The 54,414-nt window shown below is 69.9% G+C and carries 57 protein-coding genes (1 of these 57 only partly in view); 32 read left to right on the plus strand and 25 right to left on the minus strand.

Annotated elements, in window-relative coordinates; translation table 11 throughout:
* Positions 1-199 precede the first annotated feature (199 nt).
* Both Ahu01nite_RS34495 and Ahu01nite_RS34500 read right to left on the minus strand, forming a co-directional pair.
* Positions 200-394, minus strand: coding sequence for a helix-hairpin-helix domain-containing protein (locus Ahu01nite_RS34495; protein ID WP_203840911.1), 195 nt, complete (start codon positions 392-394; stop codon positions 200-202).
* A 22-nt stretch (positions 395-416) separates the two neighbouring features.
* A complete protein-coding gene (locus tag Ahu01nite_RS34500) occupies positions 417-875 on the minus strand; it encodes an aminoacyl-tRNA deacylase (protein ID WP_203840912.1) in 459 nt (152 codons plus the stop codon).
* A gap of 91 nt (positions 876-966) precedes the next feature.
* On the opposite strand from Ahu01nite_RS34500, the gene Ahu01nite_RS34505 reads away from it, so the two are divergent.
* Positions 967-1,344: a DUF427 domain-containing protein gene (locus tag Ahu01nite_RS34505; protein WP_203840913.1), complete on the plus strand. Its 378-nt coding sequence runs from the start codon at positions 967-969 to the stop codon at positions 1,342-1,344.
* A 37-nt stretch (positions 1,345-1,381) separates the two neighbouring features.
* Here the strand turns inward: Ahu01nite_RS34505 and Ahu01nite_RS34510 are convergent, their stop codons facing one another.
* Both Ahu01nite_RS34510 and Ahu01nite_RS34515 read right to left on the minus strand, forming a co-directional pair.
* On the minus strand, positions 1,382-2,803 hold the full coding sequence (locus tag Ahu01nite_RS34510) for a hypothetical protein (RefSeq protein ID WP_203840914.1): 1,422 nt from the start codon (positions 2,801-2,803) through the stop codon (positions 1,382-1,384).
* Between the two features lie 4 nt (positions 2,804-2,807).
* Positions 2,808-4,553 carry a YncE family protein gene (locus Ahu01nite_RS34515; protein WP_203840915.1) on the minus strand — a complete coding sequence of 582 codons (1,746 nt, stop codon included), beginning with the start codon at positions 4,551-4,553 and terminating at the stop codon, positions 2,808-2,810.
* A gap of 180 nt (positions 4,554-4,733) precedes the next feature.
* Here Ahu01nite_RS34515 and Ahu01nite_RS34520 point away from each other — a divergent pair, with 180 nt between their 5' ends.
* Entirely contained in the window at positions 4,734-5,549 is an 816-nt protein-coding gene (locus Ahu01nite_RS34520) for a helix-turn-helix domain-containing protein (protein ID WP_203840916.1), read from the plus strand.
* Between the two features lie 94 nt (positions 5,550-5,643).
* A complete protein-coding gene (locus Ahu01nite_RS34525; protein WP_203840917.1) occupies positions 5,644-6,408 on the plus strand; it encodes a SigB/SigF/SigG family RNA polymerase sigma factor in 765 nt (254 codons plus the stop codon).
* 36 nt (positions 6,409-6,444) lie between these two features.
* Here Ahu01nite_RS34525 and Ahu01nite_RS34530 read toward each other — a convergent pair whose 3' ends face one another.
* On the minus strand, positions 6,445-6,660 hold the full coding sequence (locus tag Ahu01nite_RS34530) for a hypothetical protein (protein WP_203840918.1): 216 nt from the start codon (positions 6,658-6,660) through the stop codon (positions 6,445-6,447).
* Between the two features lie 54 nt (positions 6,661-6,714).
* Positions 6,715-7,386, minus strand: coding sequence for an alpha/beta fold hydrolase (locus Ahu01nite_RS34535; protein ID WP_203840919.1), 672 nt, complete (start codon positions 7,384-7,386; stop codon positions 6,715-6,717).
* Between the two features lie 52 nt (positions 7,387-7,438).
* Here Ahu01nite_RS34535 and Ahu01nite_RS34540 point away from each other — a divergent pair, with 52 nt between their 5' ends.
* The gene (locus Ahu01nite_RS34540) at positions 7,439-8,389 is read left to right on the plus strand and encodes a helix-turn-helix transcriptional regulator (protein ID WP_203840920.1); all 951 of its coding nucleotides are present in this window, start codon (positions 7,439-7,441) and stop codon (positions 8,387-8,389) included.
* Here the strand turns inward: Ahu01nite_RS34540 and Ahu01nite_RS34545 are convergent.
* Positions 8,367-10,016, minus strand: coding sequence for an ArnT family glycosyltransferase (locus tag Ahu01nite_RS34545; protein ID WP_239159359.1), 1,650 nt, complete (start codon positions 10,014-10,016; stop codon positions 8,367-8,369). The genes Ahu01nite_RS34540 and Ahu01nite_RS34545 overlap by 23 nt on opposite strands.
* Before the next feature lie 161 nt (positions 10,017-10,177).
* Between Ahu01nite_RS34545 and Ahu01nite_RS34550 the strand changes: the two genes are divergently transcribed.
* Complete coding sequence (locus tag Ahu01nite_RS34550; RefSeq protein WP_203840921.1) at positions 10,178-10,936, plus strand: class I SAM-dependent methyltransferase; 759 nt, start codon at positions 10,178-10,180, stop codon at positions 10,934-10,936.
* A 34-nt stretch (positions 10,937-10,970) separates the two neighbouring features.
* Here Ahu01nite_RS34550 and Ahu01nite_RS34555 read toward each other — a convergent pair whose 3' ends face one another.
* The gene (locus Ahu01nite_RS34555; protein WP_203840922.1) at positions 10,971-11,825 is read right to left on the minus strand and encodes a cupin-like domain-containing protein; all 855 of its coding nucleotides are present in this window, start codon (positions 11,823-11,825) and stop codon (positions 10,971-10,973) included.
* A gap of 211 nt (positions 11,826-12,036) precedes the next feature.
* Between Ahu01nite_RS34555 and Ahu01nite_RS34560 the strand changes: the two genes are divergently transcribed.
* From Ahu01nite_RS34560 to Ahu01nite_RS34600, 10 genes are all read left to right on the plus strand, one after another.
* Complete coding sequence (locus Ahu01nite_RS34560) at positions 12,037-13,122, plus strand: IS701 family transposase (protein ID WP_203840923.1); 1,086 nt, start codon at positions 12,037-12,039, stop codon at positions 13,120-13,122.
* Between the two features lie 215 nt (positions 13,123-13,337).
* Complete coding sequence (locus tag Ahu01nite_RS51490; protein WP_275411801.1) at positions 13,338-13,466, plus strand: hypothetical protein; 129 nt, start codon at positions 13,338-13,340, stop codon at positions 13,464-13,466.
* 145 nt (positions 13,467-13,611) lie between these two features.
* Complete coding sequence (locus Ahu01nite_RS34565) at positions 13,612-14,943, plus strand: hypothetical protein (protein WP_203840924.1); 1,332 nt, start codon at positions 13,612-13,614, stop codon at positions 14,941-14,943.
* A gap of 11 nt (positions 14,944-14,954) precedes the next feature.
* Positions 14,955-15,728, plus strand: a complete 774-nt coding sequence (locus Ahu01nite_RS34570; protein ID WP_203840925.1) for a hypothetical protein — start codon at positions 14,955-14,957, stop codon at positions 15,726-15,728.
* The gene (locus tag Ahu01nite_RS34575) at positions 15,721-16,155 is read left to right on the plus strand and encodes a hypothetical protein (protein ID WP_203840926.1); all 435 of its coding nucleotides are present in this window, start codon (positions 15,721-15,723) and stop codon (positions 16,153-16,155) included. The genes Ahu01nite_RS34570 and Ahu01nite_RS34575 overlap by 8 nt, the downstream gene beginning before the upstream one ends.
* The gene (locus tag Ahu01nite_RS34580; RefSeq protein ID WP_203840927.1) at positions 16,152-17,276 is read left to right on the plus strand and encodes an acyl-CoA dehydrogenase family protein; all 1,125 of its coding nucleotides are present in this window, start codon (positions 16,152-16,154) and stop codon (positions 17,274-17,276) included. Before Ahu01nite_RS34575 ends, Ahu01nite_RS34580 begins: the two co-directional genes overlap by 4 nt.
* Positions 17,276-17,527 carry an acyl carrier protein gene (locus Ahu01nite_RS34585; RefSeq protein ID WP_203840928.1) on the plus strand — a complete coding sequence of 84 codons (252 nt, stop codon included), beginning with the start codon at positions 17,276-17,278 and terminating at the stop codon, positions 17,525-17,527. Before Ahu01nite_RS34580 ends, Ahu01nite_RS34585 begins: the two co-directional genes overlap by 1 nt.
* Positions 17,517-18,794, plus strand: coding sequence for an MFS transporter (locus tag Ahu01nite_RS34590; RefSeq protein WP_203840929.1), 1,278 nt, complete (start codon positions 17,517-17,519; stop codon positions 18,792-18,794). The genes Ahu01nite_RS34585 and Ahu01nite_RS34590 overlap by 11 nt, the downstream gene beginning before the upstream one ends.
* The gene (locus tag Ahu01nite_RS34595) at positions 18,781-20,307 is read left to right on the plus strand and encodes an amino acid adenylation domain-containing protein (protein WP_203840930.1); all 1,527 of its coding nucleotides are present in this window, start codon (positions 18,781-18,783) and stop codon (positions 20,305-20,307) included. The genes Ahu01nite_RS34590 and Ahu01nite_RS34595 overlap by 14 nt, the downstream gene beginning before the upstream one ends.
* Before the next feature lie 48 nt (positions 20,308-20,355).
* The gene (locus Ahu01nite_RS34600; protein WP_203840931.1) at positions 20,356-21,249 is read left to right on the plus strand and encodes a phytanoyl-CoA dioxygenase family protein; all 894 of its coding nucleotides are present in this window, start codon (positions 20,356-20,358) and stop codon (positions 21,247-21,249) included.
* 490 nt (positions 21,250-21,739) lie between these two features.
* Here the strand turns inward: Ahu01nite_RS34600 and Ahu01nite_RS34605 are convergent, their stop codons facing one another.
* The 4 genes from Ahu01nite_RS34605 to Ahu01nite_RS34620 form a co-directional block, all read right to left on the minus strand.
* Positions 21,740-23,071 carry a GH1 family beta-glucosidase gene (locus tag Ahu01nite_RS34605; protein ID WP_203840932.1) on the minus strand — a complete coding sequence of 444 codons (1,332 nt, stop codon included), beginning with the start codon at positions 23,069-23,071 and terminating at the stop codon, positions 21,740-21,742.
* Positions 23,068-23,961: a carbohydrate ABC transporter permease gene (locus tag Ahu01nite_RS34610; RefSeq protein WP_203840933.1), complete on the minus strand. Its 894-nt coding sequence runs from the start codon at positions 23,959-23,961 to the stop codon at positions 23,068-23,070. Before Ahu01nite_RS34610 ends, Ahu01nite_RS34605 begins: the two co-directional genes overlap by 4 nt.
* A 7-nt stretch (positions 23,962-23,968) precedes the next feature.
* Entirely contained in the window at positions 23,969-24,883 is a 915-nt protein-coding gene (locus Ahu01nite_RS34615) for a carbohydrate ABC transporter permease (RefSeq protein WP_438874851.1), read from the minus strand.
* Between the two features lie 74 nt (positions 24,884-24,957).
* Positions 24,958-26,214 carry an ABC transporter substrate-binding protein gene (locus Ahu01nite_RS34620; RefSeq protein WP_203840934.1) on the minus strand — a complete coding sequence of 419 codons (1,257 nt, stop codon included), beginning with the start codon at positions 26,212-26,214 and terminating at the stop codon, positions 24,958-24,960.
* Positions 26,215-26,451: 237 nt separating this feature from the next.
* Between Ahu01nite_RS34620 and Ahu01nite_RS34625 the strand changes: the two genes are divergently transcribed.
* Positions 26,452-27,459: a LacI family DNA-binding transcriptional regulator gene (locus Ahu01nite_RS34625; RefSeq protein ID WP_203840935.1), complete on the plus strand. Its 1,008-nt coding sequence runs from the start codon at positions 26,452-26,454 to the stop codon at positions 27,457-27,459.
* 9 nt (positions 27,460-27,468) lie between these two features.
* Here Ahu01nite_RS34625 and Ahu01nite_RS34630 read toward each other — a convergent pair whose 3' ends face one another.
* Entirely contained in the window at positions 27,469-28,497 is a 1,029-nt protein-coding gene (locus Ahu01nite_RS34630; protein WP_203840936.1) for a helix-turn-helix domain-containing protein, read from the minus strand.
* Positions 28,498-28,704: 207 nt separating this feature from the next.
* On the opposite strand from Ahu01nite_RS34630, the gene Ahu01nite_RS34635 reads away from it, so the two are divergent.
* Both Ahu01nite_RS34635 and Ahu01nite_RS34640 read left to right on the plus strand, forming a co-directional pair.
* Positions 28,705-31,626 carry a M4 family metallopeptidase gene (locus tag Ahu01nite_RS34635; protein WP_203840937.1) on the plus strand — a complete coding sequence of 974 codons (2,922 nt, stop codon included), beginning with the start codon at positions 28,705-28,707 and terminating at the stop codon, positions 31,624-31,626.
* Between the two features lie 62 nt (positions 31,627-31,688).
* Entirely contained in the window at positions 31,689-31,958 is a 270-nt protein-coding gene (locus Ahu01nite_RS34640; protein ID WP_203840938.1) for a DUF2277 domain-containing protein, read from the plus strand.
* A gap of 91 nt (positions 31,959-32,049) precedes the next feature.
* Here Ahu01nite_RS34640 and Ahu01nite_RS34645 read toward each other — a convergent pair whose 3' ends face one another.
* Entirely contained in the window at positions 32,050-32,598 is a 549-nt protein-coding gene (locus tag Ahu01nite_RS34645) for an RlpA-like double-psi beta-barrel domain-containing protein (protein ID WP_203840939.1), read from the minus strand.
* 339 nt (positions 32,599-32,937) lie between these two features.
* On the opposite strand from Ahu01nite_RS34645, the gene Ahu01nite_RS34650 reads away from it, so the two are divergent.
* On the plus strand, positions 32,938-33,570 hold the full coding sequence (locus tag Ahu01nite_RS34650) for an SRPBCC family protein (protein ID WP_203840940.1): 633 nt from the start codon (positions 32,938-32,940) through the stop codon (positions 33,568-33,570).
* A gap of 62 nt (positions 33,571-33,632) precedes the next feature.
* Here the strand turns inward: Ahu01nite_RS34650 and Ahu01nite_RS34655 are convergent, their stop codons facing one another.
* The 5 genes from Ahu01nite_RS34655 to Ahu01nite_RS34675 all read right to left on the minus strand — a co-directional run bounded on the left by Ahu01nite_RS34655 (position 33,633) and on the right by Ahu01nite_RS34675 (position 37,698).
* Positions 33,633-34,190, minus strand: coding sequence for a sigma-70 family RNA polymerase sigma factor (locus Ahu01nite_RS34655; protein ID WP_203841009.1), 558 nt, complete (start codon positions 34,188-34,190; stop codon positions 33,633-33,635).
* Between the two features lie 26 nt (positions 34,191-34,216).
* Positions 34,217-34,999 carry a YcnI family copper-binding membrane protein gene (locus Ahu01nite_RS34660; protein ID WP_203840941.1) on the minus strand — a complete coding sequence of 261 codons (783 nt, stop codon included), beginning with the start codon at positions 34,997-34,999 and terminating at the stop codon, positions 34,217-34,219.
* Positions 35,000-35,086: 87 nt separating this feature from the next.
* Positions 35,087-36,448, minus strand: a complete 1,362-nt coding sequence (locus Ahu01nite_RS34665) for a sensor histidine kinase (RefSeq protein ID WP_203840942.1) — start codon at positions 36,446-36,448, stop codon at positions 35,087-35,089.
* Positions 36,448-37,107 carry a response regulator transcription factor gene (locus Ahu01nite_RS34670; protein ID WP_203840943.1) on the minus strand — a complete coding sequence of 220 codons (660 nt, stop codon included), beginning with the start codon at positions 37,105-37,107 and terminating at the stop codon, positions 36,448-36,450. The genes Ahu01nite_RS34665 and Ahu01nite_RS34670 overlap by 1 nt, the downstream gene beginning before the upstream one ends.
* Positions 37,108-37,149: 42 nt before the next feature.
* Complete coding sequence (locus Ahu01nite_RS34675) at positions 37,150-37,698, minus strand: TetR/AcrR family transcriptional regulator (RefSeq protein WP_239159360.1); 549 nt, start codon at positions 37,696-37,698, stop codon at positions 37,150-37,152.
* Between the two features lie 105 nt (positions 37,699-37,803).
* Between Ahu01nite_RS34675 and Ahu01nite_RS34680 the strand changes: the two genes are divergently transcribed.
* From Ahu01nite_RS34680 to Ahu01nite_RS34705, 6 genes are all read left to right on the plus strand, one after another.
* On the plus strand, positions 37,804-38,511 hold the full coding sequence (locus tag Ahu01nite_RS34680) for an SDR family oxidoreductase (RefSeq protein ID WP_203840945.1): 708 nt from the start codon (positions 37,804-37,806) through the stop codon (positions 38,509-38,511).
* Positions 38,512-38,598: 87 nt separating this feature from the next.
* Positions 38,599-39,735, plus strand: coding sequence for a LolA family protein (locus tag Ahu01nite_RS34685; RefSeq protein ID WP_203840946.1), 1,137 nt, complete (start codon positions 38,599-38,601; stop codon positions 39,733-39,735).
* Position 39,736: 1 nt separating this feature from the next.
* On the plus strand, positions 39,737-40,669 hold the full coding sequence (locus tag Ahu01nite_RS34690) for an ABC transporter ATP-binding protein (RefSeq protein ID WP_203840947.1): 933 nt from the start codon (positions 39,737-39,739) through the stop codon (positions 40,667-40,669).
* A complete protein-coding gene (locus Ahu01nite_RS34695; protein ID WP_203840948.1) occupies positions 40,656-41,507 on the plus strand; it encodes an ABC transporter permease in 852 nt (283 codons plus the stop codon). Before Ahu01nite_RS34690 ends, Ahu01nite_RS34695 begins: the two co-directional genes overlap by 14 nt.
* Positions 41,508-41,561: 54 nt before the next feature.
* The gene (locus Ahu01nite_RS34700) at positions 41,562-42,371 is read left to right on the plus strand and encodes a universal stress protein (RefSeq protein WP_203840949.1); all 810 of its coding nucleotides are present in this window, start codon (positions 41,562-41,564) and stop codon (positions 42,369-42,371) included.
* A 22-nt stretch (positions 42,372-42,393) separates the two neighbouring features.
* Complete coding sequence (locus Ahu01nite_RS34705; RefSeq protein WP_203840950.1) at positions 42,394-44,208, plus strand: GAF domain-containing sensor histidine kinase; 1,815 nt, start codon at positions 42,394-42,396, stop codon at positions 44,206-44,208.
* 26 nt (positions 44,209-44,234) lie between these two features.
* Here Ahu01nite_RS34705 and Ahu01nite_RS34710 read toward each other — a convergent pair whose 3' ends face one another.
* The 3 genes from Ahu01nite_RS34710 to Ahu01nite_RS34720 form a co-directional block, all read right to left on the minus strand.
* On the minus strand, positions 44,235-45,209 hold the full coding sequence (locus Ahu01nite_RS34710) for a GNAT family N-acetyltransferase (RefSeq protein WP_203840951.1): 975 nt from the start codon (positions 45,207-45,209) through the stop codon (positions 44,235-44,237).
* 92 nt (positions 45,210-45,301) lie between these two features.
* On the minus strand, positions 45,302-46,321 hold the full coding sequence (locus Ahu01nite_RS34715; protein ID WP_203840952.1) for a phosphotransferase: 1,020 nt from the start codon (positions 46,319-46,321) through the stop codon (positions 45,302-45,304).
* Between the two features lie 258 nt (positions 46,322-46,579).
* Positions 46,580-47,110 carry a MarR family winged helix-turn-helix transcriptional regulator gene (locus tag Ahu01nite_RS34720; protein ID WP_203840953.1) on the minus strand — a complete coding sequence of 177 codons (531 nt, stop codon included), beginning with the start codon at positions 47,108-47,110 and terminating at the stop codon, positions 46,580-46,582.
* A gap of 77 nt (positions 47,111-47,187) precedes the next feature.
* Here Ahu01nite_RS34720 and Ahu01nite_RS34725 point away from each other — a divergent pair, with 77 nt between their 5' ends.
* The 5 genes from Ahu01nite_RS34725 to Ahu01nite_RS34745 are packed head-to-tail and all read left to right on the plus strand — an operon-like array spanning position 47,188 to position 50,632.
* Positions 47,188-48,438: an FAD-dependent monooxygenase gene (locus Ahu01nite_RS34725; RefSeq protein WP_203840954.1), complete on the plus strand. Its 1,251-nt coding sequence runs from the start codon at positions 47,188-47,190 to the stop codon at positions 48,436-48,438.
* Positions 48,435-48,686 carry a hypothetical protein gene (locus Ahu01nite_RS34730; protein WP_203840955.1) on the plus strand — a complete coding sequence of 84 codons (252 nt, stop codon included), beginning with the start codon at positions 48,435-48,437 and terminating at the stop codon, positions 48,684-48,686. Before Ahu01nite_RS34725 ends, Ahu01nite_RS34730 begins: the two co-directional genes overlap by 4 nt.
* A gap of 33 nt (positions 48,687-48,719) precedes the next feature.
* The gene (locus Ahu01nite_RS34735) at positions 48,720-49,685 is read left to right on the plus strand and encodes an Acg family FMN-binding oxidoreductase (RefSeq protein ID WP_239159361.1); all 966 of its coding nucleotides are present in this window, start codon (positions 48,720-48,722) and stop codon (positions 49,683-49,685) included.
* 9 nt (positions 49,686-49,694) lie between these two features.
* On the plus strand, positions 49,695-50,051 hold the full coding sequence (locus tag Ahu01nite_RS34740) for an MmcQ/YjbR family DNA-binding protein (protein WP_203840956.1): 357 nt from the start codon (positions 49,695-49,697) through the stop codon (positions 50,049-50,051).
* A 56-nt stretch (positions 50,052-50,107) separates the two neighbouring features.
* Positions 50,108-50,632 (plus strand): SET domain-containing protein, encoded by a 525-nt coding sequence (locus Ahu01nite_RS34745; protein WP_203840957.1) that lies wholly within the window; start codon positions 50,108-50,110, stop codon positions 50,630-50,632.
* A 635-nt stretch (positions 50,633-51,267) separates the two neighbouring features.
* Here Ahu01nite_RS34745 and Ahu01nite_RS34750 read toward each other — a convergent pair.
* Positions 51,268-52,086 carry an SDR family oxidoreductase gene (locus Ahu01nite_RS34750; RefSeq protein ID WP_203840958.1) on the minus strand — a complete coding sequence of 273 codons (819 nt, stop codon included), beginning with the start codon at positions 52,084-52,086 and terminating at the stop codon, positions 51,268-51,270.
* Positions 52,087-52,103: 17 nt separating this feature from the next.
* The gene (locus Ahu01nite_RS34755; protein ID WP_203840959.1) at positions 52,104-52,943 is read right to left on the minus strand and encodes a hypothetical protein; all 840 of its coding nucleotides are present in this window, start codon (positions 52,941-52,943) and stop codon (positions 52,104-52,106) included.
* A 60-nt stretch (positions 52,944-53,003) separates the two neighbouring features.
* Here Ahu01nite_RS34755 and Ahu01nite_RS34760 point away from each other — a divergent pair, with 60 nt between their 5' ends.
* Positions 53,004-53,234, plus strand: coding sequence for a hypothetical protein (locus Ahu01nite_RS34760; protein WP_203840960.1), 231 nt, complete (start codon positions 53,004-53,006; stop codon positions 53,232-53,234).
* Positions 53,235-53,260: 26 nt separating this feature from the next.
* Here Ahu01nite_RS34760 and Ahu01nite_RS34765 read toward each other — a convergent pair whose 3' ends face one another.
* Positions 53,261-53,743: a MarR family winged helix-turn-helix transcriptional regulator gene (locus Ahu01nite_RS34765; RefSeq protein ID WP_203840961.1), complete on the minus strand. Its 483-nt coding sequence runs from the start codon at positions 53,741-53,743 to the stop codon at positions 53,261-53,263.
* A gap of 79 nt (positions 53,744-53,822) precedes the next feature.
* Here Ahu01nite_RS34765 and Ahu01nite_RS34770 point away from each other — a divergent pair, with 79 nt between their 5' ends.
* Positions 53,823-54,414, plus strand: partial view of an MMPL family transporter gene (locus Ahu01nite_RS34770; RefSeq protein ID WP_239159362.1) — the start only. It continues 1,421 nt past the right edge of the window; 592 of the gene's 2,013 nt are visible here — the first part of the coding sequence; it begins with the start codon at positions 53,823-53,825; the stop codon falls past the right edge of the window.

Consider the following 54,414-nt stretch of genomic DNA (forward strand, 5'->3'; position numbering starts at 1 on the left):
CCGCCCAACCTGACCTGAGCCGCCCAACCTGACCTGAGCCGCCCAACCTGACCTGAGCCGCCCAACCTGACCTGAGCCGCCCAACCTGAGATGCCTCAGCTGACTCTCCGAGCCGACCTCAGCCCACCGGCCTCGTCCAGCCGCACTACCCGCACTGGGTCAGCCGGCCTCGCCCAGGCGGCTTCGCGCGGTGGGGTTGTCAGGAGAGGGCGAGGTTGTGGTCCGCCAGTGCGGCCTCGATGATGCCGAGGGCTTTGGGGCCCATGCCGTGCAGCGCGGCGAGTTGCGGCTTCGGGACGCCGGCGAGGTCGCGCAGTGTCCTGTGGCCGGCGTTGTGCAGGGCGCGGGTGGCCGGTGCGCCGATTCTGGGGAGTTCGTCGAGAGAAGGTGCCATGAGGGGCACGGTAATGGACGGGTCAGGCTGGGTCGGTGACGTCTGCCCAGGTGGCGCTCAAGGCGGAGACTGTGTCGTCGGCGGTGAGTTGCAGGGCCGTGCCGCGGATGCCGGCGCCGAGGCTGATGGTGCGGCCGCGGAGGCGTTCGTCGGCGATCACCGGCCAGGGGTGCAGGGAGCCGAACGGGGTGATCGTGCCGCGCTCGTAGCCTGTCACGTCCTTCGCGGTGGCGGCGTCGGGCATGGAGAGCCGGTTGACCCCGAGCAGCGTGCGTAGTTTCGGCCACGAGATCTGGCGGTCGCCGGGCACGAGGACGAACAGGTAGTCGTCGGCGGCTCGGCGGACCACCAGGCTCTTGACGAGGTCCTGGATCTCGACGCCCTGGACCTCGGCGGCCTCGGTGACGCTGGTGACCGGGCCGTGGGTCACGACGCGGTGGTCGAGTCCGGCTGCTGACACGGCGGTGAGGGCTGACGACACGTGATCACGATAGCTCCGCGGAATAATTCCCGGCTGGTGTCCTTGAACTCAGTCGCAGACCTGTCCGCGTACCGAAAGAAAGAAGGTCGTCATGGCCGACAAGCCCGTCCTGCAGCCCGGCCCGGACCACCCCATCACCGTGACCCCGACGCCGCAGCGGGTGGTGGTGACGGTGGCCGGCAAGGTCGTCGCCGACAGCACCAGCGCGCTCACCCTGCAGGAGTCGACGTACCCGGCGGTGCAGTACATCCCGCTGACCGACGTCGACACCACGCTGCTCACCCGCACCGAGACCAGCAGCTACTGCCCGTTCAAGGGCGATGCCAGCTACTACTCCATCCCGGCGGGCGGCGACCGCTCCGTGGACGCCATCTGGGTGTACGAGCACCCGCACGACGCCGTGGCCGAGATCAAGGACCACGTGGCGTTCTACCCCGACCGGGTCGACGCCATCGCCATCGGCGGCTGACCGGTCGTCCCGCGTGAACAGGCCCACCCGGGCCTGTTCACGCGTCGTCCCACGGACGTCGGCGTGCCTTCACCGGCTCGACCGCGAAGGCCCGCACGTCTTCCCATCTCAGTTCCTGCACGGCGTCGCCCGGAGCCGTGATGCCGTCGGAGTCGGCGGGCTGCGGGTCCGTCCACATCGGCTGCACCGTGGGCGGGCTCCAGGTCAGCTCCGGCAACGGCTGCCGGGCGGCTTCGATGGCCGCTGCTCCCGGGCGGGCCGGAGGTGTCCAGATCGGTGGTGCGCCCCACCAGATGACCCGGTGCTCGGCGTGCGTGCGGGGCGGTCCTTCGGCCGGGTCGTGCACGGGCACGTCGGGCAGTTCCCGCAGGTCGTGTGTGGATTCCCGCTGGGCGAACACGTGACCGCCCGCGGGGTGCGGCGGCCTGATCGGCCCGGATGTCTCCGCGGCGGCGAACACGTCCGGCTGCCGCGCGGAAGCGTTCGCGGCGAACACGGCGGGCGCGCCGCGGGGAGCGAACCGGCCACCGCCGGCTGTGGCCACCGCGCCCGGGGCAACTGCCCGCTGCGGTGCCCGGGACAGCGCGGCCCGCGCCGGTGCGGCCGGTAGCGCTTCCTGCGGCCGGGCGGTCGCGTCGGTGGCCGGCGCGGTAGCGAGCATGACCGCCGCGCCCACAGTGACCAGGGCTGCCAGCGCCGCGGGCAGCTCCCACCCGGCTCGCACGGTGTCGCCGAGGAGGGCCAGTGCGACGGCGGACGGCGCGATGACCTCCGCGATCCAGAGCACCGCCGTGACCGGGCCCACCTGACCTTTCTGCAGCGCGTGGGTGTAGAGCACCATGCCCGAGACGCCGAAGGTGACCAGCGCCCAGGTGAGCGGTTCGGCCGCCACGGTCAGCAGCGTGGCGAGGATGTCCGCCATCGGCTGGTCGGGGACGGGCAGCGCGCGGCCGGCCACCGCGGCGCCGCCGAGGGAGAGACCCGCGATCGCCGCGACGACCCCGGGCGGGGCGGCCCGGGCGGCGGCCCAGCCGATCCCGGCCAGCATGACGGCGGCGGAGAGGAAGCCGATGCGCAGGCCGGTCGACGCCGCGACGGCTTCCTGCGGGCCGGCCGACATGGCGATCACCGTCAGGGCGGCGATGGAGATCGCGACGGCGACGATGTCACGGTTGCGCAGGTGGGACTTGAGGAAGATGCGCGCGGCGAGGACGGTCAGGGCGAGGGAGCTGGCGAGCACGGACTCGACGAGGTAGACGGCGAGGGTGCCCAGCGCGACCATCGAGCCGACCCAGGCGGCCATGTCGAGGGTGACGCCGAGGAGGTACAGCGGGTGGCCCAGGGTCTTGACCGTGTTGATGCTGCGCCGGGCCCCGACCGCCTGCAGGATCGAGCCCGCGGCGTAGGCGAAGGCGCCGAAGATGGAGATCGCGAGGGCGATCCAGCCCGCGGAGGTCATCTGCTCATTCCCCCACTCGGAGCACGGTGATGGTGTTGTCCTTGCCGTTGGAGACGTACGCGGAGGCGCCGTCCGGCGACACCGCGATCGCTCGCGGGCTGCCTCCCACCCGTACGGTCGCGGTGACCTCGCCGGTCTTCCCGTCGAGAACGGACACCGTGCCGTCCCCCTCGTTCACGACGTACGCGTGCGCGCCGTCCGGGGCGAACGCGACGCTCTGCGGCTTGTTGCCGACCTTGAACGGCCCGCGGCGTTCGAGGGTGCGCGCGTCGATGATGTCGGCGGTGTTCGCGTCGTACCCCGCGACCAGCACGATCTTCCCGTCCGGGGAGACCGCGATGCTGTGCGGCGCCTTGCTCACGGGCACGGTCTTGACCACCTTGTCGGTACGCATGTCGATGACGCCGACGGCGTTCGACTCGTGGTTGGGCGTGAACGCGCGCATGGTGTCCGCGGAGAACGCCACGGCGTGCGGGTTGGGCGGGACCATGATCCGGCCCTCGGGGCGCTGGTCGCCGACCGCGAACAACTCGACCGACTGCTTGCTGTGGATCGGCACCCAGACCCGGTTGTCCGGACCGACAGCCAGCGCGTACGGCTGCACGCCGGTCGTCAGATAACGCACCACCTTGAGCGACTTGGCGTCGACGACCGCGACCCCGCTGCCCGTCTTGTCGTCCTCGTACATCGACACGAACACGAGTCTGCCGTCGCCCGCGAGCGCCACGAACCGGGGCGTCGCGCGGAGCTGCACGGCGGTCACCTTGCGGCTGGCGGCGTTCACCACGGACAGGACGTGGGAGTGCTGGTTGGCGACGTAGACGGTCCGGCTGTCGGGTGACACGGCGACGCCCTCGGGCTCGGTGCCCACCCCGATGGTGGCGATCGCCGCGGGTTTGGCCACGCTCTTGACGCTTCGCGCGAGGGGTACGCGGTTGACGCCCGTCGGCCCCGGAGTCGCCGTGGCCAGGGGCGGCGCGACCTGCGGCCCGGCCTCGGGAGCCGGCCCGCTCGTGGCGTGATCGTGCTCGCCGGCCGAGGGGGCGGGCTGCGGCGCGACGGTCTGCTGATCGCCCTCGCCGCTGCTGGTCATGGCCCAGGCGACGCCCGCGCCGCCGAGCAGGATGAACGCCGTCAGGCCCCCGGCGAGGGCGGTGGCCCTGTTCCGGTGCCGGTGCCGTCGTTTCCGGGGCTCGGGTGTCCCCGAGAGCATGGTCATCCGGCTCGCCGGGACGTCGCCGAGGTTGCGGGTGGTGGCCGGGGTCGGCTCGGTCGCCGTCCGCTGGCCGGTCACGCGCACGTCGGCCCAGCCGGCGGGCCCGCGTACGGTCACCGAACCGTCCAGCCAGTCCGATTGCGGCTCCCAGACCACCCGCAGCCGGCGTCCGACCATCATGGCGCGCAGGCCCTGCCCGGACACGGTCACCGTGGTGTTCGCGACCGCGAGCGGTGGGCCGCTGACCAGGACGTCGGCGACCAGCTGTGGCGCGCCGGGCGCCACCTGGCCGAAGTCCACCCGATCCGGGTTCAGCCGGACAGCCGTGCGTTCGAGCCCGGCGACGGCCGCGGCCGACACGCTGCGGCTGTCGTCCTCCGCCATGCGCAGCAGCGCCTGCCGCGCGGCGGCCGCCATGGCGAGGTCGTCACCCGCCGCGAAACGCGCCAGTTCGTCCACAACGGTCAGGCGGGATTCCCGGGCCGGACTGCCGATCTCGGTCAACAATTGCGGTGGCAGATCGTTTTCACTCATAGTGCCCCCTCGATCACTATGCGGTGATGAAGGGGTCCAGGGAAACCCTCAGAGCGAATTTGGCACCAAACGCGAACGGCAGACCACAACAGTTACCGCTATGGATGGATATGGGCCCCGGCGCAGCCTGGGTGCGGCACACCCAGGATGCGGGGCGGTCCGTCGCCGTACCGTCGGGACATGACCGCAAACGCACTCGGCGAGTTCCTGCGCGGCCGGCGGGCCGAGGTGACGCCGGGGCAGGCCGGCGTGATCAGTTCCGGCGTTCGCCGGGTGCCCGGGCTGCGCCGGGAGGAGGTCGCGCTGCTGGCAGGGGTGAGCGTGGACTACTACGTGCGCCTCGAGCAGGGCCGCGAGCGCCACCCGTCGGTGCAGGTGCTGGACGCGCTCAGCCGCGCGCTCCGGCTGGACGAGGACGGGCGTACGCATCTGCATCGATTGGCCGGTCTGAGCCCGCGCGCGGATCCCGGGCACGCCATCGAGCACATCGACCCGCAGCTACGGCAGCTCCTGGACATGTGGCCGAACAACCCGGCGCTCGTGCTGGGCCGCGCGTACGACGTGCTCGCCACGAACCGGATCGGCGAGGCGCTGTTCGGGCCGGCCGGGAACCTCGCGTTCAAGGTCTTCCTGGACCCGGCGGGGCGCACGTTCTACCCGGACTGGCCCGAGGTGGCACGGGCGACGACCTCCGGTCTGCGCCTGGCGTCCGGAGCGGCGCCGCACGATCCCGTGCTCGACCGCGTCATCCGCACCCTGACGAGTGAAAGCGACGCGTTCCGGGAGCTCTGGACCCGGAACGACGCGCGGGGCAAGACCGCGGAGACCAAACGCGTGGTGCATCCGCAGGTCGGCCCGCTGACGCTGACGATGCACGCGTTCGACGTACGGTCGTCCCCCGGTCAGCAGCTCGTGGTCTACCACGCGGAGCCGGGATCCCGCAGCGCGCAGGCCCTGACGCTGCTCGGATCACTCGCCGCAACCTTTGCCCAGTGACAATTACCTCCCTCAAGCATGTTGCGTCGGTTGCTGCGTCGTTTACTCTGGCACCAGACGGGTAGTCCGAGACCGCTCGTCGAGAGGATGCGACATGACATTCACCAGCACGCGAGTTCCCGAAGCCGCCTCTGAGCTGCTCCGGGAACTGGCATCGACCGCGCCCGGACCCCGACGCGATGCCCTGCGGGACGAAGCCGTCCGGGCGTGGCTGCCGATGGCCCACCACCTCGCCCACCGCTACTCCGGGCGTGGCGAGCCCGACGACGACCTGATCCAGACCGCGGTCGTCGGGCTGATCAAGTCGGTGGACCGGTTCGACCCCGAGCGCGGCATCGAGTTCGCCGGCTTCGCGGTCCCGACGATCCTCGGCGAGATCCGCCGCCACTTCCGCGACCGCACCTGGTCGATCCGCGTCCCGCGCCGCCTGCAGGAGCTCCGGCTGGCGATCACGGACGCGAGCAACACGCTCCACCACACGCTCGGCCGGTCACCCACCATCGCCGACATCGCCGCGCATCTGAACACCACCGAGGAAGAGGTCCTCGAAGGCCTCGAGGGCGCCCGCGCCTACAGCGCCCGCAGCCTCTCGACCCCGGTGACGGAGGACGGGACGACCACGCTCGGCGACACGCTCGGCGTGATGGACCATGACATGGAGCTCGCGGAGCTGCGGATCGCGCTCGGCCCGGCGATCGCCGCGCTGGACGAACGCGAGCGGATGATCCTGTCGCTCCGGTTCTTCGGCAATCTCACCCAGTCGGAGATCGCCATGAAGATCGGCGTGTCGCAGATGCACATCTCACGGCTGATCACCCGGACCCTGGCCAAGCTGCGCGTGCAGCTCACCGCGGGCTGAGATTCGCCCGGCGCTCCCTCGCGCCGGGCGAAAACATCAGGCCGGAGGGCTGAGCCGCTGCGCGCGGGCAGCGATCTGAGCGGCTGTCTCCGACACGCCGTCGGCCAGCTCGTGCAGCCTGGCGCTCGCCTTTTCGTCGTTCCGGCGGTCGGCGCTCGCGTGCAGGCTCTGCTCGGTCTCCTCCAGCGCGATCGCGTTCAGGTTCATCAGGTCCGACGCCCGTTGTTCCAGCCGGGCCTGCTCCTCGTTCATGGCGCGTCCGGTACCCGCGGACAGCCGCACCCAACCCGAAAATGTCACGCAGCGTCAGAGTGCGGCCAGGATCCGGGCCAGCGCGAGCGGCTGGGTGAGCATCGGCCAGTGGCCGGAGTCGATGTCGATCAGGTCGAGATTTTTCACGCGGGCCAGCTCGGGGATGTCACCCCCGGCGATCCACTCCCGGGCCTGGTCCGGCGTGAACTCGGGACAGATCAGCGCGACCGGCACGTCGTAGCGGCGCTCGTCGCCCAGGTGCACCACGCCCCGGGCCACCCCCTCGGGCACGGTCACGGCAGCGGCCTCGAACGCCTGCCGCGCCGGCCCGTCGAGATCGGCGGCGTCGGGGCCCTCGAACGGCGTCCACCCCGGGAACGGCATGAGTCCGTCCTCGACCTCGAAGAAGTCGGCATATTTCGCGCCGTCGGCGGCCGGGAAGCCGCCGATGAGCGCCACCTTGGCCACCCGGTCCGGGCGTGCGTCCGCCGCCAGCCAGGCCAGGCTGCACGCGGCGGAGTGCCCGACCACCACCGACCTGCCGGGTGCCGCGTCGACGGCGGCGAGCACCGCGGCCACCTGATCGCCGAGGGTGTCTGCGGGCTTCACCGGCAGGGCGACCGGGACAGCGTGCCGATCCTTGCTCGCCAGCTCGGTCACGACGTCGTTCCATGCCGGCGCGTCGAGCCACAGGCCGCCGACGAGGATGAGTGTTTCTGCAGTCATGGGATCAACCTAGAGCCGGTTCCGGACAATCCGCTTCCGGTATCGTCCGGGCGTGCCGAACGGTTCGAGTCCCACCGCGCGTGCCCTGCGTACGCTCGAGATCCTGCAGGCCCGCCCGGGCACGACCGCCGGCCAGCTCGCCACGCTCCTGGGCGTGACCGAGCGCGCAGCCCGGCGATATGTCGGCATCCTGCGCGAGGCCGGTGTCCCGGTCGAATCGACGCGGGGGCCGTACGGCGGCTACCGGCTGGGTCGTGGCACCCGGTTGCCACCCGTGGTCTTCACCGAGGAACAGGCACTCAGCCTCGTCATGGCAGTCCTCGACGGGGGTGCGACGATCGACTCGGAGGACGTTGTCGGGTCGGCGCTCAGCAAGGTCATCCGGGCGCTGCCGGAGGGCATCGGGCGGCAGGCTGCGGCGCTCCGGGCGTACGCGTCAACCGCTCCTGATCCGCGAGCGGCACGCCCGGATCCTGCCATCGCCAGTGCCCTGGTCGGGGCCATCGCCGAGCGGTGCCGGGTCGTCGTCACGTCCCGCACCTTCGAGGCCGAGGTCGACCCGTGGGCGGTGGTGGTGCGTTACGGCCGCTGGTACCTGCTGTGCCATTCACACGCCGCGGACGCGATCCGCACGTACCGCGTCGATCGGCTCCATGCCGTACGCAGAACCGCACACCGCTTCACCCCACCCCCGGACCTGGACCCGGTCGCCGCGCTGGAGGAGAACCTGGGCAGCGGCTGGAAATACCCGACGCGCGTGGTGTTCCACGCCCCTCTGGAACAGGTGGCACCGTTCATCCGGCCGCCGATGGGCCGCCTCGAAGCGGACGGCGACCGGTGCGTCCTGACCGGAAGCACCCGCAACCCTGCCATGTACGCGCAGGAGTGGCTGGCCACCGTGCCCCTCGACTTCACCGTCGAGGAGGGCCCCGAACTGCACGCCGCCGTGGCGGAAGTGGCAGCCCGGTTCTCCGCGGCGATCAGGGGCGGCGGTAGATACTGATCGAGTGGCCGACCTCGTCGACCGGGGCGCCGCTCGTGGCGAGCAGTGACTTCAGCCGCCCTGTCGCCTTCGCCACCGAGCTGTCCGAGACCACGAGCAGGCCGTGGACGTCCGCCGGCTGCGCCTTCAGCGGGTTGCGAGCATCGATTCCGTACGCCGAGGGCACGCCGGCGCCCTTGTACACGAGCCAGACCTGCTCGCCGGGATACCGCTCGCGCAGACGGTCGGCCAACCGGCCCAGGTCCTGGCCCCAGTCGACGTTCGAGTCGTGCAGCAGCAGATGCGTCCGCGACGGGCCGCCGAACGCCTCGTTGGCGTACGGCAGGTAGTAGGGAAAGGTCCGCACCGAACTGACCGCGACCGACAGCGCCAGCAGCCCCGCGGCGAGGTGCGCCCACCGCCAGCGCACCGTGACCACGGCGGCCGCGGCGACGGCGAGGAAGATCGGCAGGAAGATCGCGTAACGGCTGCCGAAGTCCCGCGCACCGGTCATCGCGAGGCCCAGCAGGAGCGCGGGCGTGACGAGCAGGTAGACGGCGGCCGGGCGCAACCGGGGCACGGCGAGCACCGCGACGGTCCCGGCCAGCCACAGCGCGATCATCCCGAGCGGCGTCTTCACGAGCAGCGCGGCGGGCAGGTAGTACCAGAGCGACCCCTCGTACAACCGGCCGAACAGGAACCCCTGGAACGTCGAGTCCTCGAACCCGAACTGGATCCGCACACCGTCGCGGTACGGCTCGGGCAACGGCAACAGATCGACGAACAGCGCCCGCAAACCGTGGATCTCCGGCATCCCCGTCGGTGTCAGGAAGCGTAACCGCGGATCGATCACGAGATAACAGACCCAGACAACGGCAACGGCGAGCACGGCCACACCCACGGCCGTCGCCACCGCGGTCATCCAGGAACGCCGCTGCTTCCTGACGCTCAGGAACGCCAGCAGCATCACCACCGGGACCGCGGGAATGACACTCATCCGGGTCGCGATCGCCGCCCCCAGAGCAACCCCCGCAAGACCCAGATGGAGGTACGCCCGTGAGCTGCGCGCCCGCCACGTCAGCCACACCGCCGTGACGAGGAACCCGATCGCGGGTACGTCCAGCGTCGCCAGGGAACCGTGCGTGATCAGGTCGGGCGAGAACGCGTACAGGGACAGGGCGAGCACTCCCCCGGCGGTCCCCGTCAGATCCCGCGCGAAGGCGAAGACGACCAGCCCGAACAGCAGCGTCAGCACGATCATCGGGAGCCGGGCCAGGAACATCAGCTCGTACGGGTCGTTGCCCGCCTCGTAGAGCACGTGCCGCCCGAGCAGGCTCTGGTTGCCCCGGAACGCGGGATCCAGCTTCGGATGCGCGAACACCAGCCCCGCCGCCATGATGAGCTTCCCGAGCGGCGGATGCTCCGGGTTGTACCGCAGGCTGTGCTGCTCCAGGTAACTGACCGCGGTGCCCACGTAGACCGGCTCGTCGATCGTCGGCGTCTGCTGCACCGCGGTGACCACCATGACAGCCGCCATCTGCCCCAGCAACAGCAGCACCAGCAGCGGCGCGACCCACCTCCGGCGGCGGCGGGGCCGTGTAGTGGCCCCGGGCTCGTCGACGGCGGGTTCCTCGAGGTCCACGGTCACGCCGAGAACCTACCCGCTCCCCCGCCAAGCGTCTCTGGCACGGACCCGAACATGGACGCCGGCGATGGGATCGCCGCAGCACTCGGATTACATAGCTATCTATATTCACAAAACATGATTAAAGACGCTAAGGTCTTATTAGGTCACAGAAGGGGTCTAAAATGTCGCAGCAGGATCTTTCGGTCGCTGCCGGGCCGGTGCCCGGCGATGCTTTCGGGCAGGCCTTACTCAAGGCATGGCGGGCCGACGGGGCTCCCGGAGTGGCATACGAGGTGATAGAGCGGGACGACGGCATGGTGACAGTGAACGATGTCGCCAAATACCTCGTGCCCGCGCCAGAGTGGAACCCTGTGGAACGTCTGGCCTGCGAACGGGCACACGGACGGGTTCTGGACGTCGGGTGCGGTCCCGGGCGGCATGCCGTCCAGCTGATGACCCAGGGCCTGATGGTGATCGGCTTGGAGCCGTCGCCGGGCGCTGCCGCCGTCGCCCGAGCACGCGACGTCACCGTGGTGGAAGGCACGGTCCGCGGGCTGGAAGCGGAGATCGGCACGTTCGACACCATTCTTCTGGGCGGTCAGAACATCGGCCTTCTGGAAAACCCGGAGTCGGCTCCGGGGCTTCTGCGGAAATTGGCCGGCCGGGGCCGCTCCGGCGCGAGCCTGCTCGGCGTCAGCATGGACTTCGCGAAAATGCGCAACCCAGTGCACCGGGACTACGCAGAACGCAACCGGAGCGCCGGCCGCCTCGCCGGCCAGCAGCGCTTCCGGGTCCGCGACGGCAGGCTCGCCACCCCTTGGTTCGACTACCTGATGCCCTCGCCCGCCGAGCTGGAGGCATTGTGCGTCGACACTCCGTGGCGAGTCCACGAATTCGTCACCGACGGTCCTCACTACCTTGCCCATCTTCGGCTGGATTGAGGGCGGGTCAGCGGCCGGCTGGCTTGAGGGCGGGTCAGCGGCGCCGGCTGGAGCCGATCTCCAGCGCCTCGTGGTCCAGCCCAGCGAGCAGCTGCTCGGCCAGCGCCCGCGGATCCGCGTCGCCGAGCCGTCGCTGGAGTTCTGCGATCAGTCCGGCGAACTCGGCGACCGCGCCTTCATGGCGTTCTCCGTCGCCGACCATGCCGTAGGCATACTGCCGCCACTCCGGCCGGGCCAGCAAATAGTCACGCAGCGCAGTGGTGAGCACACTGGTCCAGTGTGGCCCCTTGACGACCAGATTCAGCTGGAGACAAGGACCCGAGGAGTACGTCTCGTGCCACCAACCCCGGGGCAGGAAGATCAGCCCACCGGCGCCCACTGTCACCTCCCTTGCTCCGTCGGGCATCCGGTCGGGGAAGGGTGCGTCGGCGTAGTGCAGTTGCTTCGGGTCCGGCTGGCGCCGACTCGCGGGAAAGCACATGCTGGTCTGGTTGACGATGCTGTCGTTGGGTGCGAGCAGCCAGCGCTTGCTCCCGGACAGCAGCATGGCGAAGTTCACGTCGAAGTCACTGTGCATGGCAACACCGCTGGCACCGTCCGAACAGAAGACCTCGGCGGTCATCGAGCCGGCCGGCAGGCCGAGCACATCGCACGCGTCGCCCAACAGGTCGACGAGACCGGGCACGTCACGCTGAACATGCTTCAAATAACAGGTAAATCCCGCTCCGAGAGCGGGGATGGCACTCTCCCCACCTACCACGGCCGCGTGGGGGCCCTGTTTACGCAGCAGCGAGACGGTCTGCCGGTAACTGCGAAGCACGGTCTCCGCGGAAGCAAGCTCCGGAATGTCCCGTACCAGGTCACCGGTGAGATCCGACCCTGTCCGCACATAGGGATCATCCGGGAAATGCGAATGCCGGAATTCGTCGATTGACAATGGCTTCAAAAATTTTGCAAAGTCCACGTGGGCACTCCAATATGTCGACGGAGTACGGCCCTTTCCCGCCGAAAGGGTCCCATGTGGACATCTGCATGTCAAGCAAGGTTGCAACTGATCACAAGTGCGGTTGCAGTAACCTCGGAGTAGTAGGGTAACGCGCATGGCAGAAGGTATCGACATCGGGGCGAAAGAATGGGACGAGCGATTCGAGTCATTGTTCTCCCGGATCGCCGAGCACTTCGGCCGGGCCGAACCCCGCCAGCAGGCACGCTCCTACTTGAAGGCACTGCTATCACCGGTGCGACGTAAGAACGGATGGCAACTGGCCGAGGCCGCCGGCGATATACGGCCGGACCGGATGCAACGGCTACTGAACTCGGCCAAGTGGGATGTCGACCGCGTACGCGACGAGTTGCGCCACTACGTCACCGAGCAACTCGGCGGCGACCGAGGGGTGCTCGTCGTCGTGGAGGCCGCCTTCGCGAAGAAGGGAAAAAAGTCGGCCGGGGTTCAGTGGCAGCGGGTGGGCTCCGGAGATCCACGGCATTGTCAGGTAGCAGTGTTCCTGGTGTTTGCGGGCCCACGCGGCTGTGCACTGATCGACCGGGAACTGCACCTGCCACGCCAATGGACGGAGGATCCACAGCGATGCTCCTCGGCCGGAGTGCCGACGCCTGCGCGCTACCACAGCCGAGACGCTCAGGGCGCGATGATGATCGACCGAGCCCTGGCAGCCGGCGCCCCGGTGACCTGGATCGCGCTCGACCGGAACCAGGCCCGAGCCCGTGAGCTGCGCCACCTGCAGGAACGCGGTGAATACGGCCTCGTGCTGGAGGTCGACGCCGGCACCGAGCTGCCGATGGCCGGTGGAGCCCAACGCGCGGATGCGCTGATCGGCAGGCTGTCCCCCGCGTTTCAGGGCATCGACGGCGACGACCAGCAATGGGCCCGGATCACGCTGCGAGGGCATGCCCGCGCGGCCGGGCGATGGTTACTCTGCGGCCGGTCGCTCGACCGGGCCGGCTCGGCCTCCTACCACCTGTGCGTCGGGCCGACCGGGACGTCACTGACTGAGCTGGTCGCCGTGGTGCGCAGCCGGGAACGGGCAGCGGACTGCGTCGGGCAAGCATGCGCCAGCACCGGTCTCGACCAGTACCAGGTCCGCCGGTACAGCTCGTGGTACCGGCACGCCACCCTGTCGATGGCCGCCTATGCCTACGTGGTTACCTCATGGCCGTTCAGCTGACCGGCTAAATGCGGTTGTAAGCGCGAGATTCTACAACTGCACTTCGCCGGCCACCTTCTTTCCAATGGGTTGACCTGCCTCAACACAACGCCGCACCTACGTCGAGAAAAAGGTGGACGTCAATGGCGCTGGCCGATCTCCCACCGTAGCGCTAGATTCCAATCACCGGCATACGCCAAACCCCTGGCGTGTGAGTTTTCGCAACGGAGGAAGACATGCAGCAGGAGCAGCAGGTCATCACCGAAGAAAAGGCCAGTGAGGTCGAGGAGCTCGAAAAAGACAATTTCGAGAAGCTCTTCGGCGACAAGCCGCTGACGATCGTCGACAGCGAGGTCAAGGACTGACTTCCCTTTCCATCGGCCGGGTCCCGGCCTACTGACCGGAAGTTTGCCGGTTCCATCGGAAAGTGAACGGAGTGGGTGTGACGGGGCGCGTCGCCGATCGGCCGTCACACCCGCTTCGCCGGCCGCACGACACACCGGAGCAACCATGATTCAACCGTCGGCGCTGGTCTTCGCCGCCTTGCTGGCCCATCAGGCGAGCCGCCTGGCCCAGCACGGCTTCGGCGCCACCCGGCACACGTATGCGCCGGTGTTCGGCATCCGGCTGCCGGCACCGGTTACCGCTACCGCACAACTAGCCGCGTTGCCCGCAGCGCTGGCGGTGACAGTGTTCGCGCCTCATCCGCAGACCGGGCTGATCGCCCTCGCCTGCGTGGTGCTGTGGCTGCTCACATTGCAGCGTCGGATGGCCAACCACGTCTGGATGGGCTTCGTCGCCGTCGCCGTCCTGACCTTCCTGCCCGCCGCGCTGGCCCCACTCTTCGCCTCGGACCTGCTCGTCGGCCTATACCTGTCGGCTGCCGTGTTCAAGATGCACGGGGAATACCTGACCGGGCCGCAGAGCCCCGGCCGGGTGATGACCGCGATCTACCTGCGCTTGCTCGGTCTTCCGCAGCCGCCTGCTGTGCTGGCCGCCGCGCCCGCTGCCGTGATCGCTGCCGAGTTGGCCGTACCGGTGCTGTTGCTGATCCCGCACGGCGGCGCCGCCGCGCTGATCGTGGCGATCCTGATGCACCTGGCGTTCGGGGTGTCCGGCAACTTCGAGTTTTCCATCGTCGCCCTCGCCCTCTGGTCGATCGCAGCCGGCGATGTCGACGGGGTGGCCGTCCCGTCCCCCGCCGACCCGGTGTGGCTGCTGATCCCGGTCTGCGCTGCGGCCGGCTGGCTGCTCGGCCGGTCGCCGTCGGGTCCCCGCGCGGTGCCGGTTCAGCTTCGTGACGCCGGACAGGGCGCGACGTACGGCTTTTTCTGCGCATTCGCACTGGCCGGCTCGATCACCGATATTCCCGCCCCGCTGGGAGCCCGGCTGGTGCACTCAGCCGTCACGGTGGGCTTCGTAGTCAACTTCTTGCTCGTGGTCAGCGGTCTCAAACTGGACTGGAGCTTCGCAATGTTCTCCGGTCTGCGGCCGTTCGGCTCCTCCTGGCTCCAGCGCGGCAGCCGGGCGGGCCAACCCCGGTACTTCACGCTGACACTGCCGGACCGAATCCCCTCCGCCTGGTTACGCGAGGTATCCCCGGCATTTCTCTACCAGGCGACCCGCGCCGACCAAGTCGTCCACGAGGCGGTCGCGTTTCATCTCGAGGCGATGGCCCGTCGTAGCGGGAGGAGCCTCGAGCCCCGGTTGGTCGCAGCGCGTGAGTGCGACGGCGTCCGGCAGTTGATGCCTGTAGGGGGCGCGTCGGTGGCGCCACGCCGGCGTGTGCTGCTGTTCCCCGGCATGGTCTCCCGCAGTTTCACGACGTGTCACCTGGGCTGAACGGAGATTTGATGGACAACGAACGCGGCAACTTCCTGCACACCGCGGGCTACCGGCTCGATTACCTGGTCACGGTGCCGGAAAAAATCACCAGTCCGTACCTGCAGGTGCTCTTTCACGGCTTCAGCCGGATCGAGAAACATGTGCCACCGGTTTTCGCCCGGCGGCAGTGGCCCGGGGCCGACGAAGCGGTGTGCCTGTTCGTCTCCGACCCGATCCACAATCACAACGACGTGTCTTGCTGTGGCTGGTTCCTACTCGGCGAGGACGAATTCCTGCCCCGGATCCTGGATCTTCACCAGCACCTGCGCAACCGGTTCGGCCTGGGCGGCACGGTCTGGCACGGTCTGTCCTCCGGGGGCTACGCTGCACTGAAATACTGCATCTGGGCCGGCGAGGGACTGGCGTTCGTCGTCGCGCCGCACAATGACCCGGAGATTGTGCCGCAATGGCAACGCGAGGCCGCGCCCTTCGCCGTCCTGCCCGCCATGGCCAAGCCCGCGGTGATCACCGATCTGCTCGGCAGTTGGGACCGGACGGGCACCGATCAGTACCTCTACGCGGTCATGACTGAGCACGACTCATATTTCGCCCTGCACCACCTGAAGCCGATCATGACCGCGCTTGACTTCGGTTCCAGCGCAAGTGCGGTGGCCCTGCGCGACGGCCGGGACCACGGGTTCCTAGCCGATGCCGATTACGCTCGGCATCTGGCGGCCGCGACCGGGCGCTGGGAGCAGCGCCGCAGCCGTCGCGCCGAGGTATCGGCGGTGACGAGTGACTGAGCTGACCGTCCGCCGGGCCGTCAGCGACGACGCGGCCGCGGTGCGCGACGTCTACGGACGCGGGGACACCGCGGAATTCGCCCGGCGCCTCGGCAACCCCGGTCCCACCTCGACCGAGTATCACCTGCTGGAAGCAGCCGGCACAGCGGTCGCTGTAGTGGCGCTGACCGAACTGGGGCGGCTCAGCCCCGGTGCGCCACCTCGGCTCCTGGTGCATGAGATGAAGATTCGGGCGAGCTTCCGCAACACAGGAGTGGCGGCCACCGTGTTCGCATGGCTGAACCGCGATTTCGGCGCCGGGAAGGACGTCGAGGTGATGCTGCTGAATCCGGCGGACCAGGTCGACGGGGCATTCGCCAGCTGGGGCATCCACGAATCTCACCGGGTCAGCAAGTGGCCCGCCCGATACCCGGAGGAGGTCCGATGACGGCCGCGGACATCGGTGTCGAGCAGGAAAGTTTCGACCAGTGGCTGGCCGGCCTGCGCTTCTGGGCGGCCCGCGCGGACGCCGCGGCCTACGGCTGGGGGCCAGGTCCGATCGCCGACCTGCTCGGCCTGGCGGTCCCCGAACAACTCGGCGGCAGTGGTCTCGGCTACCGGGCCGCATGCCAGGCCCTCGCCACACTGGCCGAGGAGACCGGCCGTTCCGGATTGCCGTTCTCGCTCGCCGCCCAGATGTGGGCTACCCAGGAGCCGTTGATCGCCTTCGGCTCGCCGCGGCAGCGGGAGGTCTACCTCTCCGGCCTGATCACCGCCCGGATGGTGGGCGCGTTCGCAGCGACCGAGTACGAGGCCGGCTCGGACCTGCTGTCGATGCGCACCACTGCCACCCGCGACGCGGCGGGGCGCTGGGTACTCGAAGGCTCGAAGACGTTCGTGACCAACGGGCCGGACGCCGACATCTTCGTGATCCTGGCCCGGACCGCGCCGGGCAGTGCACTCGGTGGGCTGACCGCCTTTTGCGTGCCGCGAAACACATCCGGGTTGACCGTCGGCCCGGAAATCGCCAAGACCGCTCTGACCGGCGCCCGGCTGTGCTCGCTGAGCCTGAACGCATGTGCGGTCGTCGGGGATGCCGTGCTGGGTCAGCCCGGCGGGGGCTTTGCAGTGCTCATGCATGCCATGCGAGTGGAGCGGGCGCTGATCCTGGCCCCGGTCGCCGGCCTGATGTCCCGGGCCTTGCAACGGGCCGTCGAATACGCCCGCACCCGGCGGCAATTCGGCCGGCCTCTGGCCGAGCAGGATGCGATTCGTGCGCACCTGGTCCGCATGCGGCTGAGCCTGACCAGCGTCGGCGAGACGCTCTCGGCGACTGCTGCGGACGCCGACGCGGGTCGCCTGGACCACACCCGCTCGTCGCTCACCAAATTGCACGTCAGCACCGAGTTCAACACGTTCTGCCAGCATCTGCCGGACATCTACGGCGGCTACGCGGTGCTGGCCGAGTCTGGAGTGACGGACCTGATCGCCGACGCGGTGGCGAGCCGTTTCTACTCAGGGACGACCGACATGCAGATGAAAATAATCGCCGAGGGGATGGGATTGTGATGGCAGACGACAGATCACTGACGGTGATCCGCGCCGCGGTGGCCGAGGCCGCGGCCGGGCGTGCGGTCACCGACGAAACACCGCTGATCCAGGAGCGAATCCTCGACTCGCTCTCACTTCTCGGTCTGGTCGCACGGTTGGAGCAAGAATTGGGTGTCGTCGTGCACGACGCGGACATCCTGCCCGACAATTTCGGCAGCATCCGGCAGATCCACACGTTCGTCAGCACCAGGTCACTCCGTGCCAGTTGATACACCCGAAGCCGACGTCGAGGTCCTGCGGATTCCCGGGTTTCGCCGGCTGTGGATCGCGAACGCGTTCCGGGACGTCGGCGCGGAGGTGGCGGCGTTCGCCTTGCCGATCACAGCCGCGCTGTTGCTGCACGCCCACCCCATACAGATGAGTCTGCTAACCGCCGGTAGCCGAATCGGCTACCCCCTGCTCGGACTGCCCGCCGGGGTCTGGGTCGATCGCTGGGACAAGCGTGCCGTGCTCATCGGCGCGGACCTCGGCTTCCTCCTGGCGTTGGCGAGCATCCCGATCGCCTATATGGCCGGCGTACTCAGCCTGCCACTGCTGGTCGCGGTCACCGCCGTCACCAGTGTCTGCGGGGTGTTCTTCGACATCGGGCACAGCAGCGTGCTACCGCTGCTGCTGCCCCGCACCCGGGTTGCGGACGCGAACGCCCGGCTACAGACCACCGACCAGACGGTGCGCGCGGTGGCTCCGAGCGTCGCCGGCGCTCTGGCCCAGACCATCGCGGCCCCCCTTCTTTACGCAGTGACCGCCACCTCTCACCTGCTGTCGCTGCTGTTCCTCACCCGGTTACGTCCCGCGCCCGTCCCGGTCGCCGCACGGCAACACCGCCACTTCCGGCGCGAGGTGGCCGACGGATTGTCCACCGTGATCCGGCACCCACTGCTGAGGCTGCTCTGTCTGCAAGCAGCGCTGAACAACATCGGCGCCGGCATTCTGCTTACCCTCATGCCGCTGTTCCTGCTCCGGATTATCGGCATCCCGGCTTGGCTGTTCGGTGTGTTGACGACGGTCGGTGCTGTTTCCGGCGTGCTCGCCTCACTGGTCGGACCACGACTGCGCCGCAGGTACGGCGAGATCCGGATGACTGTGATCTTCTCCGCGCTGTTTCCCCTCGGCGTGCTCGCCGCCCCACTCGCCGCGGTCTTCCCGCGTGCGGCCGTGCCGTTGGCCGCGACGGCCGAGATTTTGATCAACTTCGTCGCGGTCGGGCGCTCCATCTCCACCGCAGGCCTCCGGGCCAGGGTGACGCCCACCACGCACATGGGCCGGGTCTCCGCGGCCTACGGCGTGGTCTCCCAGGGCGCCACTCCGATCGGCGCGCTTCTCGCCGGCCTCATCGCCAGCACCTGGTCGATCACCGGTGGCCTGTGGATCGGCGTCGCCGAGATGGCGGTTCCCGCCCTGCTTCTCTTGCGATCACCACTACGCACCCGGCGCACTCTGCCTGCCGAATGGGAGGCCCGAGATGACAGCGCGTAACGCCGCCGAGTTGCTGATTCAGGCGGCCCGGCACAACCCGGCAGCGATTGCCCTGCGCTGGCACGGCGTCGGATGGACGTACGGCGAATTGTACGAACGGGTCGGAAAGCTCACGGACCTGTTGCTCGGCTCGCTGGATGTGGCGACCGGTGACCGCGTCGGCGTGCTGGCAGCGAAGAGCCCGTGGGTGGTCGCGGCCGGACAGGCCGTACTACGCGCAGACGCGGTCTGCGTGATGCTGGACGTTCGGCACCCGATAGCCCGGCTCACCGCGATCATCCAGGACTGCGGCATCACGACGATGTTCGTCGACGACGCGATGCGGCGCCACGAGGACGCGTTACGGGCCGCCGGCGTGCAGAGGCTGGTCCCGCTTGGTGATCTTCTGCCGGGCGCTCCGGCTCGCCGGCCAGCTCCGGTACGTGGCGGCACGGATCTCGCGCTGCTGCTCTACACCTCCGGATCAACCGGATTGCCAAAGGCGGTCGGGATCACCCACGAGAACGTCACCGCGTTCGTCGACTGGGCCGCAGGCTACTTCGGGTTCCGGCCCGGTGAGCGCTTCCTCAGCCAAGCGCACCTCTCGTTCGACATCTCCACGCTGGACATCTTCAACGGTTTCGCCTGCGGCGCGTGCGTTGTACTGCTCGACGAGAGCGACGTGCTCTTCCCACGCGTCGTGGTCGACACCATCCGCCAGGAACAGATCACCAACGTGTACGTGGTCTCCTCGGCGCTGGCCTCACTCGCCGGCCCGGGCGGCCTCCTGGAGGCGGATCCGGGTTCTATCCGGCGCATTCTGTACGGCGGTGAGGTGCTCCCGGCTGCCACGCTCACCCGGATCCGCTCGTGGCTTCCCGACGATGCCGGCTTGTACAACGTGTACGGCCCCTTGGAGACGAACATCGCCACGATCTGGCCGGTGCCCACGCGGGGCGAGTTGCCCCAGCCACCTCCGATCGGATGTCCGGTGCCGTCGCTCCGAGTGGAGATCCGGCGTGAGGACGGCATCGCGACACCGGAAGGTGAGCAGGGTGAGATCTGGATCGCCGGGCCGACGACCTCGTCCGGTTATTGGAACCGTCCGGAGCAGAATGAGCTGCGCTTCGTCGAACGTGACGGCGTTCGGTGGTACCGCACCGGTGACCGAGGCAGCGTAAACTCCGATGGCCGGTTCGACTTTCACGGCCGCGGGGACGACCTGGTCAAACGACGCGGTTACCGGATCGAGCTGGGGGAGATCGAGACCGCGATCGCGGCCTGCCCGGGTGTCGCCGAGTGCGCGGTGGTGGCGACGTCCCCGCCGGACGGCCCGGTCGAGATCCACGCTTGGTTCGTGGCCGCGCAAGATTCAAGCGCCTCCGTTCCGGAGGTCCGCCGGTTCCTCACCGAGCGCGTTCCCGGCTACATGTTCCCGGACTCGCTGCGCCAGCTGAGTCAACTCCCGAAGACCGCCCGCGACAAGATCGATCGTGGGCGGCTCCGCGTACTCGGCACGCGACCGTCGACCTGACAGCGTGTCAGGCCGAGGAATCCGCTGAAGACCCTTAGGAGATCGCGCATGACCGTTCCGCACGACGTGCTCACAGCGTACGAGGAGCAGGGGTTCGCCATTTTACGGGGCGTGATCGACCAAGAGCTGCTGGCCGAACTCGACGCCCATGTCAGGTGGCTCGGCACCAAATACCCCGACCTGCCGCCGGAGGACTACCACCATCCGCTGATGCGCGACGACGCCTTCTGGGTACGGGCGGTCACTGACTCCCGGCTCGTCGACGTCGCCGAGGCGGTGCTCGGCCCCGACCTCGCCCTGTTCACCGCGCACTACGTCTGTAAACCGCCGTACCAGGGCCGGGCGGTGCTCTGGCACCAGGATGGGGCGTACTGGAACCTGGAACCGATGCGGGCGCTGACCGTGTGGCTCGCTGTCGACGCGTCCACCCGGGAGAACGGCTGCCTGCGGATCATTCCGGGCAGCCATCGGATTCCGTTGTCGAAGCCTGTTTCCCGCAACGACGTGCCCAACATGCTCCAGTCGGCGACGCAGCAGGATCTGGTCGACGAATGGGTCGCGAAGGCCGGCATCGTAGACATCGAGTTGCAGCCCGGCGACGTCTCCATCCACCACCCGAATATCCTGCACTATTCGGAACCGAACACCTCGGCCACCCGGCGGTGCGGCCTGGACATGGGATTCATGGCAACCTCGACCAGCATCTCGAACCAGGGCCTGTACCTGAACCCGATCCTGGTCCGCGGAGAGACCGTTCCCGGCATCAATGAATACCGGCCCTGGGCCCAGTACGTGCCGGGCGAGAGCATTCCGTTCCGAGGGCACGAACAGTGGAACGTGCGGCAGGCGCGGGGAACTCGGCCCGGCGATGCCGAGGAGACGCCGCTGCAGGTGACGCACCGAATGATCGAGCGGCTCAAGGCCGGAACCGTCAAGCAGTGACCGGTGCCGGGCCCGCTGGGATCCCATCGGGCCCGGATTTCCGCTGGCAGGTTCTTGCCACGTCACGCCACAGGGCGAAGTAGTAGTAGCAACCTCAGAGATCCCTAACCGCCCTCTGAGACCTGGCGTCTTGAGTCCTTGATTCGTTCGCAGTCATGTGGCAAGGATCTCGTCGGCGGTTGTGGCCCGGACGTCAGGCCGTGGCTGGTAGTTCCACCACGCCCGGCCGTGACTCTCCGACGCGGGACACTAACGGCCGCAAGACCGCAACGCTAGATGTTGCGCTGGGCGCTGGGAGGCGACAACTTTCTGCGGCTTCAGGTGTCAAATCTGGACAATCATGTCTGGCAAGGGAACAGGTGTGTCCTAGCCAGACGTCGATGGGCCCATGCTTGACACCTGAAGCCGCAGGATGTTGCGGTATCGCGGGTTTCGGCGCAACTTCGTGTCCCGTGGCCGCCTACTGCAAACGGCACAAAAACTCAGAACCCTAGGACAGCTGCCGGCGCAGCCACTCGTAGCTCGCCCGCGGGGTGCGTTTTCCGGTGGGATAGTCGACGTGGACCAGGCCGAATCGGGGGCCGTAGCCGCGGGCCCATTCGAAGTTGTCGATCAGGGACCAGTAGAAGTAGCCGCGGAGGTCGATCGGGGCGTCGGCGGCGGCGCGGGTGGCGGCGGCCAGGTGGGCGGTGATGAAGTCGATGCGGGCGGGGTCGGGGTCCAGGTCCTCGCGGAGCTGGGCGACACCGTTCTCGGTCACGTAGATCGGGGGCAGGCCCGGGTAGCGATCGGCGAGACCGGTGAGGGTGTCGTACAGGCCCTGGGGTTCGATGGGCCAGCCCAGGTCGGTGGTGGGGACGCCGTCGCGGGGCACCGAGCGCACGCCGATGTCGCTGGCGCTGCGCAGGCCCGGGTCCGGCTGGTCGTACGGCGCGTCGGTGGCGTGGATGCGGTAGTAGTAGTTGACGCCGAGGAAGTCCAGCGGGGCGGCGATGACGTCCAGGTCACCGTCGCGGCGGAACGACAGGTCGCTCACGCCGGAGAAGAGCTTCTCGAACCCGTCCGGGTACGCGCCACCGAGGACCGGGTCGGTGAACTGCCGGTTCACGAGCAGGTCCATGCGGGCCGCGGCGGCGCGGTCGATCGGGGTGTCGTTCGCGGGGACCGCCGGGGACAGGTTGAGGGTGATGCCTACGCGGGCTTCCGGGCGTACGGTGCGGATTGCCGTTGTTGCCTTGCCGTGCGCGATCAGCAGGTGGTGCGCTGCCGCGAGAGCCCCGTGGCCTTCGGTCGCGCCGGGTGCGTGGCGGCCCTCGGCATAACCCACGATCGAGGAACAGTACGGCTCGTTGAGCGTGATCCAGTCCTTCACCCGGTCCCCGAGGCGTTCGGCGACGACCGTGGCGTAGTCGGCGAAACGGTCCGCTGTCTCGCGTACGCGCCAGCCGCCGTTGTCTTCCAGTTCCTGAGGCAGATCCCAGTGATAAAGGGTGACAAAGGGACGGATGCCACGCTCGCACAGCGCGTCGACGATCCTGTCGTAATAGTCCAGCCCCGGCTTGTTGACCGCCCCGTTCGGCATGACCCGCGGCCACGCGACCGAAAAGCGATAAGCGCCGACACCCAGGCCGTCCAGAAGCTCCACATCATCGAGCCACCGGTGATAACTGTCGGCAGCAACCTCCCCGGAGGTCCCGTCAGCAATCGCCCCGGGCCGCCGGCAGAACGTATCCCAGATCGATTCGCCGCGGCCGTCCTCCGCCACTCCTCCCTCGATCTGATACGCCGCGGTCGCGGCCCCCCATACGAAAGGCGTCGTCATCCCTTGATTGCTCCTTGCATGATGCCGCCGACGATCTGCCTGCCGAGGACGATGAAGATCACGAGGATCGGGAGCGTCGAGAGCAGGGTGCCGGTCAGGGTGAGGGTGTAGTCGGTGGTGTAGCCGCTGGCCAGTGATGATAGGGCGACCTGGACCGTGGCGTTGTTCTGGAGGACGACCAGCGGCCAGAAGAAGTCGTTCCAGGCCTGCATGAAGGTGAACAGGGCGAGGACCGCGGCGGCGGGGCGGGCGATGGGCAGGACGACGTGCCAGTAGAGGCCGAAGGTGGTGCAGCCGTCGATGCGGCCGGCTTCGAGGAGTTCGTCGGGGACGGCGCGGCCGAGGAACTGGGTCATGAAGAAGACACCGAACGCGGTGACGAGGCCGGGGACGATGACGGCGGCGAGGTGGTCGGTCCAGCCGATCTTCGCCATGAGCAGGTAGAGCGGGATGATGCCGAGTTGCTGGGGCACCATCGAGGTGGCGATGGCCAGGACGAGCAGGATCTTGCGGCCGCGGAAGCGCAGTTTGGCGAAGGCGAAGCCGGCGAGGGTCGAGAAGAACACCACGGAGATGGTGATCGAGCCGCTGACGAGGAACGAGTTGAGCAGGGCGCGGCCGAAGTCGGTGGTGTCGAAGACCCGGGCGATGTTGTCGAACAGGTGGCCGCCGGGGATCAGGACGGGTGGGACCTGGGCGACGGCTTCGCTGGTCTGTGAGGACACGACGAACGACCAGTAGAGCGGGAAGACCGAGCCGGCGACGATGGCGAGCAGGGCGGCGTACGTCCAGATCGAGGCTTTACGGGGGTAGCCGAAGGTGCGGCGGCGGGCCGGGCGTGGTTGTTCCGTTTCGGTGGGGGCTGTCGGGGGTGTGGCGAGAATGGTCACGGCGGGCTCATTTCTCGTCGCTGGCGATGCGCCGGGTGAGCAGGAAGTTGACGATGGCGAAGACCGCGATGATCAGGCAGAGGGTCCAGGCGATCGCGGAGGCGTAACCGAACCGGAATTCGCGGAACCCCTGCTCGTACATGAAAAGGGCGATGGTCTGGAATTGCCGGTCCGAGCCGCCCGTGGGTGTGGACGTGCCGGCGAACAGCAGGGGTTCCGCCATGATCTGCAGGCCGCCGATGGTGGAGATGACGGTGGTGAAGATGATGGTGGGCCGCAGCATGGGTACGGTTATCCGCCGGAACTGCTGGAACGACGAGGCGCCGTCGAGCTCGGCTGCTTCGTACAGGTCGTGGGGAATGGCCTGCATCGAGGCGAGGTAGATGAGGGCGTTGTAGCCGGTCCAGCGCCACATGACGATGGTCGAGATGGCGAGATGCGAGCTCCAGGTGCTGGCCTGCCAGTCGACCGGGCCGATCCCGGTGAGCCCGAGCAGCCAGTTGATCATGCCGAAGTCGCGGCCGAACATCTGGGTGAAGACGATGGTCACCGCCACGATGGAGGTGATGTTCGGCAGCAGGACGCCCATGCGCAGGCCGGTTCGTGCTCGCAGGCGGTGGTTGAGCAGGTGGGCGATCCAGAGGGCGGCGAGCAGTTGCGGCACCGTGGACAGCACCCAGATGCTGAGGGTGTTGCCGAGGGCGTTCCAGAAGTACGAGTCGTGGAACAGTTCGCTGTAGTTGGCGAGGCCCACCCATTGGTGCTCCCCGGCGTCGAGCAGGTTCCAGTCGTTGAACGAGACGTATCCGGTGTAGACGAGCGGGAACAGCCCGAACGCGCCGAAGAGCAGGAAGAACGGGAGTACGTAGAGGTAGGGCGAGCCCTTGGTGTCGAGCCGGGCGCTCAGATGTGGCATGGCCATGGTCGGTCCTTCGTCGCCGCGATGGCCGGCGGTGCGGTGCGCGCTCGCGGTGCCCGCCGGCCGTGCGTGGTCGGCTATTTGGCGAGGCGTTCGACGTCGCTGACGGTCTGCTGCCAGGACTGGTCGGAGGTCTGCTTGCCCTGTTCGATGCGGACCAGGCCGTCGCGGATGGTGGTCTGGATGTCGCCGGTGCGCGGGCCCTGGTACTGCGGTTTCAGTTCTTTGGCGGCGGTGGTGAAGAGTTTGCCGACGGGTGCGTTGTTGAAGAACGGGTCCTTGTAGCCGGCGATCTCGGGCTTGTCGTAGAGCGCGGGGATCGAGGGCAGCAGACCCTGCGAGGTGAAGTTCTTGGCCTGCTGTTCCGGGGCGGTGAGCCACGCGGCCAGTTCCTTGGCCTCGGCGATGTGCTTGCCCTGCTGGGGAACGGTCAGGTACGAGCCGCCCCAGTTGCCACCGCCGCCGGGGACCGCGGCGACGTCCCATTTCCCGGCGAAGCTCTTGGCCTGGTCCTTGATTTTGGCCATCATCCAGGCGGGGCAGGCGATCGTGGCGAACTGGCCTTTGGCGAAGCCGTTGTTCCATTCCGGTGAGCTTTCGATCAGCTTCGCCGACAGGTTGCTCTGGATCGCTTGCACGACGAGGTTCCAGGCGTTACGGACCTCGGGGTTGGTGGCGACGACGACGGTGTTGTCGGTGCTGTAGAAGCCTTCCGGTGCCTGTCCGATGACGGCGTTGTACAGCGCTCCGCCGCCGTCGAAGAACGCGGTTCCCTTCGGTGCTTTCGCGGTGTACTGCTTGCCTAGCTCGAGGTATTTGTCCCAGCCGCCGGCCCAGGCGGCGGAGACGGCGTCGCGGTCGGCGGGCAGGCCGGCTTGCTGGAACAGGTCGCGGCGGTAGCAGATGGCGAGGCCGCCGACATCGGTGCCGTAGCCGATCTGTTTGCCGTCCTTGGTCAGCGAGGCCTGCCATTTCCAGGGCAGGTACTCGGATTGCCGGTCGGTGCCGAGATCGGTGAACTGCTGGCCGACCTCACGCATCTGGGCGATGAAGCCCATGTCGACGCCTTCGATGTCGCCGGCACCCGATCCGGTGGCGAGGTGGGTGGCGAGGTCGCGGTGGTGGTCGTTGTAGGCGGCGGTGTGTTCCTTGATCTTGATGTTGGGGTGGGCCGACTCGTACTGCTTGTAGAGCTCCTGGTAGCCGAAGTTGCCGAACAGGCTGACGTTGAGCGTGACGGTGCCGCCGTCACCGCTCTCATCGCCGCCTGATCCGCAGGCGGTCAGCAGCAGGGTGGCCGCTGTAGCCGTGGCGAGGGCGCGCAAGAAGCGCATGGGGGCTCTCCTTTCCATGGCAATGTAACCGGTTTCATGAAACCGGTTACATTGTGCTGAGCATGATTGTTTCGAGGTCGATCAAAAAGGATTGAGGTGCATCCCGTGACGCCAAGAGTTTGACCCCATCAATGCGCCACCTGTCAAGTGACGAACGAATAACGCGAGATCAACACATTGACCGGCGTGATATCTGCTTGATACGGTGATGAAACCGGTTACATGGGGGCCTCGAGTATGTCCAGCATCAAAGAACTGGCACGTCGGTGCGGTGTTTCCGTCGCCACGGTGTCCCGCGTCTTCAACACCCCGGAGATCGTCAGCCCCGGCACCCGCCGGCACGTCCTCGACATGGCCGCCGAGGTCGGCTACCTGCCGAACGAGTCCGCCCGCACCCTCGCCACCAAGAAGTCCAACATGGTGGGACTCGTGTGGGACACCGACCACCGCCGCCCCGGCTGGCGGCACCCGTTCCTGCAGGACATCCTCGTCGCGTTGAAGAGCGCGCTGAGCGCCCAGGGGCTGCACCTGCTCATGCTCGCCCCCGACCGGGGCGCCGGCCCCGACAGCCGGCAGCGTTTCCTGCGCGCGGTCCAGCGCCACAACGTCGACGGCGTGGTCATCATCGACAACGGCAGCCGCGACCCGGCCGTGCTGGCCCTGGTCGACGCCGAAGTGCCCTGCGTCGCCCTGGATCTGCGGTTCACCGGGCCGACGTGCACCAGCATCACGTCCGACAACGCCGGCGGTGGCCGGCTCGCCGCGCAGCACCTGATCGATCGCGGTCACCACCGTATCGCCACCATCACCGGCCCCCCGGAGACCTGGCCGGCCGCTGAACGACTCGCCGGTTTCCGGGCCGCCCTCACCGAGGCGGGCCAGCCCCTCGCCGACGCCGACATCGCGTCCGGCGACTGGTATCTCGACAGTGGCTACGCCGCCATGAAACGACTGCTTCCCCGCTCCCCGACCGCGGTGTTCGCCGCCGGTGACGAGATGGCGGTCGGCGCGATGCGGGCCATCCACGAAGCCGGGCTGCGCATACCCGGCGACATCGCGATCATCGGCTTCGACGACATCGAGGTGGCGGCACTGGTCCCGCCAGGACTCACCACTGTCGCTCAGGACAAGACCGGCATAGGTACGGCCGCAGCTGAGGCAATCGTCGCCATGCTGCTCGGGTCGCCGGCACCCGCCGAACCCACCACACTGCCCACCGCGCTCATCACCCGCGGTTCGACCTGAACGGATTTCTCAGCTCGGGTGATCCGCGCCGTCGCTCCGGTCGCTCAGCCAGCCCTGCTTCGCCGCCAGCAGGGCGATCTGGAAGCGGGTACGCGCGCCGAGCACCGCACCCGCGTCGCTGATGTGCTGCTGGAGGGTTCGGCGGCTCACGTTGAGGATCCGGGCGATCGTCTCGTCCTTCATGCCGACCGCCATCATGCGCAGGATCTCCCGGGTTCGCAGGTCCCGTCCCGAGGCCGGGAGCCCGCGGTCCGCGTCCGGCAGGTCGTGCCGTCTCGTCAGAGACACCGGTTCGGCGCGCTCCCACACGCTCTCGAACAGGGCCACGAGTGCCATCACCAGAGCGGGCGAGTGCACCACCAGCGAACCCGACGACGGGCGGTCCGCCCAGATCGGCAGCAGCGCGGCCGCCCGGTCGAAGATCACCAGTTTCACCGGGATCTGCGAGGTCATCCGCAGTTTCCCGCCCTCGCCCGTCCCGCGCAGAGCCGTCATGAGGGACACCGAGTCGGTGAAACCGTCCGTCTCGTACACCGATCGCATCTGCACGCCGGGCGTCACCCCCACCGCCCCGGTGGACGCCGACGCACCTGTCACATATGGCGGTTTCGCCAGATGCAGCACTTCGGACGAGCTTCCCATCAGCAGCTGGCGATAGCGGGCGGGCACCTCGTCCTCGCTCCTCAGCACCTCCACCACGTCCGTGGCGCGGGGCCCGGACACCGCTTCGTGTGTCTCGGAGAGCCGCTCCACGAGATCCTCGACGCGGGCCAGCTCTGCGCGCCGCCGGGCCAGCAGGGCGCCGAGCGACGGTCTCGGCGGCGCGGCCGTCCATCGTGGTGCCGCACCGCCGGTCTGTGTCGCCAGTGCCGCGTCCGCGAGGTGCCGCAGCGCCCGCTCCGCCTCGGACGGTGACACCCCGACAGCTGACGCCGCCTCGTCGCGGTCCGCCGATCGCACCGCCACCAGGTATTCCAGGACGCGGCCGGCCAGCGGATCAAGACCGGTTGCCGACCACGGTACGTCCGTCACATCCATACGTTTCTGAGCCCCTGAGATCCGAGCATGCCCGGGTGCGCTCTCGCTGCGATGAATCGGAGATTACGAATCTGTAAGGCCGTCCGGCATGGACCCGGCGGCGCACCTGCTCATGTGCGCAAATGCGCAAGGTCCTTCTTGTGGCGCAATCCGGCACCGGGGTGAGGTAGGCGAACCGAGCTGTTCCCCACCTTGCAGGAGCACGAATTGCGTAGAGCCAAGGCACTACCCACGATCGCCGTGCTGGCGGCGGCTGCCATCCTGGGAACCACCGCGCACGCCGCGAACGCGGCGCCCCCGGCGCCGGCCGACCCGGCACCGGTCACTGCCGCGCCCGCGACGGACACCCCTGCCCTGGTGGACGATGTGGCCGACCCGGTCGACGCCACGGTCGCACCGGACAAGGCCGCGAAGGCTCACCTCGCGAGCCATAAGGACCGCTACAGGATCGGCGATCCGGCCGGCACGCTCACCACCGCGAGCGTCGAGACGCAGGGCGAACGGGAGACGGTCCGGCTGGACCAGAGGTACAAGGGCCTGCCGGTGTTCGGCGCCCAGTACGTCGTGCGTACGGAGAAGACGGCCGGCAAGCGTACGGTGACCGGCACCTCGGGCACCTACTTCACGAAGCTGGACGTCGACACGACCGTCACCCCGATCCCCGCAGCGCTGGCGGTGTCCCGGGCGGTCGAGGAGGTGCGCAAGAGCCTGCACCCCGGCTCGGCCGTCGTGGCCTCGATCCCGCGGCCCGGCACCACGGCCGCCCCGGACCTCACCGGCACCGACCAGGGCCTCCTGGTCATGCCGACCGGCACCGGCCTGCTCGCGCGGCGCGTGCTCGTCAAGGGCGCGGACGTCGTCACGGGTCAGCCCGTGCTCCGCGACGTGTACGTGGGCGCGGCGAACGGGGTGCCGCTGCTCAGCGTCAGCCGGATCAAGTCCTTCGTCTCCGGCCAGCAGGCCGCCGCCCTGGCCGCCGACGGCGTCGCCACGGCACCGGCCGGCACGCAGTCGAAAGCCGCGGGCACCGGGACGGCGCCGGTCGTCGGCCGGGCCACCACCCTGCACGGCGCCACCGTGGCGCTCCCGCTCGTCCGGTCCGACGCCGGCTCGTACCTGCTGCAGGACCGGACCCACCAGCAGCCGGACGGCACGACGGTGCCGATCACCACCTGGGACGCCCGCGGCCGCGACTACTACGACCTGATGGGCGACGCGTGGCCGGAGGGCCTGGCGCCGTTCACGTCGGCATCGACCACGCTCGGTGCCGACCTGACCGCCGCCGGCGCGGTGGACGCCGCCTGGGACGCCACGAAGGTCTACGAGTGGTACAAGGCGAAGCTCGGGCGTACCAGCCTCGACGACGCCGGCATGCCAATCGACTCGGTCGTGGGCATCACGTACGGCGGCAACCCGTGGGTGAACGCGTACTGGGACGGCACCCGCATGGTGTACGGCAGCGGCGACGACGAGTACCTGCCGCTGGCCGCCGACCCGGACGTCGTGGGCCACGAGATGACGCACGGCGTGGTCGAGCACACCGCAAGCCTCGTCTACGCGGGACAATCGGGCGCGCTCAACGAGGCGATCGCCGACTACTTCGGTAACGCCATCGACGTCGACGCGTCGGGCACGCCGATGTCCGACCCGCAGGCGAGCCTGATCGGCGGCGACCTCTGCCGCACGCTGACCCCCGCCACGTGCGCCCTGCGCGACCTCGACGACGGTGCCACCACAGCGGACTTCCAGCACCTCATCGACACACCGTCGATGGACGACGGCGGTGTGCACCTCAACTCGACGATCGTGTCCGGTGCCCTCTGGGACCTGCGTCAGAAGCTCGGGAAGACCACCGCCGACAAGATCGTCTACCGCGCCCTCACCGACTACCTGACGCCCATGTCCGACTTCGTCGACGCGCGTGACGCGGTGCTCGCCTCCGCCACGTCGTTCCGCCTGGGCAAGGCCGACCTCAAGGTGGTGCGGACGGCGTTCGACTCGCGCGGGATCACCGCGAAGTGGAAGGCGACCCTCTACGGCAAGGGCACCGAGGTCCTGATCGACCGGCTCAACACCGGCATGTACGCCGACATGACGGCGAGCACGGCGGGCGGCTGGTTCGCCGTACCGCGATCCGACGCGAACCGCACCGAGCCGACCTCGATCTGGGCGGGCCGCACCAACGGCAAGGGCACGCCGTACCGGATCTCCCCCGACGACGGGAGCATCAACAGCTTCCCGCACACCGACGGCAAGCGGGTCGTGTGGTTGTCGGTCGCCGTGGACCCCGCGTCGCCGACGTACGAGACCAACCGCATCCTGTCGGCGCCGATCGGCGGCGGCCGGGTCAAGGAGCTCTACAGCTCCCCGTACCGCATCAACGGCCTCGGCTTCGACGGCGACCTCGTCGCGTGGAGCCAGTACGACCCGGCGCAGAGCTACCTCGACGTCGTGCGCTACCTGCGCGGCAGCTCGCCGGCCGTGCACACCCTCGCCCATCCCGACTGGTTCGGCCCCGCGACGGCCCCGAGCGTCAAGGACGGGAAGATCTCCTACGTACGCTACGAGATCTTCCAGCAGCCCGACGCCAACGGCATCTACTGGTCACTGGGCGCCGAGGTCCACGACGTCACGACCGGGAAGACCACGTACGCCGGCGGCGACTTCGGCGCCGAGCGGGTGAGCTACCCCGACCTGTCCGCCACGGCGGTCGCCTGGATGACCGACCGCGACTACGGCACGATCGTCGACGGGCAGTGGAGCCAGGGGGCGTACCACGACTCCATCCGGCTCTTCGACTTCGCCACCCGCACCCCGCACCTGCTGTTCGAGGAGAACTCCCCGCAGGCGATCCGCGCCGACACCGTCGCGCTGTCCGGCACGGTCCTCACCGTCACCGAGGAGGCGCCGGTCGAGGCGTGGATGGCGACCGGTGGTTACCCGGACAACTCGCTCAACCCGAAACTCAAGCAGTACACGTTCCAGGGCAAGTACATCGGCCCGGCGTCGTGCAGCCCGGGCGCGCAGATGTTCGCGTCAGCAGGGGTAGGACGCGAGGTGGTCTTCATGGACTCGTCGGCGTCCGGCTTCGGCCTGGCGTACGCGACGGGAGCCAAAACCTGTAGGTGAAACCGTGGCGCGCTGGGATCTCTCCCCCCGAGGATCCCAGCGCGCTGGTTTAAGCTGGGCGCATGTGCCGGAACATCCGTCAGCTGCACAACTTCGAGCCGCCCGCGACGCCGGACGAGGTGCATGCCGCCGCGTTGCAGTACGTCCGGAAGGTGGCCGGGGCAGCCAAGCCTTCGCAACGCAACCAGGCGGCCTACGATCGCGCGGTCGAGGCCGTCGCGGCTGCCACCGCCGCGCTGCTCGACGAGCTGGTCACGACCGCGCCGCCGAAGGATCGGGAGATCGAGGCGGCCAAGGCCCGGGAACGGTCCCGCGAGCGTTACGCGTCCTGACCGCGGCTCGTGGTCGCCGAGGTCGAGGACGACTTCCGCAGCCTCGGCCAGGACGGCGCCCCGCATCCCGAGCCCGGCCCGATCCCGTCGTTCATGGCCGGGTGACCGCCAGGGTCGCGTTGCGCAGGGTGAGGTACCAGGGCGAGCCGGTGAAGCCGGGGCCGGTCTCCTCGCCGATGTAGGCGTCGATGTGGTGGCTGCCGCCCAGGCCCGGGGTGAATTCGTCGGTTACCTGCCAGGCGGCGTTCTTCAGGGCGGTGCAGACGCGTGCTGCGGGGCGGGAGCCGTCGTCCGCGGTGCCGCAGGCGGTGATGCGGAAACGGGTGCCGCGGGCGAGGACGCCGGGGTCGGCCGCCGCGGACACGAACGGGTGAAGTGCGTGGCCGTTAGTGTCGCGCGGGGCGGTGTCCAGCCAGTAGCCGATGTCATAGGACCAGTTCAAATACCTGCCTGATGTCGTACGCCCGGTGCCTTCCTCCTCCACGGCGTCGACGAAGTCCTCCGGATACACACCCAGGTTGTCGTCGCCGTGGGCGCAGTCGATCTTCCGGCAGCCGGTGACCTGCTCCGGTGAGCCGTGGTGGAGCTTCTCGACCGCCGTGTAATAGACCGTGATCTCCCAGCCCGCGCTCGTTCTCACCGCCGGTGGCCTGCTCGGGCGGGTCGTCTTCGGCGCGGCGGCGGACGGAGTTTCCGACGCGGCGGACGGGGTTCTTGACGCGGCGGACGGGGTTCTTGACGCGGCGGCGGACAGAAAGGGCGATGGCGGCGTGGGCGAGAGGGACGCGGCAGCCGGAGCGGCGGGCGGCGGTGTGTCGGTGGTGCAGCCGGCCAGCAGCAGGAGGAGGCACGCTGTCGCTGCGGGCGCTCGCATCCGGTCAGCCTGGCAGGGCGTGGCGGGGTCGCGCAGGAACATAAGTGCGGGCTTATGCTATACAGGAGCGCAACGTACGCGCGAGAGCAGGCCGGGAGACTCCGAGTGGTCGATGTCAAGCAGCAGATCAGCGCCGTCAGCCGTACCGTCGGCGATCGTGTCCTGGAGGCCGGGCAGGCCCGGGTCGCGACCGTCAGTCAGGTGTATGACACCGGGCTCGAGGACCTGTGGGATGCCGTGACCAGCGCCGAGCGCATCCCGCGGTGGTTCCTGCCGATCGAGGGTGACCTCGTGGAAGGCGGCACGTTCCAGTTCCAGGGCAACGCCGGGGGCACCATCACCCGGTGCGACCGGCCGCACGGATACTCGGCCACCTGGGAGTTCGGGGGCCAGGTCAGCTGGGTGGAGATCCGGCTGACCGCCGAGGGCACCGACCGTACGCGCTTCGAGCTGGAACACGTCGCCCACGTCTCCGACGAGCTGTGGGACCAGTACGGGCCCGCAGCCACCGGGATGGGCTGGGAATCGGGCTTCCTCGGCATGGCGAACTACCTCAGCGACCCGTCGGCGTCCATGGATCCGGAGGCCGCCGCCGCATGGGTCGCAACAGCGGAGGGCAAGGAATTCATGCGGCTCTCCGCGGACGCCTGGGCCGAGGCCGCGATCGCGAACGGCGACGACCCGGCGCTCGCCCGGGCGAGCGCCGAGCGCACCTACCAGGCCTACACCGGCGGCTGAGAAACCAGACCTACACCGGCGGCTGAGAAACCAGACCTCCGTCGGCGGCTTGGAAACAGCGCTCAGATCGCCGGGCGCGAACGGTCCCGGTCCGCGAGGACGGCCATCAGGTCCTCGCGGGCGCGGGCCACCCGGGACCGGATCGTCCCGATCGGACAGTCGCAGACCTCGGCGGCCTCGGCGTACGAGAGCCCGAGCAGCTGGGTCGCGACGAAGGCCTCCCGCCGCTCGCCCGGCAGCCCGCCGAGCAGGTCCCGCAGTGCGACGTCGTCCTCGAAGCGCGACCGGTGAGCCGCGGTGGCGGCGTCCGCCGCGGCCTGCCAGTCCTCGACGACCGCGATGCGCGGGCGGCTGACCGCCGCGCGCACCTGATCGGCCGCGACCCGCCGGGCGATCGTGAACAGCCACGTCCGCGCGGTCGACCGGCCCGCGAACGACGGCAGGCTGCGCAGGGCACGCAGGTACGTCTCCTGGACCAGGTCCTCGATCTCGCCGGGGGCGGCCAGGTGATGCAGGAACCGCCACACCTGGCGCTGGGTGGCCCGGATGAACGCCGCCGCCGCGTCCGCGTCACCACGACCGGCGGCGAGCGCCCACCCGGTCACCTCGTCGTCGGTCACCCCGCCGCCGATCGCTCCGCCGCCGGTCACTCCGCCTTAGTCGCGGAGACCGAAGGCTTGTCGTCCTGAGCCGGGGACTTGCCGCCCTGGACCGGGGCAGGCGCGGAGACCAGGGACGGCGCGTGGGAGCCGGAGCGACGGTACGCGAGCAGCCCGAGCACCAGCGCCACCAGACCGAGAACGATGCCGGCGATCCCCGTCCAGGACCCGTCGCCGTCGTCCGAAGAAGTCTCGGCGGTGACCGTGGGAGTCGTCGCGGCGGTGTCCGTGGCGGCGGCCGGGGTGAGCTTGAGGACCGGGGCGGGCTTCTCGGGTTCGGTGCCGTCCGTGGTGGGCTCGTCGATCCAGCGCACGATCGTACCGTCGGAGTAGGTCTGCAGGGCCTTGAAGACCATCTGGCCGGCCTCGGGCAGCGGGCCGAGCGAGACGTCGAACTCCTGGAACTGTCCCGGCTTGATCGCCGCGTCGCCGGTCGCCGTCCAGGTGAGTTTCCGGACGGCCTCGGTGATCTGCGTGCCGTGGGCCTCGATCGGCTTGGCCAGCACGGCCTTCTCGGCGGCGAGGGTCCAGCCGGGGATCGGTTTGAGCGACACCGACGCGATCGGGGTCTCCTCGGGCAGCGTGACCTCGAGCTTGGTGGTGTTCGTGCTGTCCGTCTCGTTCGGCACCCGGAAGGTGACCTTCGCGTAGCCACCTTGCGTGGCGGTGCCCGGGTTGACGGTCACATGCGCGGATGCGGGCACGGCAAGAGCGAGGGTGAACGCGGCGACCAGACCGCCGACCACACCCGAACGCTTCAGCAGGGACATCTCAGGCCTTCCGACTCGGGTCGGCCCGGCGGCAGCGCCGGACCCGGTCATTGGTCGGCGCCCGCCCCGGAAAAGTTCCCGGGCAAATTACGGGGTGGCTGGGAGGCGGACCTCGGCGGTCAGGCCGGGTGGCGGGACCGTGCCCTTGAGGGCGACCGTGCCGTGGTGGCGGCGGACGAGTTCGCGGACGATGGCCAGGCCGAGACCGGAGCCGCCCGCGTCGCGGGCGCGGCCGTCGTCGAGGCGGGTGAACCGGTCGAAGACACGGGTACGGTCGGCGGCGGGAATGCCCGGGCCGTCGTCGGCCACCGTGATCTTCCGGTACGCGCCGTCGGCCGTCACCGCCAGCCGCACGGCCGCATGAGCGTGGCGCACGGCGTTGTCGAGCAGATTCGCGACCACACGGGCGAGCGCGTCGCGATCACCGGTCACCCGCAACGGCACCGCCGGACGTTCGTACTCGATCGCCGGGTACCGGGCCGCCACCTCCGCGAGCAGCTGACCGAGCTCGACCTCCTCGCTCTTCGGCGGCAGCGCCCGGGTCGTGGCGTCGTCCGCGCGGGCGAGCAGGAGCAGGTCGTCGACGAGGCGGCTCAGGCGTTCGACGTCGGTGAGCAGGTCACCGGCGAGGGCGGGCCAGTCCGTGTCGTCCGGGAGCAGCTGCGAGACCTCCAGCTCGGTACGCATGTTCGTGAGTGGACTGCGCAGCTCGTGCGCGGCGTCGGCGACGAAAGCGCGCTGCCGGGCCCGGGCGGTTTCCAGGCGGTGCAGCATGTCGTTCAGCGTCACGGCCAGCCGGTGGATCTCGTCGCCCGAGTCCGGCACGGGCAGCCGCCCCGGCCGCGCCCCGCCGGTGATGTCCTCGGCGCCGGCGCGCAGCGACTCGACCGGGCGCAGCGCCGCGCCGACCAGCCGCCACGACACCAGGGCGAGCAGGCCGACCAGGGGCAGGAACGTCACGAGCAGCGTGGTGCGCAGCAGGTCGACACTCTGGGTCAGGTCCTGGGTGGGGCGGGCGACGAGGACGGTGACGCGGCTGGTCACCGGGCCCGCCATGACGGCGACGACCCGCGCCCGGCCGTCGAGCCCGATCCGGTATCCCGGAATGTACATGCCCTCGCCGTCCCCGAGGGCGCTGCGCTCCCGGGCGTAGAGGATCGGGGTCAGGCGGTCGGCGCCCGCGGATCCCGCCACGATGCTCCCATCGGCGGCGACGACCTGGACGCGTACGGTGGGAGAGGCCGGAACCGGGTCGGAGAGCGTCCCCGAATCCACGAGCCCGGCCACCGCCCTGGCCGTTTCGAGGGCTTCGCTGGTCGCCGTGCGCTGCAGCGTGAAGTGCATGGTCGCGACCAGGACCATCCCGCCGCCGGCCAGCCCGAGCGCCAGCGTCACCACGGAGACCAGCAGCAGCCGCGCCCGCAAACTGAGGCGGCGTACCCAGGACATCAGGCTCCGGACAGGCGGTAGCCCGCGCCGCGGACGGTCTCCAGGCGGTCGCGGCCGATCTTGCGGCGCAGGTATCCGGCGTAGACCTCGACGGCGTTCGCGGCGGTGTCGACGGCGGCGTCCCAGACGTGGTCGAGGAGCTCGGTCTTGGAGACGACCTCGCCGGGGCGGCGGATCAGGTATTCGAGCAGCGCGAACTCGCGGGCGGTGAGGACGACCTCCTCGCCGGCGACGGTGACCCTGCGCAGGGCCGGGTCGAGCTCGACGTCGCCGTGACGCAGGACGGCCGGGCGTTGCGGGGTGCCCCGGCGCAGCAACGCGCGCAGCCGGGCGAGCAGCACGACGTACGAGAAGGGCTTGGTCAGGTAGTCGTCGGCGCCGCAGTCGAGCCCGTCGGCCTGGTCGTACTCGCCGTCCTTGGCCGAGAGCATCAGCACCGGCAGCCATTTACGCTCGGCGCGCAGCTGGCGCACGACGCGGTAACCGGAGAGCCGGGGCAGCATGACGTCGAGGATCATCGCGTCGTAGTCGCCGTGCCGGGCGAGCTCGAGCCCGTCCTGCCCGTCCCCGGCTATGTCGACGGCGAATCCCTCGGCCATCAGCCCCCGGCGCAGCGCGACCGCGAGCCGTTCCTCATCCTCCACCACCAGCACCCGCACTCCCCTACCTTGGCACGTGCGGGCCAGCCGGCGAATCCGATCTCAGCGTGGCCTCAGGGAAAGCCCGTCCATGACCACGTCCAGCAGGTGACGCGAGCGGTTCTCCCAGTTCTCGTTGTCGAGGCGCCACAGGAACCCCACAAGCAGCAGCACCTCCTCGGCGTCGATGTCCGGCCGCAGGCTGCCGGCCTGCTGGCCGGCGGTGAGCAGCGAGGTGATCGCCTCGATCACCCGGTCGTAGTAGACCCCGGACAGCTCGGCCCGGGTGGCGGCGTGCACGGCCTCCGCCACTCCATGCTTGATCCTTCCGTACGCGGCCAGGCGGTCGAACCACAGCCGAAGCGCCACCACGGGCGGGTTCGCCGCGAGCAGGGCCGGGGCAGCGTCGATCAGGCGCTCGACGTCGTCGCGGTAGGCGGCGAGCAGCAACGATTCCCGCGTCGGGAAATGCCTGTACAGCGTGCCCTGCCCGACGCCCGCCTGCTTCGCGATCGACTGCAGCGTCGCGTCGCTCGTCACGGCCAGCGCCGCGATGGCGACCTCGAGGATCTTCGCGCGGTTCTGCTCGGCGTCCGATCGCCTCGGTGTCACAGGGCACACTCCCGGGTCGCTGGTTAACCGGACACATGTCCGCTACCGTCGGAGGAACAAGTGGACAGCTGTCCGCTTGAGTTTACGCGTACCGGAGGAATCACCATGACCAAGGTCATTGCCGTCACCGGGGCAAGCAGCGGGATCGGCGAGGCGACCGCGCTGCGGCTGGCCCGAGCCGGGCACCAGCTCGTTCTGGGCGCCCGCCGGGAGGACCGCCTGGCAGATCTCGCGGCCCGCATCGGTGACCGGGCCGTCTTCCTGCGCACCGACGTGCGGCGACGCGGCGACATGGCCGCCCTCGTCGCCCTCGCGCAGGAGCGGTTCGGCCGCCTCGACGTGCTGGTCGGCAACGCCGGTATCGGGATCGTCGCGCCTCTGGACGACCTGGGCGTCGAGGGCTGGGAGGACATGATCGACGTCAACATCAAGGGTTTTCTGTACGGGGTGGCAGCGGCCCTGCCCGTCTTCCGCGCGCAGGGCACCGGGCACTTCGTGACCACGCTGTCGACGGCCGGGCTCAAGGTCGTGCCGGGGATGGCCGTCTACGCGGGCACGAAGAACGCTGTGCGCACGATGAGCGAGGGCCTGCGTCAGGAGGCGGGCGCCGGGCTGCGCGTCACGACCGTCTCCCCCGGTGTCACCGCCACCGACTTCGTGAGCTCGTCCATCGCCGCCCCGGAGGTCCGCGCGAGCTACGAGGCGATGGCGATCTCCCCGGACGCCATCGCGCGGGCCGTCGAGTTCGCGATCGACCAGCCCGCGGACGTCGACGTCAACGAGATCGTCGTGCGCCCGACCGCCCAGGGCTGATCAGGGCATTACCCTTAGGTGGTCTTCTCAGCGGCGTCACAGGCTCCCCGGCGCACTCTATGAGCAGGACAACGGAGGGTGGACATCATGAGTGGTGTGTTCAGGTCGAGGCCGGCACTGCGCTGGCTGGTTCCGACGGCGGCCGCGGTCGTCGTCATCGGGGGCGGCGCCGCCGCGGGCACCATCGCGGCCAGCGCGGACCCCACGCTGCCGGAGCGCAGCGCCGCCCAGCTGCTGGTCGACGTGCAGAGCGCGAAGGTCGACGGGCTGTCCGGCACCGTCGTGCAGACCGCCGATCTGGGGCTGCCTGCACTGCCCGGGGTCACCGGCGGGTCGGGCAGCGGCGCGGACCTCATGAAGCTCGTGTCGGGCAGCAACACCGCACGGGTCTGGTACGCCGGGGAGGACAAGGTCCGCCTCGCCCTGTTGGGCACGCTCGGCGAGACCGACGTGATCCGCAACGGCACCGACGTCTGGACGTGGCGCAGCAGCGACAACTCCGCCGTGCACGCGAAGATCCCGGCGGACGCCCTGACGAAGAAGGACAAGGCGCTGCCGGCGGGCGTGCCGCAGACCCCGCAGGAAGCGGCTGACGCCGCCCTCGCCGCGGTCGGCCCGAGCACGGCCGTCACCACGACGGGCGCGGCCAAGGTCGCCGGGCGCGACGCGTACGAGCTGGTGCTCACGCCGAAGGACGCCGCGTCGCTGGTCGGCCAGGTCCGCCTCGCGATCGACGGCGAGAAGCACATCCCGCTCGGCGTCGACGTCTACGCCAAGGGTGTCGACACCCCGGCGCTGCGGATCGCGTTCCAGCAGGTCAGCTTCGAGACGCCGGACCCGGAGCAGTTCGTCTTCACCCCGCCCGCGGGCACGAAGGTGACCGAGCCGAGCACCGCCGAGCTGGAGAAGCAGCACGGATCGCTCGGCGACAAGGCCGCCGCCGACGCGAAGGCCAAGGGCGAGGGCACGAAGGTCGTCGGCGAGGGCTGGACGTCGGTGCTGGTCGCGACGCTGCCGAAGGAAGACGGCGGCAGCACGGCGGGCAAGGGCGCCGATACCGCTCAGCTCGACGCCATCACGAACAGCCTGCCGAAGGTCAGCGGCACGTGGGGCAGCGGCCGGCTGCTGCAGAGCGCCCTGTTCAGCGCGCTGCTCACCGACGACGGCCGGGTCCTCGTCGGCGCGGTCGCCCCGGAGAAGCTGTACGAGGCCGCGGGTAAGTGACATGACAGACCTCGCGGTCGCCTCACACGGGCTGACCAAGCGGTTCGGCAGCCAGGTCGCGGTGGACGCCGTCGACCTGGCTGTCCCGCGAGGGGCCGTGTTCGGCTTCCTCGGGCCCAACGGCTCCGGGAAGACCACCACCATCCGGATGCTGCTGGGGCTCATCACGCCGACCGCGGGCGGGCACGAGCTGCTCGGCCGGGCGATGCCGGATCGGGCGGCCGATGTGCTGCCCCGGGTCGGTGCGCTGGTCGAGGGGCCGGGCTTCCACCCGTACCTGTCGGGGCGGGACAATCTGCGCCGGGTCGACGCCGCCGACCGTACGGCCGAGGGTCGCACCGCCGAGGCCCGCATCGCCGCCGCGCTGGACCGGGTCGGGCTCTCCGCGGCGGCCGCCAAGCGGTACCGCACCTACTCGCTGGGCATGAAGCAGCGGCTGGCGATCGCCGCGGCCCTGCTCGTGCCCCGTGAGCTGCTCATTCTCGACGAGCCGACGAACGGCCTCGACCCGCAGGGCACCCGCGAGGTACGCACCCTGGTCGCCGCGCTCGCCGCCGAGGGGTCGACCGTGCTGCTCAGCACGCACCTGCTCGCCGAGGTGGAGCAGGTCTGCACCCACGTCGGCGTCATGCACCGCGGCAAACTCGTCGCGCAGGAGCCGCTCGGCAAGCTGCGCGCCGACGCCGCACCGATGGCCCGGGTGCTCACCGATCAGCCCGGGGCCGCGGCGACGGTGCTGCGCGCGATGGGGCTCACCGAGGTCACCGAGACAGCGGCCGAGGCATCGGGGCGGCTGGGCGCGGCGGCACCGGAGAAGGTTGTCGCGGCGCTGGTGCACGACGGGGTGCCGGTCCGTGGGTTCACCGTGCAGGCGCCCAGCCTGGAAGACGTGTTCGTGCAGCTCACCGGGCGGGGATTCGATGTCTCAAGTTAAGATCCGGCGCCGCGTCTCGTCCCGGTTCCTCGCGTCCGAGGTGCGGCTGATCGCGGTCCGGCGGCGTAACCAGGCCGGGCTTGCCGCGCTGGCAGCCGTACCCGTCGTCATTGCCATTGCCATGAAGGTGGCCGCGCCGGACCGCACCGGCCGCGGCCAGGGTGGCGGCCCGGACTTCTTCTCCCAGATCCTCAGCAACGGCTTCTTCGTCGCGCTCGCGGGCATCGGGGTGGAGCTGACGCTCTTCCTGCCGATCGCGATCGCGATGCTCGCCGGTGACGCCGTCGCGGGCGAGGCCAACCAGGGCACCCTGCGCTACCTGCTGACCGTTCCGGTCGGGCGGATCAGACTGCTGGCCGTGAAGTACGCGGGGATCGTGATGGGCGCCTTCCTGGCCCCGCTCGTCGTCGCGACATCGGGGATCCTCGCCGGGCTGCTGCTCTTCGGCGGCGGCGACGTCACCACGCTCTCCGGCACCTCGATCAGCTTCGGCGCGGGGCTGCTCCGCCTGCTCGGCGTCTGCCTCTACCTCGGCGTCTGCCTCACGGCGCTCGGAGCGGTCGGGCTGTTCCTGTCGACGCTGACGGAGCAGCCGATGGGGGCCACGATCGCGCTGACCATGCTGACCGTGGCGAGCTTCGTGCTCGGGCAGATCCCCCAGCTGGACTGGCTCCACCCGTACCTGCTCACCCAGCACTGGCAGGACTTCGGCGAGCTGCTGCGCGACCCGGTCTCGCTGAGCGCGCTGCAGCCCGGGCTGCTGACCGCCGGCGCGTACATCGCGGTGTTCCTCTGCGCCGCCTGGGCACGCTTCGCCGGCCGGGACATCACCAGCTGAAACCGGGACCTTCGGCACTGCCCCGGTGACGCTGCCCGGCGTTGAATCAGAAGCATGATCGTTGCAGGTACGGACGGAACAGCATCGGGTGAGGCCGCCGTGCGATGGGCCGCGCGGGAGGCCGCACGCCGGGACACCACACTGCGCATCCTGTACGCGTACGACGAGCACCACCTCGCCGCCCCGGTGCTGGACGCCGCCGTCGTCCAGGCCCGCGCGGCCGCGCCGTTCGCGATCCGGATCGAGGCCGTCGCGGTCGCCGGTGACCCCGTGCCGGCGCTGCTCGCCATCGAGGACGCCGCGCTGATCGTGCTCGGCAACCGGGGCCGGGGCGGGTTCGCGAGTCTGCTGCTCGGATCGGTCAGCCAGCGCGTCGCCACGTACGCGAGGACACCCGTCGTCGTCGTGCGGGGCCGCTCCGGCATGCCCGGGCCGATCGTCGCCGGCGTGGATGACTCCGACTCCGCCGAGGCGGTCCTGGAAACCGCGTTCTCCGCCGCCGCGGGGCGCGGGGCTCCGCTCGCCGCTGTCCGCGGGGTTTCCTTCGCGGCCGTGGGGGCGTCCCCGCCCGCCGGCGTCCCGGAGCGGGAGCGCGAGGAGACCGAGCGACTGGAGGCCCAGCTCGCGCCCTGGCGGGACCGGTTCCCCGACGTCGACGCCGAGGCGGTGGTCTCCCCGGACGGCGCGGCGGCCGTCCTCGTCGCCGTCTCCCACAGCGCCCGCCTCATGATCGTCGGCAGCCGCGGCCACGGCACGGTCACCAACGCCCTGCTCGGCTCCACCGGCATGCAACTCCTGCACCACGCCGGCTGCCCGGTCCTCATCGTCCGCGGCCGGCGGGTCGCAGCCACGCTCCGATCCTGAGGCGGCCACTACTATCGGGCCCATGAACGAGCCCCTGCCACGCGACGAGCCCGGGCCGGCATCGACCGGCTCTCCTTCGCTGGGCTCGCCTTCACTGGGCTCGCCTTCATTGGGCTCGCCTTCATTGGGGTTGACGCCGCTCTCTCGGGTGCGGCTGGACGAGCTCCTGCAGGAGATGCTCGACCGGGTCGGTGAGGTCGTCGCCAGCCGGGAACGGTTGCGCGCCCTGCTGGACGCGGTGGTCGGCATCGGGACCGACCTCGACCTGCGCAGCACGTTGCAACGCATCGTCGAGGCGGCGTGCGCGCTCGCCGGGGCACGTTACGGCGCGCTGGGGGTGCTCGCCCCGGACAAGACGCAGCTGTCCGACTTCATCACCTACGGCCTGTCCCCCGAGAACCACGCGAAGATCGGCGACCTGCCGCACGGCCGCGGCCTGCTGGGCCTGCTGATCACCGACCCCCAGCCCGTACGCCTCCCGGACATCACCGAGCACCCCCGCTCCTACGGCTTCCCGCCCGAGCATCCCCCGATGCACAGTTTCCTCGGCGTCCCCGTGCGCACCCGCGACCAGATCTTCGGCAACCTCTACCTCGCGGAGAAGCAGGGCGCCGCCGAGTTCACCGACGACGACGAGGAGATCGTGGTGGCCCTTGCCGCGGCAGCGGGCGTGGCGATCGACAACGCCCGCCTGTTCGCCCTCGCCCAGCGCCGCGAACGCTGGCTCTCCGCCGCCGCCGAGATCACCTCGGTGCTGCTGGGCACGGTCCGCCGCCAGGAGGCGTTGCAGCTGATCGCCCGCCGGGCCCGCGAGATCGCCGGCGCGGAGCTGGTCCTCGTCCTGCTCGCCGACCCCGGATTCGAGGACGCCCGCTACCGCATCGAGGTCGCCGACGGCGCCGAAGGCCTGGTCGGCCGCATCCTCTCCGTCGACGTCGACGCCCTCCACACCGGCACCGTCAACCTGCGCGACGTCGCCGACTGGCCCGCCCCGGTCCCCGACGGCCCCGCCATGGCCGCCCCCCTCGCCGCCGGCCCGCCCACCACCTCGCCCACCAGCTCGGCGGCTGGGTTCCCGGGCAGCTCGCCGTCGGCGGCCACGCGGGCGGATCTGCCACAGGGTGTGCTGATCGTCGCGGGCCTGGCCGGCGATGGCAGTGACGATCCGGCGCTGCTGTCGAGCTTCGCCGGGCAGGCGGCTCTCGCGCTCGAACGGGCCCGCGCGCAGGAGGAACGCGAGCTGCTCGTCGTCCTCGAGGATCGTGAACGCATCGCCCGTGACCTGCACGACGTCGTGATCCAGCGGCTCTTCGCCACCGGGATGCAGCTCCAGGGCGTGGCACCGCACGCACTGCGCCCCGAGGCGGCCAAGCGGATCAACGCGGCCGTCGACGACCTGGACGCCACCATCCGCGACATCCGCCGCTCCATCTTCGAGCTGCGGGCACCCGCGGGCACGACCCTGCGTACCGAACTGCGCGACACCGTCCAGGCCGCCGCCGAAACGCTCGGCTTCCGCCCCACCCTCGACGTCACCGGCCCGATCGACAGCGCGGTCCCCGACGACGTGGTCCCGGAGCTCCTGGCCGTCCTCCGCGAAGCCCTCTCCAACACCGCAAGACACGCCCAAGCCTCATCGGTACGCGTCTCAGCGCGCGCCGCCGACGGCGAAGTCCTCATCCGCGTGGAGGACAACGGCATCGGCACCGACCCCGCCGCAGCCCGGGGCGGCCTGATCAACATGACCGAACGCGCCCGCGACCTCGGTGGCAGTTTCGACATCACCCCCGCCCCCGCCGGCGGCACGATCCTCACCTGGCGCGTCCCCCTCGGGTGACCCGCCGCGACCGCCTGGCGTTCGGCTCAGACCTCGAGCGTCCAGCGCACGAATCGCTGCGTAGGAGTGAATCCGGCCGCTTCGTAGAGCCTGAACGAGCTGAACGGGTTCGCCGAGTCCACCTGCACGACGACCCGGTCGTAACCGTGGCCGGCTGCGGCCCGGAGCCCACGCCCGATCAGTGCACCGGCGACACCCCGCTTCCGGTAGCCCGGTTGTGTCGCGATGAGCATGAAACGCGCGTCGCGGATGCCGGTGGCCGCCGTGTTGGCGTCCCAGGACATCGTCACCAGCATGCCCGCCGGTGTCCCGTCCGCCACGTCCCGGACCAGGAAGCTGACCTCGGGCCGGAATGCCTGGTTGATGACCTCGCTGCGCCAGGAATCCGCGGGCAGCGGCGCCCACAGGTAGTCATCCTTGAACGCCTCGTTGCGGACCAGCCGGAACTCCTCGTCGTTGTCCTGCGACCATGGCTCGGCCCGCAGTCCGGCAGGGATCTCGGTGTCACGGATCGCGTCACCGAGCGGGTGCACCATGTTCTGGTAGTAGCGGGCCGGCAGGAAGCCTTGCGAGCCCAGTAGTTCCGCCAGGCCGGCGATGCCCTCGAGCCGATGGACGTCGACCACCAGCCTCAGCGTCGGGTGGTGCAGCGCGTGCAGCCGCTTCGCCGCCGCCACCCCGGCTTTCACCAGCCTGGCGCCGAGGCCCCTGCGCCGGTGGCCGGGGGCCACCCCGCCGTCCATGACGATCCGATGGACCTGGTCCGCGTCCGGCTGGTACCGGACTTTCATGAAGCCTGCCATGACGGGTCCGTCGAAGGCGGCGAGACTCCCGCGTTCCAGCTCCGCATAGGGGTCGGTCAGTTCCTGGAGGGCGTCCTGCTCGTCGTAGTACTCGCCGACCTTGTCGACGGTCTCCATGGCGTTGAGCAGGTCTGCTCCCGCCCGGGCGTCCTGGCTGGTGAGCGGCCGCCAGGTGAGGGGGCTCGAGGCTTCATGCATCCGGCGGAGGCTAATCCCCCTGCGCTGCGGCTGTCGCCTCATTTTCAGGGGATCAGGGGCTCACCGCCGGCCCGGGTCATGGCCCGGCGCGCTCAGACGCTGTCCGCGAATTCAGCGATCACCCGCAGGATCGGGGCGCGGCCGGCGAAGCGTTCCGTGAGGTCACGTCTGTCGTAGCCGGTCTGGGCGGTGCCCGCGGTGGCCAGCATCCGGGGCGCCATCCAGAAGAACTTCGCCGCGCCCGCGACGCGGATCGCCCGGCGGACGTCGTCCGGGTGCAGGGTGCCGCGCGTACCGCGTACATAGGAATCGGTCACGGTTTCCAGGGCCTCGTCCAAGAGTTGCAGGTCGAGGAAACCGTCGGAGAAGGAGTCCAGGGCGAGGTTCGCCGCGTCCTCACCGATGGGGCCCGGACCCACGTGCGCCCAGTCCAGCAGCACCGGCCCGCGCTCCGCACCGATCAGGTTCATCGCCCACACGTCGTGGTGACACAGGGTCCTCGGCAACGCCCGCGCCGCCGCCAGCACCTCGAAACGGCGCTCCCACAACCGCCGCAGCCCGGCCCGCAGCTCCGGCGGCCACGACGCGACCGCCGCCGGATGCTCCCAGTCGAGGTCATCCGGAACGGGCAACCCGAGGCCGCCCTCGGTCAGGAAGTCCCGGGCGAGCCACTCGACCTCCATCGGCCCCCGCTGCACCCACGCAGCCTGGGCGACACCCAGCCGGTACGCGACATCCCCCAGCTCCGCCGGCCCCCACGTCGTACCGGCCGCACCTGGCACGTCCTCGAGCCACATCGCCACCGACCCGTCCGCACGCTCCTGCACGGACAGGCACTCAGGAGCCGACAGGCCTCCCTCGGCGAACACCGTCCCCGGCAACCCCGCCTCGTACGCGGAAGGCTCCCGCCGCCAGTAATTGAAATGCCCCGGATCCGCGCTGGCCGCCAGATGCGGCAACGCCCCCTCCCGCCGCGGCGTAGCCACCTTCAGCACCACGGGCCCCTCGTCCCGCCGCACCCGCCACACCCCACCGGTGACCTCGTTCGCCGTACCGTGCTCAAGCCCCTCAGCAACCCACTCGCCGCGCACCAGATCGGTCGGAAACGTCATGATCCGAGCCTAGTAAGCCCCCCTCGACAAGAACCATTCCGTCGCGCGGACGATTTATCCCGCCATCGAAAATGTTAGATTCGCACGCGCGGGGAGGCTGCAATGACCACCACGGGTGAACGCGTCGAGGCGGCTGACTGCTCGAATCCGCGCCTCCGATCTGTCCCATCTGGAAACGGACGGCCGGCTCCCGGACAGGATCCGCCGATCTCAGCGCCTGATCCAGGACATCTTCGAGTCCGGGCAGCCACTCGCCGACTACGTTCCCTGACGGCCTGACGACGCGGGCTTGAGGTCCGCGCGGAGTTGCTCGTTGCGGGCTGCGGTCACCGCGACGATCTCGGTGAGCAGGTGCTCCATGTGCTCCAGGGTCGCGTCGTCGTAGCCGTCCAGTGTGTTGTTGAGGTGTTCGCCGGTCGGCAGGAAGAAGTCCTCGGTCCGGGAGCGGGCCTGCGGCGTGAGGCGCAATCGGACGATGCGGCGGTCGGTGTCCTCGCGGCTGCGGACGACAAAACCGGCCGTCTCCAGTCTGTTCAGCAGCGTTGCCGTGCCGCCGGAGGCGAGGCCGATGCGTTCGGACAGCCGTACCGGTGACAGGGGGTCGCCGGTGGCTTCGGCCCACAGGATCTCCGCGATCGCGACGGCGTCGTTCGCGTGGATGCCCAGGGTGCGGGCCAGGTGCCGGGTCAGCTCGACGTGGGTGTCGGTGTAGGTGCGCAGCAGTTGCAGCAGCCTGGACCGCCGGCCCGGCTCGAAGAGGGAGTCGGTGTGTTCGCCCTGGACCGCCATGGGGTGCACTCTACTCGCTCATGCAGTAGCTTATTCAGCAAGTTACTCTCTTAGAGAGTCTTTTGCCGGGAGGTCCCATGAATACGACCGACGAGAACCCACCACGGGTCCTGGTGACCGGCGCCAGTATCGCCGGACCCGCCCTGGCCTGGGGGTTGTGCCGGGCCGGCTTCGCCACGACCCTGCTCGAACGCGCCCCGCAGCAGCGCAACGCGGGCCAGAACGTCGACATCCGCGGTGCGGGCCATGAGGTTCTGCGGCGGATGGGGCTGCGTGCCGAGGTGGCCGCGGCGGGCACCGGCGAGCTGGGGACACGGTTCCTGCGCCCGGACGGCAGTGTCTACGCCGCCTTTCCCGCCCGTCCCGGCGAGGACGGGCCCACCGCCGAGCTGGAGATCCTGCGGGGACAGCTCTCGGCGTTGCTGCTGCGGGCCACGGCGGGCGGGGTCGAGCACCGCTACGGCGATCACCTGGTCGGGGTCGCCCAGGACCGGCATGGCGTCGACGTGGTCACCGCCGCCGGGCGCCGGGAGCGGTACGACCTGCTGGTGGTCGCCGAGGGCCGCCGGTCCAGGACCCGAGACCTCGTCTTCCCGTCCGGCACGGGAGCCGGCTACCACGACCTGGGGCAGTACGTCGCCTACGGCACCATCGACCGCGCCGGGAACGACGACCGGTGGTGGCGATGGCTGACCGCGACGGGCAGGCGCGTCGCGTCATTGCGCCCGGACAACGTCGGCTCCACGCGGGCGACTCTCGCCTTCATGGCCCCGCCGATGGGAGTGGACCGGCTCGATGCGGGGGCACAGATCAGGGTGCTGCGCGAGCGGTTCGCCGGCGTGGGCTGGGAAACCCCGCGCATCCTCGACGGGTTCGCCGCCCGGCCGGACGAGTTCTACTTCGAGCGCATCGAGCAGGTACGCGTCCCGCGCTGGTCACACGGCCGGGTCGCCATCGTCGGAGACACCGCGTGGGGCGCCCCGACGGGAATGGGCACCACGCTCGCCCTGCTGGGAGCACACGTCCTGGCGGGAGAGCTCGCCACGGAACGGGACCGCGGCACTTCGTTCGATCCGGCGCGCGCCTTCCGGGCGTACGAGAAAGTGCTCCGGCCGCACGTCGAGAAGACGCAGCAGCTGCCTCCGGGGGTTCCGGGGATCGCGCTGCCGGACTCCCGCTGGGGTCTGCGCGTGCTGCACGGCGTCCACCGCCTGACCGCGACCCGGGCACTGCGTACCGTCGCGGAACGCGCCCTGTTGTCCTCCGCTTCCACCAGCCTCGCCCTGCCGGAATACCCTCGGCTGCAAGCGCCCTCGGGAGGAAAATGATGAACGTGGCGGGCCCGGACTGGCAGGGCCGGTACGTCGCGGCGCGCGACCAGTTGCGCGACCAGCACGCCGCCCTGGTCGCGCTGATCGGGCGGCAGCTGACAGCGGGGTGGACCGGGCACGATCCGGTGAACGGCCGCTGGTTCCAGGGCCTGCCCGTCGTGCTGGTGTTCAACCACCTCGACGACACCGGGATCTCGGACGGCATGGGCGCGGACGTCCGCAGGGTTCGGGACCTTCGGCCCTGACCCCGGCGCGGGTGGCGGCGCGACCGTAGAGGAATGAGCGAAACCATGGCCGGGTATGCCGGTGGCGACCTGCGCCTGGCGGCGTCCGCAGCGATCCGGGCGCCCTCGTTGCACAATTCGCAGCCGTGGGCGTTCCGGCTGCGGGACGGCGGGATCGAGGTGCTCGCGGACCGGTCGCGGCAGCTCGCGATCGCGGACAGTGCCGGGTGGGCGGTGCGGCTGGCCTGCGGGGCGGCGACGTTCAACGCGGGGCTGGCGCTCACGGCGGCGGGCCGGCCCGCGGCGATCGCGCTCCGGGCGTACGGTGAGATGATCGCGAGACTGACCCCCGCGACGCCGCGGCCGCCCACCTACGGTGAGGTCGATCTTGCCTCGGTGATGGCCCGGCGGATGAGCAACCGGCGGCCTTTCTGGCCGGATCCGGTGCCGTCCGAGCTTCGGGTACGCCTCATCGAGGCCGCCCGGACCGAGACGGCGTGGCTGGAACTGCTCGTGGGGACAACCGCGCTGACCGCGTTCGGTGAAATCGCGCGCAGTGCGGACAGGGTGCTCCGGCGCAACCCCCGCTATCAGGCGGAACTCGCCGGATGGACGTACGTCACCGCGGCCTTCGACGGGGTCCCGGTGAGCGCGGGCGCCCCACTGCCCGAGCCCCAGGATCTCCTTCCCCAGCGACCGTACGGAGACCACCGCCGCGCCCCCGGCCGCGACTTCGAACCGGAGCCGCTCGTGGCGATCCTCGGCACGACCGGCGATCGCCCCGTGGACCAGGTCGCCGCCGGGCAGGCCCTGCAACGCGTCCTGCTCACCGCGGCCGCCGCGGGCCTGGCCACCTCGATGATCTCCCAGCCGATCGAGGTCCCGGCCGCCCGCGACCAGCTCCGGCGCTCACTGCGCCGCGACGGTGTCCCGCAGATCGCCCTGCGCATCGGGTACGGCCGGCCGGGCCGCCCCACGCCCCGGCGCCCACTGGAGGAAGTGCTGCGAACCCCCGGATAACCTGTGCGAATGCGCAATGGTTGTGACGCCGGCGACGTGCGCCGGGTCGCGCTCGGGCTGCCCGGCGTGGCCGAGATGGAGAGCGACGGCTTCGACTTCCGGGTGGGCAACAAGGGATTCGTCTGGTCCTATCCGGAACGGTTGCCGGGCAAGCCCCGCGTGATCCGCACGGACGTCGCGGTGCTCTATGTCGGCGACGAGGCGGAGAAACAGGCATTGCTGCTCGGCGAGCCCGACCTGTTCTTCACCACGCCCGGCTACGGCGGCCTGCCGCTGGTGATGCTGCGGCTGGCGAAGGTGGACGTGGAACGCCTCACGGAGTTGATCACCGACGCCTGGCAGATGCGCGGTAGTGGGGACCTTTGAGTCGCGCAGGGGTTGCGGTCGGGGGCGGGCAGGGCCAGCGTGGTGGCATGTGGCCGATGCCGGAAGCCGAGTGCTGGTTGCATCCCGCGGTGCGGGTCCGGGCGTCGGCGATCGCGGGTGAGGGGCTCTTCGCCGCCGACGACATCCCGGCCGGCACCGCGCTCTCCCGGCTCGGCGGCCGCCTCGTCACGGGCCAGGAGCTGCAGCAGTTACTGACGGAGTCGACAACCTACGTGGACACCATCACGGTCTTCGACGACTCCCACCTGGTCCTCCCACCCGCGCAGCCCAACGGCAAGGGCAACCACAGCTGCGACCCCAACCTGTGGTGGGACGAGCCCTACACCCTCGTCACCCGCCGAGCCGTCCACGCCGGCGAGGAACTCACCAACGACTACGCCACCAGCACCGCCGACCACGACTTCACCATGGTCTGCCGCTGCCCGGCGATGACCTGCCGCGACCTGATCACCGGCGACGACTGGCACCGCCCCGACCTGCGCGAACGCTACGGCAACCACTGGGTCCCCGCCCTGCTGCACCGCATCGACCTCGACCCCGGCAAGAAGAAGAGGCGCTGACAGCGACGGCGGCAGGGCCTCTTGTCGTCGGCCCCGTCGGTGTCGTCACGTTCCGTCACCTCGGCCAGAACGTATATGTTGTATGCCGAGACATGATTGCCGAGCGCTTGACAGCCAGCACCTCCGGAAATTGCGGCATGCAGGCCTCCCGCACACTTTTCTGCGACATCTGCGTCGTGCCCAATAGTCGATGATTGTGTCACGCGGTGGACAACACAGAGTGTCACCGTGGTGGGTCGTGCGCTGAATCCCGATATGCCTTTTCGAAGCGGAGAACCCGAAGGACAGCGGAATTCCCCATGCCAAACCGCGGCGCGCGGTGACACCGTGTAGTGCCTTCGCGGAAGCCAGCCGAAGACCGCCCGACACGAGCTCAGATGTGCACTTTCATTGCATCGAAACCCTTAGTAGCGCAGTAAATGCGAGCGCCCGCTGTCAAGCACACGGCAATCATGTCCGAGCACCTGACACATACGTCTGGCTTAGGGGACTGACGGTGACAACCGTGGCTGCCAGGTCCGGGCCGATCACCCGGTCGCGGGCATCCAGGGCCCATTTCGTGGACCTGCTCGGCCAGTCAGGCGCCGGCTCAGAACCGGCGGCCGATCGTGCGTTCCGAGCAGGAGTGCAGAGCTCTAACTCAGGAATGATCGGGCGCCGCGCAGGCGGGTGGCCAGCCGGGATTGGGACAGGGCACAGTCGAGGCGTACGTCCAGGGCGCCCGGGAGGCCCGAAGCCGCGCGCAGGCCGGTGGGCAGGGCCGTTTCGTCGAGGCCGTCGCGACGGGCGATCAGCACTCCGAGCTCGTGGCGGCTGATCGCGTCGGCACCGGCGAGGTGGTGCATCCCGGAGTACGCCGACCGTGCCAGCTCCAGCAACGCCCCCGCCAGATCCCCGACATGCACCGGGCACCGCACGTCATCGGTGAACAGCACGCCCTCACGCGCCCCCGAGGCAAGCCCGTGCACGGCGATCTCCTGAGGCGACTCCCCGCCGCCGATGATCAATGAGGTGCGGGCGATGACGGCTGCCGGGGCCAGGCCGCGCACGGCGGTTTCGGCTGCGGCCTTGGCGGCTCCGTACGGTGTGACCGGGTCCGGCGTACACGTCTCGTCATAGCGGGGTGCCCGTCCGGAGAAGACCGCGTCGCTGGAGACGTGCACAAGTCGCGCGCCGGCACGCACCGCGGCGTCGGCGACGTGCATGCCGCCGTCCGCGGTGGTCGCCCAGTCCGTCTGCAGATAAGCGGCGTTGATGACCACCTGCGGCCGTACCCGCTCGACCAGTGCCACCGTCGCGGCCCGGTGTCTGATGTCGAGCCCGTGCCATTCGACGCCGGGGATCTCCCGCGGCCCGCTGTGGAACGACGCCGTGACCCGGTCCCCCGCGAGCTGCGCCTGCCGGGCGACCTCCCTGCCGAGAAATCCGCTGCCGCCCACCACCAGAAGATCCATCCGATGACGGTACGCACTCACGACAACCGTGACACCAGAACGTCAGCGGCCGGGCACGCCGTCTCCCGGGTCGCCTCGACGACATGACTCGTCCCGGGGTTCGGGGCGCCGAGCGTGAGCGCGATGTCCAGCAGGTCCCGGGCAGCCTCGGAGAACGCGGCGGGGAGGAACGTGAAGGCGTCGCCGCCCTCGTCCAGGATGTCCACCGCGGCCTCGAACGCGGGTTCCAGGGTGACGCCGCTGTCGCGGAGCATCCGGCCGCCCTGGTTGCTCGCCACATATTGTGGATGCAGCGCGCGGCCGCGGCTCGTGATCTGCGCGTCGAAGCTCAGGACGGCGAGGAGCACCGCGCTGCTCTGCACGACGGAATGCCCGAGCCGTACGGCCTGGCGTTTGCTCTCGTACTCGATCAGCGGCACGATCATCCCGCCGTCGCGGTCCAGCATCCGCCGTGCCAGTGTCCGCCGAGGACCGTGCCCGCCCAGCGCCCCGATCGAGGACAGCGCTCCGATCAGCGGCGCGGCCGGCCGGGTGTCCGACGACCGCCAGCCCGACCCCCAGGGCAGCGACGAACCCGTCCACCACGACCGCAGCAGCCGCGTCCCGAGCACCGCCCCGCCGGCCGCCCGCCCGGCCCGGTCCAGCGCCACGGACAGCGAGTCACCCCACTGCGGTCCCGCGTCGAGCCCGCGCGCGGTGAGCACCCGCCACCGCACCTCGCGCAGATCCGGATCGTAGAGGCCACCAGCCACCGCGGGGACATCACCGGCCGGCACGACGGGCGCGCCGGCGTCGACCGCTCGTTCGTACGCGGATCGCAGGTTCAGAACCGCACGTTCGCTCAGCGCCGGGATCATCAGGAAACTCTCAGCCTCCAGAACGTTGCAGCTTCAACCGTCGGGGGAAAGAGTGGAACCATGCCGACGACCGTGAAGCGCCTCGCCATCGGGCTCACCTCCCTCACCGCCATCGTCGCGGGCTTCGGCATCGCGGCCACCCCACCGGGCTCCCTCGCCGCCGTCCCGTCGAGCAGCACCACGGCCACCGCGCCGAGCACCGCCGCCGCCATGACAGAGACCGAGCCTGACCCATCGACAAACCTGACGATCCGGCTGGAACCGCTCACCTCCACGGCGAAGGACTGCTGAGCGAGGGACTGCTGAGTGAAGGACTGCTAGCCGCGCACGTCGTCGTGGTGCGCCCGGAGCGCATCGTCCATCCCGGCCAGAAACCGCTGCACGGTCGCCAGTTCGTCGTCGGTGAAATCCTTCATGACCTGATCGGTACGCTGCCCGAGCGGCCCGAAGAACGTCCGCGCGAGCGCCATCCCCGGCTCCCCGTAGCGAAGATGCACCACCCGCCGGTCACTGCTCTCCCGGCTGCGGCGCAGATGCCCGGCCCGCTCGAGCCGGTCGATCGCGGCGGTGGTCGCGCCGGACGAGAGCCCCAGCTCCTCCCCCAGCCGCCCCGGTGTCAGCGGATCGCCGCGGCCCTCGCCGTGCATGACCGCGATCAGCGCCTGCAGATCCGTGTGGTGCAAACCGTTGCGCTGCGCGAATGCCTGCCCGACGTGCTGGGCGCGGACGCTGTAGGAGCGCAGGAGGTTGACGATTTCCTCGCGGAGGAGGTCCCGCTTCGTCTCTCGCGCCCGGTACACGTACCCCAGTGTTGCAGATTGTGGTCCGCTCAGTAAGACTCTCGATGGTCGAGATACTTTGCCATCGAGAGGATTTGTCGTGTTGCGAACCCTGACCGGACGGCTGACGGCCTGGCTGGTGCTGGCCGTCGCCCTGCTCGCGGCGGGGGCGGTGCTCGGCTTCTCCGGCTCGGTCCGCACCTCGAACGACCCCACCGCGGTCCTGCCCGGCGGCGCCGAGTCGACCCGGGTCGCCGCGATCGAGCGGCAGCTGCCCTCGGGGCAGAGCAATCCCGCGCTGATCGTCTACAGCCGCGACGGCGGCGCCCTGACCGCCGCCGACCAGGCGAAGATCGCCGCTGACGCCACGGCGCTCCAGGGACAGCCGGTCTACTCGCAGAACAAGGACGCGGCCCTGGTCGCCGTGGACCTGCCCGCGAACCTGCCGGCCGACGAGCTCATCGACCGGGTCGCGCAGTTGCGGGCGAGTGCCGCGCAGGGGCTGCCGGACGGCCTGACCGCGCAGGTGACCGGGGGTGCGGGCTTCGCGGCCGACATCGCCGACAGTTTCACGGGCGCCAACACGAACCTGCTCCTCGTCACGGTTGTCGTGGTGGCGGTGCTGCTGCTCGTCACGTACCGGAGCCCGCTTCTCTGGCTTGTGCCCCTGATCGTGGTCGGCGTCGCCGACC

The organism is Winogradskya humida (assembly GCF_016862215.1).
Classification (GTDB): domain Bacteria; phylum Actinomycetota; class Actinomycetes; order Mycobacteriales; family Micromonosporaceae; genus Actinoplanes; species Actinoplanes humidus.

What these genes read in the sequence shown, in the direction of transcription:
- Ahu01nite_RS34510 (WP_203840914.1), bottom strand. Translation starts at nt 2,803, where the DNA reads ATGACCTCCGCGGGCTGGATCGCCCTCGCGATCTCCATCTTCGGCGCC.
- Ahu01nite_RS34705 (WP_203840950.1), top strand. Translation starts at nt 42,394, where the DNA reads ATGAACGAGCCCCTGCCACGCGACGAGCCCGGGCCGGCATCGACCGGC.
- Ahu01nite_RS34520 (WP_203840916.1), top strand. Translation starts at nt 4,734, where the DNA reads ATGACCGCAAACGCACTCGGCGAGTTCCTGCGCGGCCGGCGGGCCGAG.
- Ahu01nite_RS34530 (WP_203840918.1), bottom strand. Translation starts at nt 6,660, where the DNA reads ATGAACGAGGAGCAGGCCCGGCTGGAACAACGGGCGTCGGACCTGATG.
- Ahu01nite_RS34580 (WP_203840927.1), top strand. Translation starts at nt 16,152, where the DNA reads ATGACGGCCGCGGACATCGGTGTCGAGCAGGAAAGTTTCGACCAGTGG.
- Ahu01nite_RS34505 (WP_203840913.1), top strand. Translation starts at nt 967, where the DNA reads ATGGCCGACAAGCCCGTCCTGCAGCCCGGCCCGGACCACCCCATCACC.
- Ahu01nite_RS34665 (WP_203840942.1), bottom strand. Translation starts at nt 36,448, where the DNA reads ATGTCCTGGGTACGCCGCCTCAGTTTGCGGGCGCGGCTGCTGCTGGTC.
- Ahu01nite_RS34560 (WP_203840923.1), top strand. Translation starts at nt 12,037, where the DNA reads ATGGCAGAAGGTATCGACATCGGGGCGAAAGAATGGGACGAGCGATTC.
- Ahu01nite_RS34740 (WP_203840956.1), top strand. Translation starts at nt 49,695, where the DNA reads ATGCGCAATGGTTGTGACGCCGGCGACGTGCGCCGGGTCGCGCTCGGG.
- Ahu01nite_RS34630 (WP_203840936.1), bottom strand. Translation starts at nt 28,497, where the DNA reads ATGGATGTGACGGACGTACCGTGGTCGGCAACCGGTCTTGATCCGCTG.
- Ahu01nite_RS34525 (WP_203840917.1), top strand. Translation starts at nt 5,644, where the DNA reads ATGACATTCACCAGCACGCGAGTTCCCGAAGCCGCCTCTGAGCTGCTC.
- Ahu01nite_RS34680 (WP_203840945.1), top strand. Translation starts at nt 37,804, where the DNA reads ATGACCAAGGTCATTGCCGTCACCGGGGCAAGCAGCGGGATCGGCGAG.
- Ahu01nite_RS34685 (WP_203840946.1), top strand. Translation starts at nt 38,599, where the DNA reads ATGAGTGGTGTGTTCAGGTCGAGGCCGGCACTGCGCTGGCTGGTTCCG.
- Ahu01nite_RS34495 (WP_203840911.1), bottom strand. Translation starts at nt 394, where the DNA reads ATGGCACCTTCTCTCGACGAACTCCCCAGAATCGGCGCACCGGCCACC.
- Ahu01nite_RS51490 (WP_275411801.1), top strand. Translation starts at nt 13,338, where the DNA reads ATGCAGCAGGAGCAGCAGGTCATCACCGAAGAAAAGGCCAGTGAGGTC.
- Ahu01nite_RS34710 (WP_203840951.1), bottom strand. Translation starts at nt 45,209, where the DNA reads ATGCATGAAGCCTCGAGCCCCCTCACCTGGCGGCCGCTCACCAGCCAG.
- Ahu01nite_RS34570 (WP_203840925.1), top strand. Translation starts at nt 14,955, where the DNA reads ATGGACAACGAACGCGGCAACTTCCTGCACACCGCGGGCTACCGGCTC.
- Ahu01nite_RS34695 (WP_203840948.1), top strand. Translation starts at nt 40,656, where the DNA reads ATGTCTCAAGTTAAGATCCGGCGCCGCGTCTCGTCCCGGTTCCTCGCG.
- Ahu01nite_RS34515 (WP_203840915.1), bottom strand. Translation starts at nt 4,553, where the DNA reads ATGAGTGAAAACGATCTGCCACCGCAATTGTTGACCGAGATCGGCAGT.
- Ahu01nite_RS34620 (WP_203840934.1), bottom strand. Translation starts at nt 26,214, where the DNA reads ATGCGCTTCTTGCGCGCCCTCGCCACGGCTACAGCGGCCACCCTGCTG.
- Ahu01nite_RS34615 (WP_438874851.1), bottom strand. Translation starts at nt 24,883, where the DNA reads ATGGCCATGCCACATCTGAGCGCCCGGCTCGACACCAAGGGCTCGCCC.
- Ahu01nite_RS34550 (WP_203840921.1), top strand. Translation starts at nt 10,178, where the DNA reads ATGTCGCAGCAGGATCTTTCGGTCGCTGCCGGGCCGGTGCCCGGCGAT.
- Ahu01nite_RS34535 (WP_203840919.1), bottom strand. Translation starts at nt 7,386, where the DNA reads ATGACTGCAGAAACACTCATCCTCGTCGGCGGCCTGTGGCTCGACGCG.
- Ahu01nite_RS34715 (WP_203840952.1), bottom strand. Translation starts at nt 46,321, where the DNA reads ATGACGTTTCCGACCGATCTGGTGCGCGGCGAGTGGGTTGCTGAGGGG.
- Ahu01nite_RS34625 (WP_203840935.1), top strand. Translation starts at nt 26,452, where the DNA reads ATGTCCAGCATCAAAGAACTGGCACGTCGGTGCGGTGTTTCCGTCGCC.
- Ahu01nite_RS34735 (WP_239159361.1), top strand. Translation starts at nt 48,720, where the DNA reads ATGAGCGAAACCATGGCCGGGTATGCCGGTGGCGACCTGCGCCTGGCG.
- Ahu01nite_RS34565 (WP_203840924.1), top strand. Translation starts at nt 13,612, where the DNA reads ATGATTCAACCGTCGGCGCTGGTCTTCGCCGCCTTGCTGGCCCATCAG.
- Ahu01nite_RS34585 (WP_203840928.1), top strand. Translation starts at nt 17,276, where the DNA reads ATGGCAGACGACAGATCACTGACGGTGATCCGCGCCGCGGTGGCCGAG.
- Ahu01nite_RS34640 (WP_203840938.1), top strand. Translation starts at nt 31,689, where the DNA reads ATGTGCCGGAACATCCGTCAGCTGCACAACTTCGAGCCGCCCGCGACG.
- Ahu01nite_RS34660 (WP_203840941.1), bottom strand. Translation starts at nt 34,999, where the DNA reads ATGTCCCTGCTGAAGCGTTCGGGTGTGGTCGGCGGTCTGGTCGCCGCG.
- Ahu01nite_RS34600 (WP_203840931.1), top strand. Translation starts at nt 20,356, where the DNA reads ATGACCGTTCCGCACGACGTGCTCACAGCGTACGAGGAGCAGGGGTTC.
- Ahu01nite_RS34690 (WP_203840947.1), top strand. Translation starts at nt 39,737, where the DNA reads ATGACAGACCTCGCGGTCGCCTCACACGGGCTGACCAAGCGGTTCGGC.
- Ahu01nite_RS34720 (WP_203840953.1), bottom strand. Translation starts at nt 47,110, where the DNA reads ATGGCGGTCCAGGGCGAACACACCGACTCCCTCTTCGAGCCGGGCCGG.
- Ahu01nite_RS34595 (WP_203840930.1), top strand. Translation starts at nt 18,781, where the DNA reads ATGACAGCGCGTAACGCCGCCGAGTTGCTGATTCAGGCGGCCCGGCAC.
- Ahu01nite_RS34605 (WP_203840932.1), bottom strand. Translation starts at nt 23,071, where the DNA reads ATGACGACGCCTTTCGTATGGGGGGCCGCGACCGCGGCGTATCAGATC.
- Ahu01nite_RS34730 (WP_203840955.1), top strand. Translation starts at nt 48,435, where the DNA reads ATGATGAACGTGGCGGGCCCGGACTGGCAGGGCCGGTACGTCGCGGCG.
- Ahu01nite_RS34750 (WP_203840958.1), bottom strand. Translation starts at nt 52,086, where the DNA reads ATGGATCTTCTGGTGGTGGGCGGCAGCGGATTTCTCGGCAGGGAGGTC.
- Ahu01nite_RS34725 (WP_203840954.1), top strand. Translation starts at nt 47,188, where the DNA reads ATGAATACGACCGACGAGAACCCACCACGGGTCCTGGTGACCGGCGCC.
- Ahu01nite_RS34700 (WP_203840949.1), top strand. Translation starts at nt 41,562, where the DNA reads ATGATCGTTGCAGGTACGGACGGAACAGCATCGGGTGAGGCCGCCGTG.
- Ahu01nite_RS34755 (WP_203840959.1), bottom strand. Translation starts at nt 52,943, where the DNA reads ATGATCCCGGCGCTGAGCGAACGTGCGGTTCTGAACCTGCGATCCGCG.
- Ahu01nite_RS34760 (WP_203840960.1), top strand. Translation starts at nt 53,004, where the DNA reads ATGCCGACGACCGTGAAGCGCCTCGCCATCGGGCTCACCTCCCTCACC.
- Ahu01nite_RS34745 (WP_203840957.1), top strand. Translation starts at nt 50,108, where the DNA reads ATGCCGGAAGCCGAGTGCTGGTTGCATCCCGCGGTGCGGGTCCGGGCG.